Consider the following 57,671-nt stretch of genomic DNA (forward strand, 5'->3'; position numbering starts at 1 on the left):
AGGTCATCCAAAATATGACAACGATCCATCTGCCAAAGTTCGCCCTGAGCAAGGCTTGTTAAAAATGCGTAAAGAATTAGGTTTATATGCCAATTTACGCCCTATTAAATTGTTTGATGAGCTATTGGGAGCATCAAGTATTAAGCCTGAGATTTTGAAAGGTGCTGATATTTTGTTCTTCCGTGAATTAACTGGCGATATTTATTTTGGTGAAAAAGGGCGTAAAAACAATGGAGATACAGCCTATGATGTAGCTGAGTATAGTCGTTATGAAGTGCAGCGTATAGGTCGTAAAGCCTTTGATGCTGCTAGAACTCGTCGTAAAAAATTAGTTTCTGTAGACAAAGCCAATGTGTTAGAGTCTTCCCGTTTGTGGAGAGAAGAAATTCAAAAGTTAGCTTTAGAATATCCAGATGTAGAAGTTGAATACCAATTTGTGGATGCTACAGCCATGATATTAATTAAAGAGCCAACTCGTTTCGATGTAGTAGTTACGGCTAATTTATTTGGAGATATTTTAACAGATGAAGCTTCTCAAATTGCAGGTTCAATGGGTATGCTTGCATCAGCTTCAATCGGAGATGGAACAGGTGTTTATGAGCCAATTCACGGTTCTGCTCATGATATTACGGGTAAAGGTTTAGCAAATCCTATGGCTTCTGTATTGTCAGCAGCCTTATTATTGGATATCTCTTTTGGTTTGAAAGAAGAATCTGAAGCGATTATTTCAGCTATTGACCAGGTATTGAAGAAAGGTTTCCGTACACGTGATATTGCAGATAAAACAACGGACCCATCCATGATTTTAGGTACTGATGCCATTGGGGAAGAAATTTTAAAATTGCTTTAATTGCCACAATATTTAATAAATTTAGGTCCCAATTATTGGGACCTTTTTTTATGCATATTCATGAAGTACTTGTGGTTTTAGGCTCCCCAAATTCACCTGATGGTCAATTAGGTCCTATTGCTTTAGATCGAGTCAATTATTGTTGGGAGCTGTTTCAAAAACAAGCTAGGCTTATTTTGTGTACCGGTGGATTTGGTGCTCATTTTAATACAAGCCCATGGTCACATGCTTCTTTATTGAAAAATGAATTAGTTGCCAAAGGCGTATCTGAACATGCTTTTTTACCTTTAGCATTATCGGCTAACACCGTAGATGATGCAGTAAAATCTAAAGCTGTATTAATGGATTATCCCGTAGAATCTCTTGTAATTATTACTTCAGCATATCATATTCCCCGGGTTGAATTGGTCTTCGATGAAATATTGTCCAATTTTTCAAAACAATATATGGGGATTGAGCATTTAGTTGAAACACCAGAAATAATGGCTTTAAGAGCTCATGAATTAAAAGCAATTGAAGAAATAAAATTGAATGGATTATATTATTAAATCAACAAACATGAAACATTTATTAACAATCGTTGTGGTCATTTTGGTCTGTTTTTCAGCCAGTTCCCAAACTAAGAAAATTGAATTAACTGATTTACTTAAAATTAAAACAGTTTCACAACCCCAATTTTCTCCTGATGGTAAAAAGTATATTTATTTACTCAAGTCGATCGTGGAAGACCCGGATAGAAAGGGAGAATTTGCCTATCAAAATCATTTGTATTTGGGAGATTTGGCATCGAAAGAATCTAGAGCTTTAACCTCAGGTAAAATGTCTGTTTCTTCTGCCTCCTGGAGTCCCAATGGTCAATTTATAAGTTTTGTCAGATTAGTAGGTGATAAACCTCAGTTATTTCTTTTACCTATTTCTGGAGGAGAAGCATATCCAATCACAACCATTTCATATGGTGTAGGGGCCCCAGAATGGTCAAAGGATGGTTCAAGTTTATATTTCAGCTCGGAATTATCTGTTAAAGATTTTTTGGTAGATACGGTTTACAATAAATCGGCATTGCAACCTTCATGGACACAGGAAAAGCCTGCTTATGATTGGTCCATTTTTCAAAAGAAAATGAAAGCTAATCCCGATGGGAATATTGAAGAAATCAGAGCTTATCTTTTTCAAAACGAAAAAGATAAAAAAGCTAAAGTGATTAATCAATTGGATTTTCAGGAAGAAAGTACCGTATCGGGCGAATTAACGGTTACTGCATTTTTCAAAACTTCTATTTTAGGAAATTCTAAACCTGAATTACTGGTCAATCCATTTAGACGAGTTGATGAAATGAAAGAGCTGAAAAGCGGACAAACTTTTGTTGTGTGTATTCCTGCAGATACCCTTCGTCATCCTGATAAAGTATTGGATAATACAATAGCAATTTATGATGCGACAACAAAGTCTTTCCAAACATTAGTTGAAAAGCCAGGATATCGATATTCCAATATATCTGTTTCTCCTAATGGGAAGTATTTGGCTTTCTTTGAGTTAAAAGTAGGAGGAATACCTAGTCCAGTAGCTAAAATTATAGCCTTAAGTCCAGGTGCTTATTATCAAAAAATCATTCCATTGGATCGGATTTTAACGCAATGGTCTTGGTCAAAAGATGAATCAACATTGTATTTTACTGCTCAAGATCACGGTGGTGTACCTCTGTATGAGTATGACATAGCCAAAGGGAAATTAACTGCTTTAAGTTCAATTGAAGAAGGTGTATTAGGTTTTGATCAGATGGATGGTCAGTTTATTTATGCAAAGACAAAAATTACAAATCCATCTGAATTGTATTTTTCTAGCAAATCCAATCCAGTTGATATGGCATTAACTCAGTTTAATACAGTCTGGCTGAAAGATAAAGTATTAAGTTTAGCTAGTAAAAAGACATTTAAAAATAATAAAGGTTTACTGGTAGATTATTGGGTAATGAAACCAGTTAATTTCCAGTCAGATAAAAAATATCCATTATTAGTAGAAATACATGGAGGACCTACAGCCATGTGGGGTACAGGAGAAGCAAGTATGTGGCATGAATTTCAGTATTTTGCTGCCAAGGGTTACGGTATAGTGTATTCCAATCCGAGAGGTAGTGGTGGGTATGGAACGGAATTTATGGGAGCTAATGTGAAAGATTGGGGACAAGGCCCCATGTCTGATGTGATGAAAGCTTTAGATTTAGGAATATCTGAAGGTTGGGCAGATACAACCAAATTAGTTGTAACAGGAGGATCCTATGCAGGATACTTAGTTACTTATATGATAGGACATACCAATCGATTTAAAGTGGCTTGTTCTCAACGTGGTGTATATGAATTATCTACGTTTTTTGGTGAGGGAAATGCTTGGAGATTAGTTCCAAATTATTTTGGTGGTTATCCTTGGGAAAAACAAGCTAGGAGTATTTTGGACAAAGAATCTCCTTTAAGTTATGTCCTGAACATTAGAACCCCTCTGATTATATTTCATGGCGAACAGGACCTTAGAACAGGTGTAATTCAATCGGAAATGTTATACAAGAGTTTGAAAGTTTTGGGACGTGATGTTGAGTATGTTCGTCACCCAGGAGCTACACATGAAATCACTCGATCAGGTAATAACCGTCAGCGGCTTGATCAAATGCTAAGAACATATGAGTTTTTTGAGCGGTATCTGAGATAAGTTACTAGTTATTAGGGATTAGTTTTAAGTGATTAGTTTTTAGGGATTAGTTACTAGGGAATGGATGTTAATTTTTATAATTACCCATTTTAATATCTAACCCCTAATAACTAATTAAAGTATCTAAAATCTTCATTTCCCTTCACCTTCAATAAGCAAGCGTAAATTAAATCTATTACTGCTTCCATGTCGGATTTGGCAATCATTTCTACTGTTGTATGCATGTATTTCAACGGTAAAGAAATTAATGCAGAGGCAACACCTTCTGTTGCATAAGCAAATGAGTCTGTATCTGTACCCGTGGATCTAGAAACGGCTTGTCTTTGGAAATCAATCTTATTTTCGTTGGCAACATCAATAATGAAATCTCTGACATTATTTTGAACCGCTGGTCCATAACAAATCACAGGGCCTTTACCGCAAGCCATATCTCCTTGTGTTTTCTTATTGTACATCGGAGATTGTGTATCATGGGTAACATCGGTAATGATAGCTAAATCTGGTTTTAAACGTTTGACAATCATTTCAGCACCACGTAAGCCAATTTCTTCTTGAACAGCATTTACTACGTACAAAGTAAATGGCAATTCGATTTTATTATCTTTCAATCGTTTAGCCACTTGTGCTATCATATATCCACCAATGCGGTTATCCAAAGCACGACCTACTAAATATTTTTCATTCAATTCCATAAGTCCATCCTCGAAAGTGACTACAGTACCTACATGGATGCCCATTTCTTCTACTTCTTTCTTATTGGATGCACCACAATCAATGAATATATCACTCACTGTTGGAGCTTTATCTTTCGTTGTATCGCGTACGTGTATGGCTGGCCAACCAAAAATCCCTTTGATTACTTTGTCTTTGGTATGAATGTTGGCTCTCATAGAAGGTGCTATTAAAGCATCTGAGCCACCATTTCTGCGTAAAAATAAATATCCATTCTCGTCGATGTAATTCACAAACCATGAAATTTCATCGGCATGAGCCTCAATGACCACAGAATACGGTTTCCCAGGATTGATGACAGCTACGGCAGTTCCGTATATATCTATGATTTTTTCATCTAAGTAAGGTTTTAAATAATCCAACCAAATTTTTTGTCCCGACATTTCGAAACCAGTAGGGGATGCATTATTTAAATATTCGTACAGAAAGTCATTCGATTTTTGAGACATAATTGACATATTTTTTGAAGATGCAATTTACTAAGGCTAATTTATATTTGAATTTTATCGAAAAAATAAATTTAAGAGTTTTGGAGAGCCATTTTAAAGCTTAAATTTGTAGTTAATAGTGAAAATTTATCCGGCTAAGGATTGTTTTTATCATTTTATTAGTAAAACAACATTTGATGAAGAAAATAGCAGTTTATACATCAGGAGGAGATGCCCCAGGAATGAATTCTTGTATTCGTGCCATTGTACGAGGAGCCGCTTATCATGGAGTAGAGGTTTATGGAATTGTGAGGGGATATAATGGTATGATTAATGGAGATATTATTCCATTAAATTCACAGTCGGTTAGTAATATTATTCAAAGAGGAGGAACCATCCTTAAATCAGCACGTTCTAAAGAGTTTTTAACTACAGAAGGTCGTAAAAAAGCTTATGATCAATTGCAGGCTAAAGGTATAGAAGGTTTAGTGGCTATTGGAGGAAATGGTACGTTTACTGGGGCTGAAATTTTTTATAATGAATTTAAAATACCTTGTGTAGGTGCTCCTGGTACAATTGATAACGATTTATACGGAACAGACTATACTATTGGGTATGATACGGCTGTCAACACAGCATTAGATGCTATCGATAAAATTAGAGATACAGCTGATTCCCATGATCGTGTATTTTTTATCGAAGTAATGGGCCGTGACTCTGGTTATATTGCCATTCAATGCGCAATTGCTGGGGGGGCAGAGGCTGTAATGATTCCTGAAAACCTTACTCCAGTTAGCGAAGTAATGGAAACATTACAAAAAGGATTTTCAAAAGCTAAATCATCGTCTATTGTGATTGTAGCAGAAGGAGATGAAGAAGGAAATGCACAAAAAGTAGCTCAAAAGATTAAAGATCAAATGAAAATTGAGTTAGATATTCGTGTGACTACTTTAGGTCATATTCAGCGTGGTGGTGTTCCTACAGCAGCTGACCGGATATTAGCTAGCAGATTAGGTCTTGGAGCTTTGGAAGGACTTTTACGTGGTGAAAAGAATGTCATGGCTGGTGTGGTAAATAACCAATTGGTATATACTCCATTCCATGATACTATTACTAAAAAGAAACCAGTTTCAGAAGATTTGATACGTATGGTAGAAATCTTATCTACCTAAATATATCCTTGCAATTTGTAAACGACTATACCTACAAATTCTCGTGTTAAATGGAAGAAATTCTCCAAGCTTTTTTCGCTTGGTTTAAAGTTGGAAAGGATACCCGGTTGGGTATCCTTTTTTAATATATCAGCAGAATAGGGTCGCACATTAAATCCTTGCTTTTCAAAGCACATGACAGCCCGTCTAAGATGTAAAGCAGAGGTAATTACAACAACTGTATCTTTTTTGATGTAATTTTTTAGCATTTGACTAGAATATAAGGCATTTTCATAGGTATTTCTTGCCTTATTTTCCACGAATATATCTCTTGATGGTACGCCCATTTTAATGAGAAGTTTACGAACATTAAGGGATTCTTGGGTGTTGTCTACGATTAAATTGGGAATGCTTGTTTCTCCACCTGAAACGAGTATTTTCTTGATAGCTCCCTGTTGGTATAAATGAAATGTTTGTAACATTCTATCTGATACCGAACCAAACGAAATTCGATTGGGATGTCCATCTGCATATTTTACCATACCACCTGTTAAGACTATTCCCCAAGTGTACGTTTTATTTGTAGGAATATCGGGAGCATCCACTTCCCAATTTTTTATAAAGAAGTTGCAAATGAACCCATTAGTAAGAATTAGCACTAAAATCAATGATGTTAAAACGGCTCTTCTTATATGTTGTGTTTTTTTCAAACGTAAGGCAATCACCAAAGGAATAATTATCCAAACTGTTGGTGAAAGTATGATGTCAAATATTTTAGATAGTATGAAAAACATTGTAATTTTAGATTCGTTAGTCTGTAAATTTAATTAAATATATGAAAGTATTTTTTCTAGCCACTAGCCTTATACTCTGTGGATTTGCATCAATCGCCCAAGTAAAAAAAACAAACAATTCCACCTCATCTAGTATTGGCTTCTCAATTAAAGGAAAGATTAATGGAATAGGTAATTCAGAGCTGTATTTAGCCCATTATTTTGGTTCAACACAACAAGTAATTAAAGACACCGCCCAAGCAGATGCTCAAGGGAATTTTGTATTTCAAGGAAAAGATGAATTACCTAAAGGTCTTTATTTAATTAGTTTTTCAAAAAATAGATACCTCGATGTCATCATAGGAAATACCAACTTTTCATTTGAAACAGATACGCTTGATCCAATCAATCACATGAAGTTCCAAAATTCTGCCGAAAACGAGGCATTTTTTGGCTTTCAAAGAGAAATGGGGAAAAGGTATGTGGAACTAAGGAAATTGGAAATGGAAAAAAAAGATCAAGTTCAAATTGCATCCATTCGTAAGGAAATCATTCAATACCAACAATCTTGGTTTGAAAAAAATAAGCTCCTCTTTGTATCTAAATTAGTTAGAGCCACTTTTGAACCAGAAATACCTCCTTTTAAAAAGAAAGTAAGTACTCCAAAAGATAGTACGGAATTTTATCAATATCAGTTTAGTTATTACAAAAAGCATTTCTTTGATAATCTTGATTTGAACGATGAGCGTTTTATTCGTACACCATTTTTACAAAAAAAATTAGAAAAGTATTTTGAAGATTTGGTTGTACAACAGCCCGATTCCATCATTAAAGATACAGATCTATTAATGTCAAAAATTAAAAATAAAGAGGTAAGACGTTATGTTATTTACAAGATTGCGAGTACCTATGAAACTTCCAATATTGTTGGTACAGATGCTGCATTCGCCCATATGGGTGAAAAATACTATGTAGGAGAAGCTTCTTTATGGGATACCACTACTGTTCGTCAAATGAGAGACCGAATTAAAGTGTTAAAACCTTTATTGATTGGAAAGCGAATTCCAGAACTACTATTAACAGACCCTTCCGGTAAAAGACTGACCACAGCCTCAATACCTGGTGAGTATACCTTGGTATATTTTTACGATCCAGAATGTAGCCACTGTAAAGAAGAAACCCCTAAATTAATGGCTCAGGCTAATTATTTTAAATCTAAGAAAATCTCCGTTTTAGCCACTTCAATTGCAAGAAATAAGAAACAATGGACCGATTTTATCAAAGAATATAAAATGGAATCCATTTACAATGGCATTGATATTCATCCAAGTGCTAAATCAGGTAAGGAAGAATACTACACTGATTTTTTACGCACATTTGATATTTATTCTACACCCATTATTTATATCCTAGATAAAAACAAACGAATTATAGGTAAGAAAATCCCAACAGATAAGATCCAAGATTTTATCTCATTTTATGAAAACCGTCAGAAGGAACTGGGAATTAAATAATTTGTCGAATCAGTTCAAACAGACTTTCATTGACGCAAAGTGAATGATAATGGTATCCTTTACTGAGCAAGGGATTAATTCGTTGATCAATAAATACGCTTTGTTGTTTGACTTGTAATTGATTCCATTCTTCCATAGGTAAAGAAAGTACTTGGTTCGTTTCAATGTCTTTGTACTGTAAAATACTACCTATTTTTGATTCCTGGCGTTTTTCACTCTTATCCCAAACATGCAGAATTTTGATGCTATTTTTATTGGCTTTTATTTCTGAAAGACTTCTTAAAAATAGAGCATAGTCTTGATCATTAAATAATAGGTCAGTTAAAATGAAGACAATTTTTCTTTGACCGATAGCACTGACTTTATGGGATAATATGGTAGGAAGCTGGCTAATTTCCTCCAACGATTCACGTTGTAATAATCCCTCTAATTGCTGGTAAATATCGTGTAAATGCCCTTTGGTGTTGGATAAAGGACTTTCCCAAAGTAATTCATTGGAGATGCCAAGTGTGCCAAATTTGTCTCTTTGCTTTTGTAAAATCTTACATAAAACGGCAATGATTTGTATCGATTTATTGATTTTTTCTAGAGTTTCTCTGGGAAAAAACATGGAAGAAGACAAGTCAATAAAAAAATAGGCACTGATGTTCGATTCATCATGAAAGTGCTTGGTGAATAATTTATCGGTTCTTCCGTATAACTTCCAATCGACTTGCTTTAGATTGTCGCCCGTTTGGTAAGCTTTATATTCTTTAAATTCAGATGAATATCCATGAAAAGCACTACGGTGTTTCCCATGGTATAGTTCTTGGCTAATTTCTTCAGCGATTATCGCCAGGGATTTACTTACTTGTTCTTCTGCTACTTTTTTGAGCATGGCTACTTTTCTTTTTACGTTTTTTATTCACTGTACCTTTCTTTTTTCCTTTGATTAAATATGAACGGTGGCGAATATGTCTTTTTAGGCGATATTTCTTTTTATACTTTAATCGAGTCTTTTGGTAATACATCGTACTAAATTTTGGGCTTGTTTCCATTTCCAAATGCTGATAGGGGATAAGCATTTGTTCATTTTCAAATCCAATGATTTTTAATCTGACTTTCGTTAAGCCAACCTTACGGATATTGAGTTGTTTGGCACCTATTTCTGTTAAATCAATGATTCTCCCTGATTTATAAGGACCTCGATCATTGATACGAACAATAACGGATTTTTTGTTCTGTAAGTTGGTGACTTCTACTAAGGTATTAAAAGGATAAATACGATGAGCTGCGGTAAATTCTTTCCTATTAAGTAATTCCTGATTGGCAGTTTTTTTGTTGTAAAAACTGCGAGAATAATAAGATGCTATCCCATAACTTTCATCCCCTAGGTTTTGCGCCTGGACTGAGAAAATGAAGTGATAGATTAGGGTAAATAGTATGATCCTAAACGAAGTCATGATGCAACTTATCAAATTACCCGCTTATTGTGTAATTTTTATACTTATAATTTAAGATTATCTAACTTTTGTACAAAAAAGGCTCATTTTTTGACTGTAAATTTCCTCTATATTTTTTGAGTGATTGAGAATAAATAGTAGATTTACGCATTGTAAAACTTAAATACTTATTTAAAGTGGAAGAAAGAGACAGAGAAGAATTGTTTTCAAAAAGAATTCGTGCGGGTAAAAGAACTTATTTTTTTGATGTTAAATCAACTCGTTCACAAGATTATTACATAACAATAACAGAAAGTCGCCGTCACCAAAAAGAAGATGGGTTTGTGTATGAAAAGCACAAAATGTTCCTTTACAAGGAGGATTTCGATAAATTTATGGATGGATTGAAGGAAGCTGTGGATCATGTGAAGACAGAATTGATGCCAGATGTAGATTTTACTCAATTCAACCGAGATGAAGATGAGTTTGGTGGGTCCGATTTAAAGTGGGAATAAAAAATTACTTGATATTTACGAAAAAGCCGCTGTAGAAACAGGGGCTTTTTTAATTTTTAAGCGTATTTTTGCGCTTCATTTTAAATATGCTATGGGATTAACGTGTGGAATTGTTGGTTTACCCAACGTTGGTAAGTCAACTTTATTTAGTGCTATTTCTTCTAATAAAGCAGAAGCAGCTAATTACCCTTTTTGTACGATAGAACCCAATGTGGGTATTGTTACTGTACCTGATGAACGATTGTCCATTTTGGAATCGTTGGTAAACCCTCAGCGTGTTTTACCTACTGTTATTGAATTTACTGATATTGCAGGTTTAGTTAAAGGTGCATCTCAAGGTGCAGGATTAGGAAATAAATTTTTAGCCAATATTCGTGAAGTAGATGCCATCATTCATGTGGTACGCTGTTTTGTTGATGAAAATATTGTCCACGTAGAAGGTCGTGTCAATCCTGTCAGTGATAAAGAAATCATTGATATGGAATTGCAATTAAAAGACTTAGAATCAGTCGATAAAAAGATATCTAAAACCGAACGTGCCGCTAAAGCGGGTGATGCTAAGGCCAGACAAGAATTGGCAGCATTACAACAGTTTAAAGCAACATTAGAAGCAGGTAAATCTGCTCGCACTTTGGATATGGATCCAGAATTGAGAGCAGCTGCCATAGGAGACTTGTATTTATTAACAGATAAGCCTGTTATTTATGTAGCTAATGTAGATGAATCCGCACTTGCTCAAGGTGGTAATGAATATGTTGATCAATTAAGAGCCAACGTTCAAGCGGAGAATGCAGAAGTGATAGTGGTTTGTGCCGCTTTAGAGGCGCAAATTGCTGAAATTGAGGATATGGATGAGAGAGCCATGTTTTTGGCTGAGTATGGTTTAACAGAATCAGGATTAAGTAAGTTGATTCGTAGTTCTTACTATTTATTAAACTTGATTACTTATTTTACGGCAGGAGTGCAAGAAGTTCGCGCTTGGACTATCCAAAAAGGATGGAAGGCTCCTCAAGCTGCCGGTGTTATTCATACGGATTTTGAAAAAGGATTTATTCGTGCAGAAGTTATTAAATTGTCTGATTATCAAGCCTTGAAGACAGAATTAGCTTGTAAAGAGGCTGGAAAAATGAGTGTAGAAGGTAAAGAATATGTCGTGCAAGATGGTGATATCATGCACTTTAGATTTAATGTTTAAGGATATAACAATTTATTATATCCTAACAACGAATCATGGCGATCGCCTGGTTTTCTAAAATAGACTAATACCTCATAGGTATTTTCGGTTTGTGAGTAATTTCCTTCTAAGGTCGTATTAGGCTTATTACTCACAAACTGATAATTATAAATTCCCTGTTTCAAACGAATTTTCTTGGTATACATCTGTTTGGATGTATCGTATTCCATTAAATTTTCTGAATTTTTTTCAAATTGGTTAAAAGCTCCAACCACATAAATTTGTTCATTGGCTAATTCCTCCATTTTCAATTGAAAATTACACCAGATATAATCTGAGGCAACACTTGAATTGCCATTTTCATAATGGTCAATAACAAAAGAACCATCAAAATCAGGTCTTTGGACATAGGAATAGTTTCCTTGTGGAACTTCCACTTGTGTACTGATTTCAGTAAAAGCATCAGATTGTCGAATACTTCCCACAAAGGTCATTTTCTGTTGTGTACTTGACAAATTGATTAACCTAAATTCATTTCCTCCAGGAATTACATTTTCATTATCGTAAAATGGGAAAGTGATTTTTCTTTCTTGTCCATTGATTTGTGCTCTAGGAATCTTTGATAACCAATTCTCTGTTTGGTAATTTTTTCTCAAAATAATATGTAATCCTTCATCCGAATTTAGCATCAGTTGATTTGGATATAACAATGTCAAATCTATAGCTTGGTGAGTATTTCGAAGATGATTTGGACGAGCAAAAGAAATTTTTGCCGCTACTGTGATGGCATTTTCATACACGGAAAATCGCTTAGTAAATACCGTATCTCGTTTATTTCTTTGGGCATAAACCATGGCAATGAAATTGCCACTGATTCTAACTTTAGGTATTTCAATTTGATAATGTAAATAGGGAATTTTTGTACCAAATGAATTTCTGGGAGATCGAATAGGTACGTCATTAAAATCTTGTAAATACTCAATTTCAGATAAATTGGATGGTTTCCAATCTGCCTGACAATGAATAACTCGAACGTGATAAGTTAAGTTTTTCATTGCTAAATCATCAAATGAGAGTAGATAACTCCCTTGTGATGATAAGTCTATTACAGGATTATCCGTGATGATGGTTTTTTCTTCGGAGCGACTTAAAATAACGGTTTGAACTTCAGGCTTAAATTTTTTATTCTTGATTTGTCCAATTGTGGAGAAATGAATGAATAAAAATAAGAAGGCCACAACCCGGTATATTAACATATTAAGCTAGTAAGGTTTCCCAATCATTCATCACTTCACGTAATTCATCTGTTACTGATTTTAATTTTTCTTCCCAAGTTTTCAATTCTTGAAATTGATTGTTTTGGGCTAAATCAGACATTTTTGTCTCAATTTCTTCCTTCTTGTTTTCCAATTCCATGATTTTAGCCTCTAGCTTTTCAATTTGCTTGGCATTATTCACAACTGGAGGCTTGGGGGCAATCGTTTTTTCAATTTCAGGTTTAGGTTTATCAGCCACTTTTTTATTGCCAGCTGGTAATTCCGCTTTTCTAGTTTCTTGCCAAGTTTCATATTCATCAAAAGATCCTGGGTATTCTTTGATTTCATAATCCTCTAAATACCAGATTTTATTGGCAATCTGAGACACAAAGAATCTGTCGTGAGAAACTACCACATAACTACCTTCATATTGCTGTAATGCTTGAATCAATATATTCACTGATTGCATATCCAAGTGGTTGGTTGGCTCATCCAACAACAAGAAATTAGCTTGAGAAATTAAAACTTTAGCTAATGCTACACGTGATTTTTCACCTCCTGATAGTACTTTAATCTTTTTGAAAACTTCTTCACCTGAAAATAAGAAACATCCTAAGATACTTCTCAATTCCATCTCTGTTTTTGCTGTGCCAGTCGATTTTAATTCATCTAAAAGAGAATTTTCAACTTGCAAACTTTCCAATTGATGTTGAGCAAAAAAGGATTCAATGACGTTATGTCCTAATCTTCTTTCGCCTTCAATTTTTTCTGTCCCGGAGATGATTCTCAACAGGGTCGATTTACCCTTTCCATTTGCCCCAATTAAGGCGATTTTATCACCTCGATTAATTGTAGCAGAAGTATTTTTTAGGATGATTTTTTCTCCATAAGCTTTGGAAATTTGTTCCAAAAATAGAATGAATCTACCTGGTTGAGTACCAAAGTTGAATTTAAAATTAACCTTAGCTTTTTCGTCGATCACATCATCAATGATATCAATTTTATCCAATGCTTTGACACGTGATTGTACTTGACGGGCTTTGGATGCTTTAGCTTTGAAACGCTCAATGAACCGTTCTGTTTGACGTATCTGTGCTTGTTGGTTTTCGTATGCTCCTTTTTGTACTTCGTTTCTAAGCGCTTTTTCTTCCATGTAGAAAGAATAGTTGCCAGGATATAAAGTTATTTTAGCATTGGAGACTTCAGCAATATGATCAATGGTTCTATCTAAGAAATAGCGATCGTGAGAAACTACAACAATAGATCCCTCGTAATCATGTATGTATTTTTCTACCCATTCAATAGAAGGTAAGTCCAAGTGGTTGGTTGGCTCATCCAATAGGAGCAATGCTGGTTTCTGTAATAATAATTTAGCCAACATTACACGCATTCTCCAACCTCCAGAAAATAACCGTAGTGGTCTAGATAAATCTTCCGTACTAAAACCCAGTCCTTCTAATATTTCCTCTGTTTTAGCTTGTATTGTATATCCATCTAAGCGTTCAAATTCCTCTTGTAAATGAGCTAATACATCAATATCCTTGTCCTCATAATTCGTTTCCATCTTGTGCAAGACAGCATCGATTTTATGTTGAAGCTCTAATTGCTTTTCAAATGCCTGCATCGCTACTTCCAAGATACTATCATCTGTTTGATAGGATAATAAATCTTGATTCAGAAAACCGATGGTGCACTCACCTGACTTAGAAATATTCCCTCCATCAGGGGAATATTCACCAGATATTAGGCGAAGTAAAGTGGATTTTCCTGTACCATTGGCCCCGATGAGACCTATCTTGGTTTTAGGTTTGATGTGTAAATTGGCATTTTCGTATAATGCCCGACTACCGAAATAGAAACTTAGATTGGATATGGATAACATAGTGCAAAGATAACCAAACCTTTCTAAACCACAGGTGCAAATGCCAATCGTTTTCTTGCTCCTTCTCCACCTAAATGAGAACAAGCCAATAATTCATGGAAACTTCCATATTTTACGGGGTCTTTATGATAGCCTAGGGACTTGGAAAGGGCTATGGTTCGATTATTATCTCCCATGGAAAATTCAATATCATCCATGGTTAATTGACAAGGATGCTCATAACCACAAGCATGGGTTATTTCACCAATTTCCTTGATTAAGGTATAGTGGTACAAATAATACCTTTCACTTTTTAGAGTTACATCGATACCTGCTTGTAGCCATTTATTGGATGTTGCGATGCCCGTTGGACAATGATTGGTATGGCATTTTTGGGCTTGAATACATCCAATGGACATCATGGCTTCCCTAGCGATGTTAATTGAATCTGCCCCCATGGCAAAGGCCATCAGTGCTTTTTCCGGGAAACCTAGCTTTCCTGAGGCAATGAAAAAGATATGTTCGGTTAATTCTTGTCTTTGAAATATTTGATAGACTTTGGCAAAAGCAAAAGTAAATGGCATGGAAACATGATCCGCAAAAGCATGGGGAGCCGCACCTGTTCCACCTTCTCCACCATCAATCGTAATGAAATCAGGGCCTTTGCCCGTTTTTTTCATGTACAATGCTAATTCTTCCCATTGTTCTAATTTACCGATGGCCGATTTGATTCCTACAGGTAATCCTGTAGCTTCTGCCATTCGTTCAATGAAATCTACCATTTCAGGAATATTGGAAAATTCAGAATGAAAAGCAGGGGAGAAAGCATCTTTACCAATAGGTATGTGACGTATGTCTGCGATTTCTTTGTTTACTTTTGCAGCTGGTAGCATGCCACCTTTACCAGGTTTCGCACCTTGAGATAGTTTTAATTCAATGGCTCTAAGCCTAGGATTTGATTGAACTTTTTCCACTAATTTTTCCATGGAAAATTTTCCATCCAAATCCCTAACACCAAAATAGGCTGTTCCGATATTTAATACAATATCCGCGCCCATTTGATGGTATGGCGACAAAGACCCTTCTCCTGTATTATGAAAACATCCAGCTAAATAGGCCCCTTTATTTAAGGATTCTACGGCTTTTGCCGACAAAGAACCGTAGCTCATTCCTGAAATATTAACCACTGAATATGGGCGGAATGGGCGTTTTCTTTCATGATATGCTCCGATTACTTTTGCTGCTGGAATTACGCCAGGATTTTTTCTAAATGGATGATCCTTCGGTGGATTATAACCCATCATGGCATTTTTTATAAAAATATATCCTGGTGAATTGAAATCTTGATCACTACCAAAACCTTGTAAATTGTTTTCATTTTTTGAAGAAGCATAGATCCAAGAACGTTCTTGTCGGTTAAATGGAAGCTCCTCTCGGTTATTGGCTACGATGTATTGACGAATTTCTGGTCCTATGCGCTCAATCCAATATCGAATATGACCTACAATGGGAAAATTATGAGTGATGGTGTGGCTTTTTTGAATAAAAACATCTCGAATGATAACGACAATCAAAAAAAGGATGATCCAAAACCAAAAGGACTTAGTTAAATCTAATAAAGCTGAAGTTTGCATAATTTGATGAAGTAAAATTCGATGAAACGAATATAGCAAAAGAACGTTGGCAAGCTGTTAAAAGTTTTATTCCCCCATAATATTTTTATCTTTGTACTTTGTTTTTAGACTATGCAAGCAGATTTTAACCGCTTACAAAATTTTGTTGCCTCGGTTTTTGAATCCATAGGAACACCAGAAAATCAAGCACAATTAGCCGCTGAAGTTTTGGTTTCTGCGGATGCACGTGGGATTGATTCACATGGCGTAGCTCGTTTGGCTGGATATGTCCGTTTATTTGATCACGGAAGACTGAATCCTAATCCTAAGATTAAGATTATTCATGAATCTCCTTCGACAGCTGTGATTGATGGGGATAGGGGTCTAGGATTGGTAGTAGCACCTTATGCAATGGAAATTGCTTGCGAAAAAGCTGAAAAAGCAGGTACCGGTTGGATTGCAGTTCGTAATTCAAATCACTTTGGAATAGCTGGATATCATGCTATGAAAGCCTTAGAACATCAAATGATTGGTTGGGCCATGACTCATGCAGCGCCTTTGGTGACACCAACTTTTTCACGTGAAAAATTATTAGGTACAAATCCTGTGGCCATGGCTATACCAGCTTTAACTGAACCAGCTTTTGTAGCTGATTTTGCTTCTACAGCAGTAGCATACGGTAAATTAGAAATTTTACAAAGAAAAGGTCTTGATACTCCCGATGGCTGGGTTCAAGATGCAGAAGGAAAGCCTTGCAATGATGCCTTTGCCATTAAAAATGGAGGTGCATTACTTCCTTTAGGGGGAGATAGAGAGCATGGTTCCCATAAAGGTTATGCTTTGGGAGCTATGGTGGATATATTATCAGGTGTACTTTCTGGAGCCAATTTTGGGCCTTGGGTTCCTCCTTTTGCTACGGCAGGATTTATGTCAGCAGGGGAGACTGTCGGAATTGGAACAGGTCATTTCTTAGGAGCAATGCGCATTGATGCATTCAGACCAGCAGAAGAGTTTAAGCAGGATATGGATAAATGGATACAGCGTTTCCGTTCGGCACAAGCTGTAGAAGGGAAAAAAGTGATTATTCCTGGAGACCCTGAAAGAGAATTAGAACTAGAGCGTAAAGCTCATGGTATTCCATTGTTGGAGCCTGTTGTATTCGATTTACAATCCTTAGCCAATCGATTTAATGTACCTTTTAATATAGCCTAAGATGGTTGATAATAAGAAATTTAAGATATTCATTTTGGTGTTCTCGCTGTTAGCGGCCATGTTTTCCTATTATGTTTGGCAGGTTTTCAAAACACCTAATTTTGATGTAAAAGCTGATAAGCCATTTGTTTTGTTGATTCCTAAAGGTGCTAGTTTTGAAACAGTTTTAGATACCTTGGACAAACACAAATTGGTCAGAGACCAATTAAGTTTTCGTTTTTTGGCTAAAGTATTATCCTATCCAGAGCGCGTTAAAGCGGGTCGTTATTTAATTTATTCTGAAACAGGAAATTTTGAATTACTCAGAAAATTAAGAAATGGTCGACAAGATGCGATTCGTCTAGTGATTAATACTTTCCGGTTAAAAGAAGATTTAGCGGGTAAATTATCTAAGCAATTACCTTTTGATTCAAGTTTTATCTACAAGCAATTAGATTCTAATGCCTATGTGGGTCAATTCGGATTTAACAAAGAAACCGTTCCTTGCTTGTTTATTCCTAATACTTATGAAATCCTTTGGACTTCTTCCTTTGAATCTTTCATGTCAAAGATGAGCAAAGAGTATACTAAATTTTGGACTAAAGAAAGAAAAGATAAGGCTCAAAAATTAGCTTTAAGTCCTACAGAAGTGGGTATTTTAGCTTCTATTGTGGAAGGCGAAAGTAAAAAATCAGATGAACAATCAAGGATAGCTGGTGTTTATTGGAATAGATTAAAAACGGGTATGCCTTTGCAAGCCGATCCAACCATTGTATTTGCCTGGAAGGATTTCACGATTAAGCGTGTAACAGGTAAATACACAGCCATCAGTTCTCCTTATAACACATATCGGTTAACTGGACTTCCTCCAGGGCCGATCTCGATCCCTTCTCCTCAAGTTATTGATAAGGTGTTAAGTCTGGAAAAGCATAGCTACTTGTATTTTTGTGCCAAGGAAGATTTTTCTGGTTACCATTCTTTTGCTAGCACATACGAAGAGCATATGCAAAATGCTAAAAGATACCAAAGTGCATTAGATGCCTTAAAAATTAAATAAGATGTATAGTCACGCAGTAACTTATCGAGTTTGTTATGCCGATACGGATCAAATGGGATATGTTTACTATGGTAACTATGCTCGTCTATTTGAAATTGCAAGAGTAGAGACCTTGCGAAGTTTGGGAGTTAGTTATAAGGATTTAGAGGATCAACAAATTGGTTTACCGGTATATGAGAATTATTCCAAATTCTTAGCCCCAGCTTATTACGATGAGCTATTGACTATTGAATGTACTTTATTGTCTTTACCCCAAGTTCGAATTCAATTTTCTTATCGAATATTGAATTCTAAACAAGAATTGATCCATGAAGGTAAAACCACTCTAGTTTTCATGGATATGAAACGACAAAAAATGGTGAAGGCCCCCTATTATTTATTGGAGGTTTTGAAGCCATATTTTTAATATGAAAAAAAGTATACTCCGTGAACTTAAACTTATTTGGAAAGAACTGGAGGAACACTATGTCCTAGCCAGAATTCTAAGTATTCTTTATCAAAAGATATTTCAATTTGATATAGATGTACGCGCTGCAGCTGTTGCATACAATTTCACCTTAGCCTTTTTTCCAGCGATTATATTTCTTTTTTCTCTTTTAGCCTACTTACCCATTGATCATTTGGATGTCAAAATGATTGGTTTTTTAAAGGGTTCTATCCCTAAAAGTATGTTAAAAGATTTATCTGAATTGGTGGTTGAGTTGGTGAGTAATAAAAGGGGAGGAGTACTATCTTTTGGATTTATTTTGGCACTTTATGCCTCTACTAGCGGTATCATGGCATTAATAAGGTCATTTAACTTAACCTATAAAACCAATGAAAACCGCGGTTATATCAAAGAAAGGGTGATTGCAGTGGCGTTGAACTTTTTATTAACCTTTGTGCTCATTACCGCTTTTTTGGTTTTTATCGTGGGGAATTTAATCGTTCATAGTTTAGCCAATCGAGGTTTAATCAATTATGACTTTACCTTTTATTTTATCAAAATTTTAACCTATTTCGTCATATTCTCCGTATTCTTTTTAACAATTTCCATCATTTATTTTTATGCCCCAGCCATTCATAAACGTTGGAAATTTTTTAATGCTGGGTCTATTACAGCTTCTATTTTAACGATTTCCATTACTAACGTATTCTCTTATTATTTAGTCAATTTTGCTAGTTACAATAAGGTGTATGGTTCCATTGGTTCCTTAATTGCTCTGATGGTTTGGTTATACTTTTTCGCACTTATTTTGTTGGTTGGTTTTGAAATAAACGCCAGTATAGATCAAGTTAAAATTGAGGATAATGAACAAGAGCCAAATGATTTCTTTTTCCCACCTTCTCGACTAAAAAATGGAAGCTCAATTGATTAAAATTTACGAGAAGAATAATTCTGCTGCGCTCATTGAACAAGTGGTTCAGGTATTGAATAAGAATGGCGTGATTATTTATCCGACTGATACGATGTATGCGTTGGGTTGTTCCATACAATCTCCGCAAGCTATTGCTCGTATTTGTGAAATCAAGCAAATAAAGCCCACTAAAAATAGATTTTCTTTCATCTGTGCGGATTTGAGTTCCATTGCGAATTTTGCCAAGGTAAGTGATTTCGCCTTTAAGACTTTAAAGCGCTATTTACCAGGACCTTACACCTTTGTTTTGCCAGCTAGTTCTAAAGTTCCTGCTGTATTAGTTCAAGGCAAGAAAACGGTGGGAATTCGTATTCCAAACTATTTACCAATTTTAGAGATTGTAAAAGCTCTAGGTCATCCTTTATTGACAACAACGCTTCCCCAAGAAGGATTGGATATAGAAGATTATACAGATCCAAGTTTGATATTTGATACGTATAAAAGTAAGGTTGATTTAGTGCTGGATGGTGATTTTGGAGGTTTATTACCTTCTAGCGTGATTGATTTACAAGACGACGAAACAGAGGTAATTCGAGAAGGTGCTGGAGATTGCTCGGACTTTCTTTAATTCCATTTAATCGAAATCTGCTCTGGTTTTTTATGTTTCCATCTTCGATGAGACCATAAATATTGTTCAGGAAATTTGATGATTGATTTTTCTAATCTTCTGGCAAAGCGCTCAATGATTTCTCCATTGGGTAAATTTTCAAAACTTGGTTCAGCCAAAAGTTCATATGTCATGGAATAATATCCTCTTTTTTTGCGAATTAATTCAGCAAAAACTACGGGATATTGATATTCTCTTGCAAAGCGTTCCATGCCAGTAAAAAAGGCTGTATCTTGATTCAAAAAGCTAGTCCAATAGGCCGATTCCGGCTTTTGAGGTGCTTGGTCAGCTGCTAAACAAATGACTCTGGGTATCTTTTTTCGATCTCTGGTTAAAATAACAGATTCACGTTTTTCCATTAAAACGATATTCCCAAATTTTTGACGAACTTGTTTACTAAACTCGTTGAAAGCAGGATTATTTAATTTTTGATAGACGATATCATTGGTGTTTTTAGTTAAAGCTAAGCGGTGAATCGCCCATTCCCAATTGCCTTGATGACCTGCTACTAAAATTACCGGTATTCCTTGGTTCAGGTAGTTTTGGACAATTTCAGGATTATTTAATTCAACGCGCTTTAGTACTTGACTTTCCGTTAATGAAACACCTTTAAAAAATTCCAATAATTGGTCAGTCAAATAACCATAAAATTGAAAGGCGATTTGATTGATTTCTTTTACTGATTTTTCAGGGAAGGAGCGACTTAAATTTTCCAGAATAACCTTTTTACGGTAAGAAATTAAACCATAAAATATCCATTTTAACGTATTAGCTAATCCGTAAAGGATAAATAGGGGAAATCGACCTAGCAGCTTGAAGAAAAACATCATTTGAAATCTGAAGTAATTGGCTTTAATCTATTAATTTTACAAATATCCGATTAATTTTTGGGAATGCGTATTGAGATCCACTATTTACCCAGTATAGAATATTTTACCCTACTTCTTTCTCAGGAGCAAGTTCAATTCGAAGTCCACGAACATTTTCAAAAGCAAACCTATCGAAATAGAGCATTGATTTTAGGTGCTAACGGAGTAGAAACATTAACAGTTCCCATTCAGCATGTGCATTCTGGAAAAATGTTGATGAAAGATGTTCGCATTGATTATGACCAAAACTGGCTTAGAATTCATCAAGGCGCTATTCAGGCTGCCTATGGAAAAGCGCCATATTTCGAATATTTTGAGCCATATATATGGTCAATTTTTGCGAAAAAATTAAATTTTTTAGTAGATTTAAATATTGAATACTTGGAATTGTTTGGACGAATTTTAGGTAAAAAATGGAATTATTCTCTTTCAGAATCGTTTGAAATAGAAGATAAAGATGTATTTTGGAATCATATCCTAGCCAAGCAAGATTGGCGAGAAAGAAATGTTTATCAGGAATTGGCTTATCCTCAATGTTTTGGTAATACATTCCAACCAAACTTATCCGTGTTGGATTTGTTAATGAACCAAGGCAGGGATGCAAATTTGATTTTAAATCAATTGAACAAAAAATGAACAAATAGAACGGTGTTCTTGTTCTCGGCATAAAAATAAATTATATGGAGGCTAAGTTTTCAAATAAAGTGAAAGAAGTGATTTCTCTAGCAAGAGAAGAGGCCTTACGTTTAGGACATGATTACATTGGGACTGAGCACCTGATGCTAGGAATGATTCGTGATGGAGAAGGTCCAGGTATTGATCTATTATTAAAGTCTGGTGTTTCCTTAGATCAGTTAAGGCAAAGTATCGAACATTCAACGGCTTCTACGAGTCGCTCATCTTTTGATAAGCAAAATATGTTGAACATACCTTTGACCAAGCAAGCGGAAAAGGTGTTGCGTTTGACCTATCTAGAAGCAAAATATTTCAAAACCAATTTAGTTGGTACGGATCATTTATTGATGGCCATTTTACGAGATGAGGACAATGTTGCCACGCAAATTTTAGAAAAATACCAGGTTTATTACGATTTAATCAAGGAAATGGTTGAGTTTCAAAATGGGGCTGGTCAGGAAAATTCTCCTAAGTCAAGTTCAGATACAGACGATAATGATGATGACAGTCGCTTGTATTCCTCTGGTTCAGGTGGATCTACGGGCTCTGGTTCAGCGTCTTCAGGAACTAAAAGTACAGAGAAAAGTAAGACTCCTGTATTAGATAATTTTGGTCGTGATTTGACAAAAATTGCCGAAAATGGCAAATTGGATCCTATTGTAGGTCGTGAAAAAGAAATTGAGCGCGTTGCTCAAATCTTGTCGCGTCGTAAGAAGAATAATCCGATTTTAATTGGAGAACCTGGTGTAGGTAAAACGGCAATTGCTGAAGGATTAGCGCTGAGAATCATTCAAAAGAAAGTTTCTCGCGTCTTATTTGGTAAGCGAGTGGTAACGCTTGATTTAGCTTCTTTGGTGGCAGGTACAAAATACCGTGGTCAGTTCGAAGAGCGAATGAAGGCGGTAATGAATGAATTAGAAAAATCGACGGATGTTATTTTATTCATTGATGAATTACATACCATTGTTGGAGCTGGTGGGGCATCGGGTTCCTTGGATGCTTCTAACATGTTTAAACCTGCTTTAGCGAGAGGGGATATACAAGTTATTGGAGCTACAACCTTAGATGAGTACCGCCAGTATATTGAAAAAGACGGTGCTTTGGCTCGTCGTTTCCAAACGGTAATGGTGGATGCTACTACTGTGGATGAAACCATTGAGATTTTACATAATATTAAGGACAAATATGAAGAGCATCATCATGTAATTTATACTCCTGAATCAATTATTTCTGCTGTAAAACTTTCAGATCGCTATGTTTCAGATCGATTCTTGCCAGATAAAGCAATCGATGTAATGGATGAAGTGGGAGCTCGAGTACACATTTCCAACATTAATGTTCCTGCAGATATTGTTGCTTTGGAATCTCAAATTGAAATTGTCAAGAAAGAGAAAAATCAAGTAGTAAAATCACAGAAATATGAGGAAGCCGCTCAATTACGTGATCGTGAAAAGAAATTAATTGATCAATTAGAGCAGGCCAAAAATATTTGGGAAGAAGAATCTAAAAAGCAAAAATTCACTGTTACGGAAGAACATGTAGCAGAGGTAATAGCTCAAATGACAGGTATTCCAGTGAACCGAGTAGCGGCTAAAGAAGGAGAGAAACTGTTATTAATGGAACAAGAAATGTCCAAGCATGTTATTGGACAAGGAGATGCCATCAAAAAATTAGTTAAAGCCATACAACGTACGCGTGTAGGTTTAAAAGACCCTAAAAAACCTATTGGGTCTTTTATTTTCCTAGGGCCTACGGGGGTTGGTAAAACTGAAATGGCCAAGGTTTTAGCTTCTTACTTATTTGATAAAGAAGATGCTTTGGTACGTATTGATATGAGTGAATACATGGAGAAATTCAGTGTATCTCGCTTGGTTGGAGCGCCTCCAGGATATGTTGGTTATGAAGAAGGAGGTCAATTAACAGAAAAAATTCGTAGAAAGCCATATTCTGTGGTGTTGTTGGATGAAATTGAAAAAGCACATCCTGATGTGTTCAATTTGTTACTTCAGGTATTGGATGATGGTATTTTAACGGATGGTTTAGGCAGAAGAGTTGATTTTAGAAATACAATTATCATCATGACATCCAATATTGGGGCACGTGATTTGAAAGATTTTGGGTCTGGAATTGGATTCTCTACTAAATCGAGAATGGATAATATTGAAGAGCATGCAAAATCAACGATTCAAAATGCGTTGAAGAAAGCTTTTGCTCCTGAGTTTATTAATCGTTTGGACGATATTATTGTATTTAATTCATTAGAACGAGCAGATTTACATCAAATCATCGATTTAATGTTGATTAAATTAAAAACTCGTTTGAGCAATTTAGGATATACGGTAACTTTGACAGACAAAGCCAAGGATTATATTGCTGATAAGGGATACGATCCACAATATGGAGCTAGACCTTTGAACCGTGCTATTCAAAAATACTTGGAAGATCCATTAGCTGAAGAGATTTTAAAAGGACCTTTAGCGGAAAATGAAATTATCGAAGCAGATTTTGAAGAGGGCGCAACAGAAATAGTTCTAACAAGAAAAACCAATTAAAAAGATTAAATCATTTGTATGAAATTAGTTGAAAACAAGGTTGTATTAGTAACAGGAGCATCTAGAGGTATTGGTCGTGCCATTGCTACCTCATTTGCAAAATCGGGTGCTAATGTGGCCTTTACCTATCTGTCTTCCGTAGAAAAAGGTGAAGCACTTGAAAAAGAATTAGCTGCTTTTGGAATACGTGCTAAAGGATATCGTTCGGATGCGTCACAGTATGTAGAATCAGAGGAGTTAGTGAATTCAGTTTTAGAAGATTTTGGCTCCATTGATGTATTAATCAATAACGCAGGTATAACGCGTGATGGTTTGTTGATGCGTATGAGTGAAGAACAATGGGATGAGGTAATTCGGGTCAATCTGAAATCTGTTTTCAATTTAACGAAGGCTGTTATTAAGCCCATGATGAAAGCTAAGTCGGGTTCTATCATTAATTTAACTTCTATTGTAGGTATAAAAGGAAATGCTGGTCAAGCTAATTATTCAGCTTCAAAAGCAGGTATTATTGGTTTTACAAAGTCAGTAGCCTTGGAATTAGGATCAAGAAACATTCGTTGTAATGCCATTGCTCCTGGTTTTATCGAAACAGAAATGACAGGGGAACTGAATGAAGCAACAGTTGATGAATGGACTAAAGCTATCCCATTGAAAAGGGGTGGTCAGGCAGAGGAAGTAGCTAATGTTTGCTTATTTCTAGGTTCTGAACTATCATCTTATGTGACAGGTCAAGTATTACAAGTTGATGGGGGTCTTTTAACTTAATGCATCCTATTCTCTTGAATTTATGGCTAAGCTCAGTTCCCCTTTGGGTGGGATTGAGCTTATCTTTTTTAACAGGATTAGGGTATTATTGGTTTCAACTCGGAAATCAGAATCTTCGTATTTTCACCGGATTGCAGGCCTTTTTAAGAGGGCTCTTTTTAGTCGGAATAGTACTTTGTTTTTTCCCATGGAAAATAACAGTTGAAGAATCAAAAAATCTTCCATCTAAGGTTCTATTGATATTGGATGATTCTCAATCAATGAATCAGCCTCATTTTGCTGATTTTATTCAAGATATTTATCAGGAACTTAAAAGTAAGCATCAAACTTCGAGTGAGTTTAAATATGTAGGCTTGAATAATCCTATTTCTTCGATTAAAGAAATAATTCCTCGTGGGACTGTTTCTTCTTGGGCTAAGGTGCAAGAGTTAATTCGAAAAGAAAGTAAGGGTTACCAATTAGCTCAGGTTTATTTTGTATCAGATGCTCAATTGAGTGATTTAGAGAGTCCCATTCATCGAGGTCCTAAAATTCATGTAGTTCCATTTGGTAAAGAGAAAGTCCAAGAGGAAATTGGATTGAATTTCCCTACAAAAACATTGATTTCAGTCCCAGGAGAACAAATTCATGTGCCAATTTCTGTTTGGTCTAACCTTAGTTCAAAACAAAAGTCACCGAATATTCAAGTGTTGTTAGATGGAAGGATAATTCAAACGTTGAAAGCCCCTAATGGCATTTGGAAAGCTTTTCAACAAGTTGATTTAGCGTTAAGTGAAAATAAAATAGGGAAGCATAAGGTACAGGTAAGAATAGAAAATAATGCAAGTGTCGCTCAAGGATTTACTTGGGTTATTCAGGAATTTCAGGCTTCTGTAGAGGCATTTGCCATGGCGCCCAATCCTAATTTAGGTGTTATTAATCGGGTTGCAGAAGATGCTAAAATCAAACTGCATTGGAATTTTGGTTCTATGGCGACAGATCTACCTAAATCGGATAATTATTTGTTTTACGGAGTGCTTCCAAAAGATCTACCCAAGGATAAGTCTGTTTGGTATGTCAATATTCCATCTGAATTAAAGAAAGATTGGCCTCAGTTTGAAGAATTTACGCATATTGGAAATTATTTTTCTAGTGTTTGGAAGAAGAATTCAGAGCAAAGAACTAGCTTATTAAGTTCAAATACTTCACTATGGAAGGAACAAATGGCTGAGATGAAGAATACGGGTTCTTATCAGCTATTGGATTCTAGTTTACACGAATTGTTTAAGATTAGTTTTTTGCGACAAGCAGATGATTTAGTTTCTGTCGAATTAGCGAATTCGCAGATTTCCTTAGGAGAGGAGCTCGTTTTTGAGGTCAGACAATTGAATCTTGATCTTGTACAAGCAAAAAATGTGCAAATGCAGTGGAATATATCAAGTTCACAATCAGCAAAGCAATTTGTTCGTCCTCTGATTGAGGCACACCAGATTGTGACTTATAAGCCTAATATGGCTGGAAAATATCAATATCAAGCCAAATTAACGTATCAAGGAAAGGAATTGGAATTTAATGGAGAATTTCTAGTTGACGATAGTAATCCTGAAAAGGAAATTGGTCGAAATAATGCTGCCTTACAAGTTTTAGCTCATCATGAAAATGTGGATATTTTAGAGGCAAAAGAAATAAAAAATCAAGTTGTTAATACTAATGAGCTAATAAATGAAGTTAGCTTAAAGGAAATCAATGTATGGGAATGGCCCTATTTTGGGGTTTTGATGTTACTAATTTTGGGATTGGAATGGGTTATTCGAAAGAGTTTAAATCAATTATGAGGTATTTATTTGTTGGTCTATTGGCATTTTTAAGCATTTCTTGTCGCAAAGATGTGCTGCTGCCATCCAAACCAGCTGTTTATCAAGAAAAATTTACTCCATTAACACCTAGTTTTACGCAAGTCGACTTTGAGTTTAATTATGATACTTTGCAAAAGTGGATGCAATTGCGTCCAGGGAAAACATTATTTAAAACGGGGACAGATGAATCCATTGTTGGCTTTCCTTTGCAAGTAAATTTATTGAATTCTGTAAAAATTCAAGGAAATAATGATAAAACGTTAAACCTGAAATTACCTATTAGTTTTACCGCTGAACCTAGTTTAGCTGGTTTTTCGGCGGGTAAGGTAAATGGTCAAATGGATGTAACTGTTCAAGCGGATGTTTTGACCAAGCCAATTAATGCCTTGTCTGTTCAGCAAATTAAATATGCATACCAATGGAAAGAAAAGCCTAGTTTACGTGTAGCAGGATTTGGTGTAAATGTGTCATCTGTCATAGATCGACTCTTAGCTAGTAAACAGGAGCAATTGACAAGCCAATTAACCTCTCAGATTAATCAATCACTTCAGGTGACTAATTTGGAAAAAATGTTGAGTAAGGCAATTCACAGTATGCCCGTTGCTGATTTTTTGTTGCATCCTACGGTTAATCAAATAGCACTGGATAAATTCATTTTAGGGACTAATTCAATTCGTGGAACGGTTTTTGTTAATTCTTCCTTGGTTTTTACTAATGTGTTTGATAATCGAGTGTTACAACAAAATGCCATTAAATTGATTTCTAACACGCCATCCTTGTCTGAATCAGGGGCTCCATTTTCTGTGCAATTAAGCTGGGAATATCTGAGGTCAATGGTGGAGACACAAATGAGAAATGCTACCAAACAAGTTAATTTAACTTTGACATTACAGACAACAGATACTCGATGGATACATTGTACAATTGTTGGATATAAAGGAAAGGAGAGTTCATTTAGTTTTGATTTTATTCCTGTTTTACTGGAAGATAATAAAATGAGTATTCGCTTGGTTTCAAAGGAATTATCAGGCCTACGTTTTCCGTCGAAATTATTTAAAAAACAGGTCGTTAACAGATTGGAAAGGAATTTGAATCAATTTAATATTGACCCTATGCTGTTTATTGATCGTTCTAAATGGATGAATTCAGGGATGATTGAATCTGATATCAATATTCGTTTGGATAGTTTGCTTTGGAATCAAGAAGTCTTGAATGTACAAGGTAAAATCCAGGGTAAATGGTTGATAAGGAAATAAATACTACCTTTGTTACAGAGAAAATAAATCGTCTTATCGCTTTTTTAAAGAGGAAAGTCCGAACAACAAAGAGCATCGTGCTTCCTAACGGGAAGGGAGATTATTCATAATCTTACAGATAGTGCCGCAGAAAATTACCGCCTTTCGGGGTAAGGGTGAAAAGGCGAGGTAAGAGCTCACCGCTATTTTGGTGACAAAATAGGCATAGGTAAACCTCACGAGTTGCAAGATCAAATAGGCTGGCTGTCGAAAGACAAAAGGGTTGCTCGTCCGATGTCAGCGGGTAGATTGCTAGAGGTGAACAGTGATGTTCATCCAAGATAAATGATAAGAAGGCTTTATAGCTTACAGAATTCGGCTTATAGATTTATTTTCTCTATTTCTTTTACTTGGAAATTCTATCCAAAATCATTAATTTCGCAAACATTTTTATAAACTCGAGGGACGAGATCCCTCATAACCCAACAAATAATGGCTGTTAAAATCAGACTAGCGCGTCGTGGACGCAAGAAATTGGCAATTTTTGACTTAGTTGTAGCAGATGCTCGTGCACCTCGCGACGGTCGTTTTATTGAGAAAATTGGTACGTATAACCCAAATTCAAATCCTGCTACTATCGTCTTGAACGATGCACAAGCACTTAAATGGGTGATGAATGGAGCTCAACCAACGGATACAGCAAAAGCAATTTTGTCTTACCGTGGTATTTTATACAAGAAACACTTACAAGTAGGTGTGATTAAAGGTGCTATTACACAAGAGCAAGCAGACGCTAAGTTTGAAGCTTGGAAAACAGAAAAAGAGACTAAGATTCAAACTAAGTCTACTAACATCCAAGATTCTAAAGATAAGTCTAAAGCTACTCGTTTAGCAGCTGAAGCTAAGGTTTCTGCCGCTCGTGCTGAAGTTATTGCAGCAAAAAATAAAGTAGAAGATGAGGCTTTAGTAGCAAGTGTTGTAGAAGCTATCAATGAAAGTGATGATGATGCAGCTGAAGAAGTAGATGAAACTGTTGTAGCTGAAGTAGCTGCAGAAGAGGCTCCTGCTGCTGAAGAAGCACCAGCAACAGAAGAAGCTGCTCCTGAAGCAGAAGCTCCTGCTGCAGAATAATTTTTAAATTCATTTAAAATCATACAAATTTGATATTCAGATTTGTATGATTTTTTTTTGTACCTATGGCAGCAACAGAATATTTTGAATTAGGGACGCTTTCTAAACCACATGGTATCAAAGGGGCCTTTCACGTTTATTTAGATGTGGATGATCCAGAGGAATATGAGGATTTAGATGCTGTATTCCTTCAACTCGGAAATGAAATGGTTCCCTATTTTATCACCGATTTGCAAATAAGATCCAACCTGAACTTGATGAGTTTAGAGGGGATTGAAACGGTGGATGCTGCCAAAGAATTGGTTGGAGTCAAATTATTTTTACCGGTTTCGATGTTGCCCAAGTTAAAGGATAATCAATTCTATTATCATGAAATTGTGGGATATCAAGTAGTTGATAAAAATCATGGGACCTTAGGAACGGTAAAAGAAGTTTATTCCACAGGAGCCCAAGATGTATTGGTTATGACTTATCAATCGAAAGAAGTATTAATTCCGTTAATGGATGAAATCATACCTAAAGTCGACAAGAAGAATAAATTGATACATAGTATTTTACCCGATGGCCTTTTAGAAGTTTATTTAGATGATGCGAATTGATATCATATCGGTTGTACCAGCATTGATGCAAAGTTTTTTTGAGCATTCAATTTGTAAACGAGCCAGTCAAGCGGGTTTGGTATCCATACATTTGCATGATTTACATGATTATTCCTCTAAGAAATTTAGACAAGTAGATGATTATCCATTTGGAGGAGGAGCGGGTATGGTGATAGCGGTAGAACCTCTTTCTACTTGTTTGGATAATTTAATGTCAGAAAGAACATATCAAGAGATCATATTTCTTACGCCGGATGGAGAAACCTTTCAACAAGGTTTGGCGAATCAATTGAGTATGGCCGAGAATCTTTTGTTTATTTGTGGCCATTACAAAGGTATTGATGAGCGAATTCGAGAAAAATATGTCACCAAAGAAATATCTATTGGTGATTATGTCTTGTCTGGTGGTGAAATTGCAGCTGCGGTTTGTGCAGATGCCATCATTCGTTTGATACCTGGTGCCATAAGTGATGAAAGTTCAGCGCTCACCGATTCGTTTCAAGATGGATTATTAGCTCCTCCAGTTTATACACGTCCTGCAAGTTTTAAAGGGATGGATGTACCTGAAGTATTATTATCAGGTCACGAAAAGAAAATTGAGGCTTGGAGAAATGAGCAATCAGTAAAACGAACACAAGCTAGAAGGCCTGATTTATTACAATAGATATGCAGAAAAAAGGTACTATGAGCATGCCAGCTATCATTGCCTTAGGCGTGCTATATCTTATTTGGGGTTCTACATTTTTAAGTGTGCGGATTTTAATTGATTATTTTCCTCCCTTGTTTATATCCTATGGTCGAAATTTCACGGCTGGTTCTTTATTATTGCTTTGGTCTATTTTAGGGAAGCATTGGGTGAAAATGCCAAGAAAACACTTTCAGGTGCATGTGATGGCCGGTTTATTGTTTATTACCATCAATAATGCCTCTTTGGCCATAGCTAGTGCCATCGTTCCTTCTGGATTTTCGGCTGTTTTTATGGCACTAGGTCCTTTACTTCTAGTAATCTTTTTTTGGCTTGAAGGAGTTAAGCCTAGTTTTAAAAAGATGATAGCCACCTTATTAGGACTTATCGGTATCGTATTGATGAGTTCCCAAAAAGGTTTATCCATTCCAGGGAAATCTGATGAGTTTTATATTGGGATTTCTCTTCTCTTGGGCGCTGCTTTAGCTTGGAATATTGCCGTATTTCGTGTTCAATCCACCAAAGCTAATAGCTATCATTTTACCCAAGTATGTGCTATTCAAATGATTTCAGGTAGTATACCTTTGATTTTCATCAGTACTCTTAAAGGGGATTTGGCATTATTGCATTTTGATCAAGTTCCCATGAATGCCTGGGCTGTATTCCTGTATTTAACATTGATTGGATCCTTAGCCGGTTTTTCTATTTTTGGTTATTTGTCCAAAGAATGTGATGCAGCTACAGTAGCAACATTTACCTATGTGAATCCTGTAGTTGCTTTGATTTTGGGTAATTGGGTTTTAAATGAAGAGCTACATCCCATTTTATTATTTGCCAGTTTTTTCATACTATTGGCAGTCGTTTTAATTACTACCGATAAAACTAAACCTGTTATTAAGTCATGAAAAAAATCGTACTGATTCTTTTATCCATTGTTAACTTATCTTTTTGTCTAATGGCTCAAGGTCCCCAAGCTCTTTATCCAGGAGCAGTTCCCAATTACATTGATGGTCCAAACGAGCAAAATTTAGCCGTTACGAATGGAATTTCTAGAATAGCAAAAGTAACTATACCAACCTATCAATTTTATTCAGCAGGCCCAGGTGCTAATAAACCATGCGTCATAGTTTGTCCTGGTGGCGGTTATGGAATTTTAGCTTCATCACATGAAGGTTCTGATATTGCAAAAAAATTCAATGAAAAAGGAATCCATGCATTAGTACTTTTTTACCGTTTGCCAGATGCAAAAAGACAAATTGATAAGCGTATAGCCCCTTTGCAAGATGCTCAACAAGCCATTCGTGTAACTCGTCAGCATGCTGCTGAATGGGGGATAGACCCGAAGAAAATTGGTATCATGGGCTTTTCAGCAGGAGGACATCTTGCAGCTAGTGTAGCCACTCATTTTAATAAGGATTATACGGGAATGAATGATGGAGCTAATTTGCGTCCTGATTTTCAAATATTATTATACCCAGTTATTAGTTTTCGTTCTTTTGGGCATCAAGGCTCAGCCAAGAATTTAATTGGGCCAGAGATGACTGCTGAGGATTTGCATCTGTTTTCTAATGAAGAACAAGTGACTTCCCAAACACCACCTGCTTTTTTAGTGCATGCAGCAGATGACAAAGCGGTTCCAGTAAAAAATTCTTTATTGTATGTGGAAAAACTAAGCGACCTTAATATTTCCAGTGACTTACATGTTTATGCCAAAGGCGGACATGGTTTTGGTCTAAATAATAAAACTACAAGCGACGATTGGTTTGAAAGTTTAGTTAAATGGTTTAAAACTCAATCTTTACTTTGATTTCTTTTCATTACATAATAGAAAGGCACGCCTGAAAGCACAAGACCTAATCCTATGGTCGAAGAAAGTGTTTTTACATATAATAAATTGGCTGAAATGGCCACGAGGATTATTAGGTAAATAGCTAATAATAGTTTGTTGGAATTACTTAATAATCCTTTGGAAATCTTTTCCTTATACAAGGATAATACTGTCAAGAAATAGAAAAGTAAGATTGCAAAGACCGTAAAGTCCAATAAGGTACCGTAACCCCCTGAGAAACATAAGAGTATTGCCCAAACTCCTTGAATAACAAGAGAATAGGAGGGTGCGCCGTTTTTATTTAAATAGGCAGCTTTAGCAAAAAATAGTTTGTCTTTTGCCATAGCTTCAAAAAGTCGGCCACCAGCCAATATAATACCATTATTACATCCAAAAGTTGATATCATAATAAATACAGCCATTAAGGTAGCTCCTATAGTTCCAAATACACTTTGGAGTGCAGCTGAGCCTAGTCTGTCCTGACTAGCAAACATGATACCTCGTTCATAAGCTGTGGAACCATTGGGATCACCATCTAAAGGTAAAATACCTAAATAAGCTATGTTGGTTAAGATATAGAGAAGACATACTAGCGCAGAACCATATACCAAGCCTTTTGCAATTGTTTTTTGTGGATCTTCAAAATCTTGGCTAGCAAAGGTGACATTGTTCCAGGCGGATGAAGAAAATAAAGGACCAATCATGGCAACGCCGAATAAACTAGCTAATGTGAATGTATCGATTGGGATTAACTGCTGACTGGAAGTATCAAACATTTTTACTTCTCTAAAAAATTGATCAAAATGCAACCAATCATTTTGAAAGCCAACATAAAAACCAATGAAGATTAAAACGATGATAGCTCCAATTTTGGTGAATGTAAATAGGTTTTGAATGAATGAGGCAAAGGATATTCCTTTTAAATTGAAGTAAGTAAGTAGTGCGATTAAAGCTGCTGCTAAAAGTTGTTGACTATTGATGTAATTAAATAAAACAGCATTTTCATTAATCACATTAGGAAACAAAAAGCCAGTATACTTAGCAAAAGCTACGGCAACAGCTGCAATGGTCCCTGTTTGTATAACAAGAAATGTTGTCCATCCGAATAAAAAACCCGTCATGGGGGAATAAGCTTCTTTTAGATAGATGTATTGTCCGCCAGTTTGGGGAAAAAGAGTCGAAAGTTTACCGTAGGCATAGGCTCCAGTGATAGTTAAAAAACTGGTTAGTATCCAGGTTCCCAGCCACATATATGGACTGGATATTTGTCGGGCTACTTCTGAACTTACCAAGAAAATACCTGAGCCTATCATGGATCCCATGACCAGCATAGAGGCGTCCAAGGTGTTTAATTTTTTAATTTGTTGATTCATTTTGTTAGGAAAACTTAAAAATAGTCAATTTTTAGTTTTTGGTATTTTTTTGGTAGAAATATTAATTAGTTCATTTTTTGACCCAGTTTTTCCTTTTTTTTTGAAGGTCAAAAATTGTAAACGTTTACGTAAACGTTTACGGAAAAAAATTAAAGATTTTCATTGAATTATTATAATTCCTATATCTATATTGGTTTCACTCATGAAATAAAATGGAGTAAAATTTAATTACTACTTACAATAGTCCAATTAATCAGAATACCAATGAAACAAAGCATTAATGAGGTGGAAGTTTGGGATCAATTCAGAAATGGAAACCATCAAGCCTTTACTTGTCTTTATCAGCATTTTGTACAGCCTTTATATTCGTATTCCATGGGGATAACTAGTGATAAGGAATTAATCAAAGATTGTTTGCATGATTTATTTGTAGAACTATGGAAAAATCATGCTAGCCTAGGACCGACTACTAGCGTGAAATTTTATTTGATGGCTTCTATTAAGCGTAAGTTAGTACGTCACTTAGATGGCCAATTAAAAAATGCTCAGCATCATGCTAATTATTATTTGGAAACTGCTGATAGAGATAATAGCCAGGAATATATGATGATTCGAATGGAAGATGAATTAGCAACCAACAAACAATTATCTCAGTGCTTGTTGAAATTAAGTAAAAGACAAAGAGAGGCAATCTCCTTAAAGTTTTATCATAATATGGATACGGATCAAATCAGCCAATCCATGAAAATCAATCCACAATCTGTGTACAATTTAATATTTGGTGCTTTACGTCAAATGAAAGAATTGATGGTGTATGAAAATGTAGCTTTTTAAATGAAAATGAGTAAAAAGTATTTTTTATTTACTTTACATAGTAATTGTACAAAAAATACTTTAAATGATACATAAAAATGGAAAGGATCAACGAAACTTAAGCCAGTTAATGCGTATACGCATTAGTAAATTTTTAATTCGATTTTCTAGAAATACCTGGAACCAATCTAGAAAGTCTAACAACCCTAAGGTCCAGTTAACTCCTGATGAGAGCAAGGCATTATGGAGTCGGATACAAAATACTTTGCACTCTTATTAACTTATTATTTTAGAACAAATGAGAAAAAAATTACTTTCAAAGTTCCTATTAAGCATGATATTTGTTTTTTTGGGAATTCAATTGTTTGCTCAAGATCGTTCCATCTCAGGAAAAATTACTTCTGCTGAGGATGGTTCGGGGATACCTGGAGTATCTGTTTTAATCAAAGGAACAAAAACAGGTACTTCTTCTGATGCTAATGGAAATTTTAAAATTTCTGCATCTTCTTCAGCTGTATTGGTTATTTCTTCAGTTGGTTATTTGCCGCAGGAGGTTCCTGTCGGTTCCAAGACTCAAATTGACGTTAAACTTACGGCAGATAATACTTCATTAAGTGAAGTTGTAGTTGTGGGTTATGGTACTCAGAAAAAGAGTCAAATGACTGGAGCTATTTCATCTGTTGGTGCTAAAGAAATTTCTGAATTGCCTGTTACCAATGCTCGTCAAGCTTTACAAGGTAGAGCGGCTGGTGTTGATGTGGTTCAACCTGGTTCTAAGCCTGGTGCGGGTCCACAAATCCGTATTCGTGGTAGAAGATCTTTCAATGCTTCCAATGATCCTTTGTATGTAGTAGATGGTATTCCTTTATCAGGAGGTATTGATGATATTAATCCATCTGATATTACATCGATGGAAGTATTAAAAGATGCTTCTGCTACAGCTATTTATGGTTCTAGAGGTGCAAATGGTGTAGTTATTATTAGTACAAAAAGAGGAAAAGCTGGTAAAACAGTAGTTTCAGTAGATTCATATTATGGTGTAAATCAGCAGTTGGGTACTATTCAAGTAATGAATGGTGCTGAATTTGCTGAATATAAGCGTGAATCTCGTCGTGCTGTGGGACAATATCCACTTGGTGCGGGTACTGCTACTGATGATGCTAAGATTTTTGAACCACGCGAATTAACTAGTATAGCTACTGGTAGAAGTACAGATTATGTAGGAGGTATGTTGCGTGCAGGTGCTATTCAAAGCCATCAAGTTTCTGTATCTGGAGGGTCTGAGAAAACTACTTTTAATATTTCTGCCAATTATTTCAATGATATTGGTGTAGTTAAGATGCAAGATTTTACACGTTATACTTTCCGTGTAAACCTAGATCATCAGATTAATGACAAGATTAAGATTGGTTTATCTACTTTAGTGGTCAATAGTTTGCGCAATGGTGAAAACTTAAATATTTTGGGAGGTGCCATGCAGGAAAACCCTTTGGGAGAGCCTTATGATGCTAATGGTAATTTAGTGTTTCTTCCAACCAATGATGGTTTAAGAACGAACCCATTTTCTGAAATTGTTCCAGGTGCCAACATTGATGAAAATAAACGTTTTAGAACATTCAACAGTCTTTATGGCGAATGGAATATTGCTAAAGGTTTGAAATATCGTGTAAATTTTGGTCCAGACTTAACTATTGGCCGTGCCGGTAGATTTATTGGTGCATTTACCAATAATAACCGTGGTGGTAATGCTAACGGAAGTATTAGTGAGCAGTTCTTATTTAATTGGACTTTGGAAAATGTGATCACTTATAACCGTAAGTTTAAAGATGTACACAACTTGAATTTTACAGGTTTACAATCTATTCAACGTGATCGCGATGAGCGTACTTCAATTTCTGTAAATGGTATTCCAGCTGAATCGGAATCTTATCACCGTTTAGGAGATGCTAGTCAGATTACTGGTGCTAATACGGATTTAATTGAATGGACATTACTTTCCTACATGGGTCGTTTGAATTACGATTATAAAGAAAAGTATTTAATTACTGCGACTTTACGTGCTGACGGTTCATCTCGTTTTGGTGCGAATACTAAATTCGGACTTTTCCCTTCGGTAGCGGTTGGTTGGAATATGTCAGAAGAGCCTTTTATCAAGGATATCACTGCCATTGATCAGTTGAAATTACGTGCAAGCTGGGGAGCCATTGGTAATCAAGCGATTACGCCATATCAAACACAGGCTTTGTTGGGTAGAACCGCTTATGCATGGGATAATGCGGCAGCCTATGGTTACCGTCCAAATACCATCGGAAACCCAGATTTGCGTTGGGAAACATCTACTACGAAAAACGTAGGTTTAGATTTTAGTTTCTTGCGTGGAAGAATTTCGGGTACAGCTGAATATTATGTAACCAATACAACTAATTTATTGGCTCCTCAGCCACTTCCAACTTCGATTGGTTTTGGTGGATTCACTACTAACGTTGGAGAAACTCAAAATACGGGACTTGAATTGACTTTGTCTTCTGTCAATGTTGACAAAGGAGGTTTTAATTGGACAACTGATTTAATTTTTAATAGAAATAGAGAATCAATTATTGAATTAGCAAACGGAAAAGTTGATGATGTCGGAGCGGGTCGTTTTATTGGACAACCTTTAAGTGTATTCTTTGACTACAAAAAAATCGGTATCTGGCAAACTTCAGAAAAAGATGAGGCTGCTAAATACGGTGATAAAGTAGGTCAAATCAAAGTTCAAGATTTTAATAATGACGGAAAAATTAACGCAGATGATCGTCAAATTTTAGGATCTGCTGTGCCTTCGTTTACTGCTGGATTAACTAACCGTTTCTCCTACAAAGGATTTGATTTATCTTTCTTTGTTTTCGCTCGTGTTGGACAAATGATTCGTAGCCGTTTTCATGATAACGTGAATCAATTGGCTGGTCGTTACAACAACTTATCATTGAATTATTGGACACCTAATAATCCAACTAATGAGTTCCCTCAACCTGTTGTAACACAAGAATTCCCTAAATATGGTAGTGCTTTGACCTATTTTGAAGGATCTTTCTTTAAGATTAGAAACATCAATATTGGTTACAATATTCCTGAATCAGTAGCTAAAAAATGGAAGATGGAAAGCATTCGTGTATATGCAAGTATCCAACAACCTTTGATTTTAGCTGAGTACCGTCAGAAATACAAGGGTATTGACCCTGAAACTTATGTTGATGGTGAGCAAGGAGTTGGCGGTGGTGAGGTAAATACCAACGTTTCACCGGCAACTAGTGTATTAACATTCGGTGTAAATCTTAAATTTTAACTATTATTTCAAATATAGATAGATATGAAAAGCTTTAAATTATTTAAAAAAATAAGTTTTTTAGCAAATTTAGGATTGATTGGAACTTTAGGATTAGGTTTACAATCTTGTAATGATTTGCTAACAGAAAATGTTGTTTCGCGTATTGGTAATGATTATATCAATACAGCCAAAGGATTGAATGATGCAACTAGTGCTGCTTATTCCACCATGAGATCATGGTATGGAACAGAGCGCGGTATGAATTTAACAATTTTTGGTACGGACTCTTACACTAATGGTGCTGATGGTAGCTGGAAATTTATGAATACGTACACAACGGATTTTGATACCAGAAATGGTTTATTGGCTGAAATTTGGAATGATTTTTACCAAGGTATCAACACTTGTAATGCCATTATTGAACGTGCTCCTACAGTAACAGGTTTGGCTGAAAGTGTTAAGAAGCAGCGTGTTGCAGAAGCTAAATTTATTCGTGCTCATCATTATTTCATTTTCACCCAATTATTTGGAGGTGTGGATCTTCGTTTAAAAGAAACATTGGCTCCTACGAAAGTTGTGAAAAGAAGTACTGTTGCCGAACAATACGCGCAAATTATCAAAGATTTGAATGAGGCTATCCCAGATTTAGAAAATAAATCTAGATCCGCTGATTATGGTCGTGCCACTCGCGCAGCTGCGGAGCATCTTTTAGGAAGGGTTTATTTAACCAAGGCTACTTCATCTGCTAAAGCTGGAGATGATTATGCCAAGGCAATCGCCAATTTTAAAAATGTGATAGCTAACTATGGATTAACTTTATTACCCAACTTCGCGGACGTCCACAAGCAAGGAAACGAAATGAATAATGAGGTAATTTGGTCAATTCAATATACCAGAGATCCATTAACTAATGCAGGTGGAAATAATGCCCACGTATTTTTTGGTATGGAGTATGATGTATTACCAGGAATGCAAAGAGATACGGAAAATGGTCGTCCATTTAAGCGTTATATGCCAACGAAATATACTTTAGATGTTGTTTTTAACAACAGAGATGTGGATAGTCGTTATAAGAAAACATTTAAGGATACATACTACTCTAACAAGCCAGGTACATATAATACGAGCTTTGATTTAACGAAAAAGACAGTTACGTTTGCTTTGGGTGATACGGCTATTTTCTTACCAGGTTATGAAATGTCTGACTCTGAACGTGCCAAGAAGAAATATCAAGTATTAGTGCCTTCACGTTATGATGAGCGTATTTTCCCTGCCATTAATAAGCACTTTGATGGAGGCCGTGTGGATAGAACGCAGTTTGAAGGTGGTCGTGATTTTATTGCTTTCCGTTTAGCTGATACGTATTTAATGTTAGCAGAAGCTCAATATTTTTCTGGCCTAAAAGCTGATGCTGCGGCTAATTACAACATCATACGTCGTCGTGCTGCATGGCCCGGAAAAGAAAATGAAATGGTGGTTAAAGCGGATGATTTAAACATCGAATTCGTTATGGATGAGCGGGAGAGAGAATTAATCGGTGAACAATCCCGTTGGTTGGATTTAGCTCGTTGGGGTAATTTGATAGATCGTGTTAAAAAATACAATCCTCAAGCAGCACCATTTATTAAAGCTCACCATGTGTTAAGACCTATTCCTCAATTACAAATTGACCGAGCAGAAGGTACTTCCACAGGATTCCCACAAAATCCAGGCTATTAATGTCAATTTGATTTTGTTATTTTGTAAAATTCCGAGGAGTCATTCTCGGAATTTTACTTTAAACTTATTTTTATGAAAAAATTATTTTTAATTCTATCAACTTGCCTTGCCTTTCAGGTAAGTGCTCAAAACCAGTCGGTTAGCTTTAAGAAAAACGATGCTGAGAAGAAAATTGATGTCTTAGTTGGCGGTAAATACTTCACATCTTACTTTTTCCCTGGAGAAGCCATTTTGAAAAAAGCGGTTCTTTTTCCTATTCTTAGTGCAAAAGGAAGTACCATTACTCGTGGTTATCCTGTAGCTATTCGTCCGGGAGAGCGTACAGATCACCCGCACCACGTGGGGATGTGGTTAAATTATGAGGATGTCAATGGTTTTGACTATTGGAATAATTCCAATAATATTTCAGATGGAATGAAAAGCCATAAATTTGGAACCATAGTTCATGAGCAAGTATTGAACATGAAACCAGGTAAAGAAAAAGGAGAATTAGCCGTGTCTGCGACTTGGATAGATAGTGATGGAAAAGGAGCCAAAGTATTAGCTGAGAAAACTTCCTATGCTTTTTCAGGTACTTCTGATGTACGTGTTATTGATAGAATTACCACTTTAACAGCCTTAGCTGAAACAGTGTTATTTAAAGATGTTAAAGATGGAATGTTTGCTATTCGTGTAGCTCGTCAATTAGAGATACCTTCTAATAAACCCGATATTTTCACGGATGCACATGGTGTAGAGACTAAGGTGCCAGTATTGGATAATACAGGTGTAAGTGGCGATTATGAAAGTAGTGAAGGAATTACAGGTGAGAAAGTTTGGAGTACACGTGCTAAATGGATGAATTTGAAAGGAGTTTTGGATAATCATCCTATTAACATTGCTATTTTAGATCACCCTGCCAACGTAAGTTATCCAAGTTATTGGCATGCTCGAGGCTATGGATTATTTGCAGTAAATCCATTAGGTGCCAAAGTATTTAGTAATGGAAAGGATGAACGAAATTTGACTTTGAAAAAAGGGGAATCCGTTACTTTTAGATATAGAACAGTCATTGCGGATAAGCAATTGACTAAGGATGTTTTAGATAAGATGCAAGCAGATTTTGCGAAGCAAGTAAAATAGACTATTTCTATTTCACGAAAAATCTGTATTTTTGCAGCGTATCAGGGGCTCTTTGAGCCCCTATTTATTTGATTTTATGAAGCTACAATTTTTAGGTGCGGCCAAACAAGTGACAGGAAGTATGTATTTACTTGAATTGGAAGATGGCTTTAAGATTTTGATTGATTGTGGTACAGATATGGAGCGGGAGATTGATTTCGATGAGCCCTATGAAAGCAAAGCATTTTTTCCATTTGATGCCTCTCTAATAAATTTAGTCATTCTTACTCATGCCCATATTGACCATTCAGGTAATATCCCTATGTTGTATCGTGAGGGTTACGAAGGCCAAGTACTTTGTACGCCACCTACTGCTGAGTTAGCAGAATTACTTTTAATGGACTCTGCCAATTTGCATTTAAGAAAACTAAAGGCAGCTCAAGGGGAAAGTCGTAAGAAACATAAGCAAATGGATCGCCTTTTACGCAAAGGAGATCTTTATTTACAGAAGGACGTAGAACATTCGGTCAATCATTTTATAACAATTCCTTTTAGCAAGAAATTCAGAGCTACGGATAATTTAGAAATCACCTTTATTCCTGCTGGTCACTTATTAGGAGCTGCGCACGTACATTTAGGTATTACTGAAAATGGAGTTAAGAAAACCCTTGGATTCAGTGGAGATATTGGAAGGAAAAATTATCCTTTGCATATAGATCCTCAGACTATGCCTGCTTGTGATTATTTGGTTTGTGAAACTACCTATGGTAATCGTATCCATGAAGACAAAGAAAGTACAAAGAAGGCTTTAGGTGATATCATTAAAGCAACTTGTATTGATAAACCCGGAAGACTAATCATACCTGCATTTTCAGTAGGTCGAACCCAAGCAGTGCTATATACACTCAATCGATTGATCGAAGAAGATCATTTTCCTGCTATTCGTGTATTTACAGATAGTCCAATGGGAAAAAGTTCAACTCGAATTTATACCAAATATTCATCTTACTTGAATCAAGAAGCTAGAGAATTTCAAGCGGATTATGATGAATTATTCGACTTTGATAATTTGAAATTCTTGCAGACAGAGAAAGAAAGTAGAGCAATTAAAAATTACCATGAACCATGTATCATCATTTCTTCTTCAGGAATGATATCCGGTGGGAGGGTAGAGACACATATTGCCGATAATATATCCAATACCTATTGTACCATTTTGTTGATTGGTTATGCGGCTGAAGGTACTTTGGGTAGACAGTTATTAGCTGGAACCGACCATATTCAAGTACGAGATCGTGAATATAAAGTTTATGCTCAAATACGTAAAATTGATGTTTTCTCTGGTCATGCTGATAAACTAGGTCTATTGGATTTCATGAAAGTTCAGAATCCATCAACACTTAAAAAAGTGTTTCTTTCACATGGTGAAGAAGAAAGTATGGTAGAATTCAAAGAAGAGTTAACAAATTTGGGATATCAGGATGTTATTTTGCCTGAAAAGAATCAAACTTTCATTCTTTAATTGATAATTTTACAATTGAAATTAACATCTACTATGAGAACATTATTAGAATTTGAAAAGCCAATTGCTGAATTAGAGCATAAGTTGATAGAAATGCGCAAATTAGCAATTGAAAATAATGTCGATGTCACTGCTACAGTACAATCATTGACAGAAAAAATTCTAGAATTGAAAAAAGAGACATTTTCTAATTTAACTCGTTGGCAACGTGTTCAATTATCCAGACATCCTGATCGCCCTTATACTTTTGACTATATTGAGAAAATGTGTGAAGAGTTCATCGAGATTCATGGTGATCGCTCGGTAGCAGACGATAAAGCCATGGTAGGTGGTTTTGGGAATATTGACGGGGAGTTTTCCGTGATGTTTATTGGTCAACAAAAAGGTCGTAATACCAAACAAAGACAGTATCGTAATTTTGGTATGCCCAATCCTGAAGGTTATCGCAAAGCTTTGCGCCTCATGAAAATGGCGGAGAAATTCAATAAGCCTATTGTATGTTTGATTGATACTCCAGGTGCATTTCCAGGCTTAGAAGCAGAAGAAAGAGGGCAAGGTGAAGCTATTGCTCGAAATATTCGCGACATGTTTATGTTGAAAGTGCCTGTTATTTGCATCATCATTGGTGAAGGTGCATCAGGTGGGGCTTTGGGTATAGCGGTTGGAGATCGTGTCTTAATGATGGAAAATACCTGGTATTCGGTAATTTCTCCTGAATCTTGTTCTTCTATTTTATGGAGATCTTGGAACTATAAGGAACAGGCTGCTGAAGCATTGAAATTAACAGCCAATGATATGGAACAAAATGGTTTGATTGATGGAATTATTCCTGAGCCATTAGGTGGAGCACATTTAGATCCAGAAGCAGCTGCGGCAAAAATGAAAGCAGTCATCAAAGAAGAGTTGAAAAAGCTTTGTGCTATGGATACTCGTGCAAGAATTGATGCACGTATAGATAAGTACGGTAAAATGGGTGTTGTTGTAGAATAAGCATTATGTCTTTAAGCAAGCCATCCCTTCTATTTGATTTAGGTAATGTGCTTTTGCCCATAGATTTAAACAAGACGTACCAAGCTTTTGCTGATTTATCAAGTAAATATTCTGCTGAGGAAGTAAAGGAATTGACTCATAGTCAATCACTTTGGGCAGCATATGAAAGTGGTTTACAAAGCGACAATGAGTTTCGAGATTATCTTAGGGAATCCTTAGATTTATCCTGTACGGATGGTCAATTTGATCAAGCATTTTCTTCGCTCTTGTTGGATTTTCATCCAGGTGTGTATGCATGGTTGGAAAATTTGTCACATCAATATCCACTATTTCTATTGAGTAATACGAGCGCTATCCATGCTCAACATTTCACACAAGTCCCTTTAGGGCCCAAAGGAGAGAATTTATTTTCCTTGTTTCAAAAAGTATATTTTTCATTTGATTTAGGCATGATAAAACCAGATGAAAACATTTATCACCACGTTCTTCAAGATTTATCGTTAAAACCAGAAAATCTTGTTTTTTTTGATGATAATTTTCATAATATTGAATCAGCAAAACGAGTAGGCATTGATGGAGTGCTCATTAATCCTTCGTGTTCTTTAAAACAAATTGACTCCTATTTATTGCAATTATGCTCATAAAATCTGCATTGTTCGACTTATTCTTTAAGGGAATGGGTTGGGAAATGAAAGGAAATATTCCGAGAGATATTCCTAAAAGTATTGTTATCGTTTGCCCGCACGCAACCTGGGTTGATTTTCCTATTGGATTAGGTGTTCGATCCTTATTGAAAATGAAAATCTATTTTTGGGGCAAACAAGAACTTTTCAAAGGTGCTTTTGGTTGGTTATTTCGCTGGTTAGGTGGATACCCTGTTGATAGATCAAAAAATCAAAATTTAGTAAGTGCTATTGTCGATATATATCAAGCAAATACCTATTTCCATGCCGCCTTGGCACCTGAAGGTACACGAAAAGATGTTCAAGAATTAAAAACTGGATTTTATCACATTGCAGTCCAAGCAAATATTCCTATCATCATGGTAGGTTTTGATTATGTAAATAAATGGGTTCATATCAATGATCCATTTTATCCAAGTGGAGATTTTGAGGTAGATAAAAAAGTAATTGCGAATTATTATGCTTCAATTCCTGGTACTCAAAAATCCTGGATTAAAAACTACTTAGCTTGATTAGCCGAAGTAGATTCAAATATCAATTTAGCGGTTTTTTTCGATGCTCCAGCAGGACCAATGATTTGGGCTAACTCATCGTATAGTTTCAATTGATTTTGCTTAGTAATAGAGTTTGGCTCAAGTAATTGTTTAAGCTTAATGGATATATGAGATGCGGTAAATTTAGATTGTATCATTTCAGGGACAGCTTCTTTACCTAAAATGATGTTAACCAGTGATATGAATTTAATCTTCACAAGCAGTTTTGCTAAGGAGTAAAATAGCCAATCTGTTTTATACACTACGATTTGAGGAATTTTAAAGAGGGCTGTTTCTAAGGTAGCGGTTCCTGAAGTAACAATGGCTACTTGAGATACATGTAGTAAATTATAGGTGTCATCGTAAATGACATTTAATTGATAAAACTCGTAAATCGATTTCCATTCTTTTAGTCCTGCCACATAAAAGTGTAAATCGGGAAATTGTGCTTTTAATTCCTGAAAAACGGGCAAAGCAGCTGTTATTTCTTGTTTTCTACTCCCCGCTAATAAAGAAATACATGGTTGTTGAATGGAATTTTCCTCGGTAAAACGTGGATCAGCTTGAAAGCTATCAATGGAATCTTTCAAAGGATTTCCCACATAATGAGTGGATATTCCATGTTCTTCAAATAATGTCTTTTCAAATGGAAAAATAACATACAATTGATCAATCCATTTTTTGATTACCTCTACTCGGCCTTTATTCCATGCCCAAACTTTGGGGGCAATGTAAAACTGGGTGTGAAATCCTTGTAATTTGGCAATTCTAGCCGCTTTTAAATTAAATCCACCATAATCAATGAATATGATGGTATCTGGCTGAAAATCATGTATTTGCTTTTTGAATTTTTGGAATAAACCTTTCAATTTTTGAATGTTCTGTAAAACACCCAATAATCCCATGATGGCAAGTTCTTTATGATGGATAAGTAATTCTGCACCAGCTTCTTGCATATCATCGCCACCCCAAGCTTGAATACTTGCAGAAGGATCCAAAATCAACAATTCCTTGATTAATTTGGAACCGTGTAAATCGCCTGATTTTTCTCCTGCTAGTATAAAATACTTCATTTATATTTCTCCGTAATATTCTACTGAGTTTTTGTTGGTTTCTACCAAATGGATTTTGTGTAATTGCGCACTAGAGGATGATTCTTGAATTTTTGGAGCTAATATCTTCCAAAATTCCATGACCAAGTTTTCACAACTGGCTAATTTACCCGTCATGAAATCTACATCCAAATTGAGGTTTTTGTGATCAACCTTATCAATAATTTCTTTTTTAATCAGTTTTCCCAATTCCTTTAAATCAAACACAAATCCAGTCTCTGGATCCGGATTTCCTTTTACCGTAACGATTAATTCAAAATTGTGACCATGCCAATTTTTGTTGGCACAAGGGCCAAATACTTCTTCATTCTTAGCTTCTGACCAATTGGGATTATAAAGCCGATGAGCGGCATTAAAATGTTCCTTGCGGATGACGTAAACCATTGTTTTCAGTTGTTTAAAGTGAGGGTGTTCTGGGAAAACAATAGCAGAATCACCATTAATTCTGCAAAGGTATGGAATGCTATTGGGATTCTACGTAAATTTGAGGGCTAAATCTATATAATCTATTTAATTATGATCATTGTTACAGGAGCTGCTGGATTCATTGGTAGTTGTTTAATTCAAAAATTGAACGAGTTAAATTTCAATTACATTATCGCAGTAGATGATTTTTCTTTGGAGGAGAAAAACAAAAATTTAATTGGTAAAAAAATCAAGGAAAGAGTTGAAAGAACTCAATTTTTCACATGGCTTGATTCAAATTTTAGGGAGGTGGAGTTTATCTTTCACATTGGTGCGCGTACCGATACAACTGAATTTGATAAGGCGATCTTTGACGATTTAAATGTGCAATATTCTAAGGATATTTGGAATCGTTGTGTCGAGTATCAAATTCCATTGGTATATGCTTCCTCTGCTGCCACTTATGGATTAGGAGAATTGGGATATGATGATGATGAAAGTAAAATTCCAGGTTTAAAGCCATTAAATCCGTATGGAGATTCTAAAAATGACTTTGATATCTGGGCTTTACAACAAGAGAAAAAACCCTTTTTCTGGGCTGGATTGAAGTTTTTTAATGTATATGGTCCGAATGAATACCATAAGGGTCGTATGGCTTCTGTTATTTGGCATGCTTTCCGGCAAATTAATGAAAAGGGGAGTCTAAATTTATTTAGATCTCATCGTCCAGATTATGGTGACGGGGAACAAATGCGAGATTTTATTTATGTAAAGGATTTAATAGATGTATGCATATTCTTTATGGAACATCGCAAAAATTCGGGTATCTATAATTTAGGTACAGGTATTGCCCGTTCCTTCAATGATTTGGGTAAATCAACATTTGCAGCGATGGGTAAAGAAGCGCAAATTAATTACATTGATACACCTATTGATATCCGCGATAAATATCAATATTTTACTGAAGCTAATATGTCAAAATTGCGCAATATTGGTTTCACTCAGCCTTTTCACACCTTAGAAGACGGTGTAAAAGATTACGTTCAAAATTATCTACTTAAGAAGGCTTATTGGTAATTTTTTTATAGGCTTCTTCTATAAATCCTTGGCCATAAGCAATTAACTGTACGTTAGCTGCCAAAAGGCCAAGGATTGCTATGTATAAGTTTTTGGTTTGAATGAATGCATCTATAAAAATACCAAACCAATAGACAAGGAGAAAGCTAGAGAGGCATATTCCTATGCTTGGGAGTAGTAATAAGCTAAAGCCGACAATCAGTATTCCAATCAAATAACAAGCAGGGAAAAAGTGTACCCATTTCAATTCTTGTGGAAAAAACCTTGAGATATTAATTCTAGCCCGGCCAAAGAAATGTAATTGCTTATAAAATTGGACAAAATTGGTTCTTCTTTTATGGTATATAAAGGCATTAGGTAATAATGCAGATGTAAAACCTAAAGACAAACATCGAATACTAAATTCAATGTCCTCACCCATGCGAGTGATTTTGAAACCACCTGTGGCTTCCCATACTTTTCGGGAAATACCCATGTTAAAGCTTCTGGGATGAAATTGTCCACCTATATTCTTTTCTTTACCCCGTATACCTCCCGTGGTGAATAGGCTTGTCATACTAAAACTGATGGCTTTTTGAATGGGAGTGAAGCTAGGATGGTCTTTGTCTGGACCTCCGAATAAATCTATATTTTTTACGCTAATTCCTTTTTCTACTTCTTCTAAATAATTGGCTTCAAGCAGTGCATCTGAATCTAAAATAACAAAAAAATCACCTTTAGCTCTTTCAAATGCATAATTTCGAGCGAAACCTTGTCCTCCGTTTTCTTTAAAATAATAAGCAATATCTAGTCGATTGACATATTTATTGACTATTTCTGAGGAAGAAATTTGTGAGCCATCTTCTACAACAATTACTTCAAAATGAGAATACTCCTGCTGCAGTAAACAGTTTAGTAGTTCATCCAATTCTTGTGGACGATTATAGACAGGAATAATAACACTAAAGAAAGTTCCTTCTTTCATACAGCTAAGAGCTTTTAAAGCTGTTATTAGGCCACAAGTGTTTTTTTCAAAGCTATTCTACTAGCTTGTAAAATATGGTCTAGGTGTGATTGATCAAGCGCGGCTGATAAAAACCAAGATTCAAATTGAGATGGAGGTAAGTACACACCTTGGTTCAACATTTCTCTGAAATACACACCAAATTTAGCTGTATCCGAGGTTTTAGCATCACTGAAATTTTTCACTACTTTGCTAGTGAAGAATAATGTGAACATGGATCCTATTTGGTTAACAAATCCTTCAATCTGTAATTCTTGCAATTGCTGGCGAATTCCATTAGCTAAAAATTCTCCTTTTTTATTTAATTCTTGATAAACTTCAGGGTTCTCTGTGATTAAATTCAACATTGCTAATCCAGCCGAAGTGGCTAATGGATTACCAGAAAGCGTACCTGCTTGATATACCGGTCCAGCTGGAGCAATCAGGTTCATGATTTCTGCTTTTCCTCCATAAGCACCAACTGGTAAACCTCCACCTATGATTTTACCGAGGGTTGTTAAATCGGGTTGGATATGCGTAAGGCCTTGGTAACCTGATGAAGAAAGTCTAAAACCTGTCATCACCTCATCAAAGATTAATAAACTACCATTTGCCTGACACAATTTTTGAATACCTTCTATAAAACCTGGCTCTGGAATTACCAATCCCATATTACCAACAACTGGCTCCAGGATTACTGCTGAAATATCATTAGGATTGGCGTTAAATAGATTTTCTAATGACGCTAAATCATTATAAACAGCAGTTAAGGTATCTTTTGCAGTTGATACGGTAACACCCGGGCTATCAGGAGTACCTAAGGTTGCAACGCCTGATCCAGCTGCAATTAAAAAGGAGTCTCCATGTCCATGATAACATCCTTCAAATTTGATAATTTTATCTCTTTTGGTATAAGCTCTAGCCAATCGAATAGCGGCCATTGTCGCTTCTGTACCAGAATTCACCAATCTCACTTTTTCAATGGAAGGAATCATGGAAACGATTTTTTCCGCGATTAAAACTTCATTATAAGAAGGAGCGCCAAAAGAAAATCCATTGGATAGGGCTTGACGAACAGCATTTTCAATACTTGGATGCGCTTGTCCAAATAGCATAGGTCCCCAAGAACCTATCAGGTCGATATATTCTTTTCCATCCACATCTTTAAGGTAGGCACCTTTCGCTGATTGAATGAATAGGGGTGAACCTCCTACTGATTTAAATGCTCTTACTGGAGAATTAACTCCACCAGGAATAACTTCTTGTGCACGTTCAAAATAGGAAGCACTTAATGAACCCATGACTATTTCTTCTTCTTAGTATTGTTGTTTTTTTGATCCTTTTGATTCTCTTCAATAGCTTTCATTTGAGTTTGAAGGTACTGTGAGAATCGTGATTTTTTAGCTCCACCTCCGGCCGCAATTTTCTTGCGATTTTCATCCAAAAGTCGTTTGATTTTATCTTCATCCACAAATTTGCGAATTGCTAATTGTTGTCCGATAGTTACCAAGTTGGATACGAAATAGTAAAAACTCAAACCCGCAGGGAAGGAGTTCATGACAAACATGAAAATCACTGGCGTTACGTATGCCATCATTTTCATATTGATGGGTTGTCCTGGTTGATCAGGTGTAATTTGGTTGTTATAGTAACCGTATGCCAATTGAGACAAGGTCATCAACAAACAGAATAAACTTACATGTGATCCATAAAAAGGAATAGCAAAGGGTAAATCCAAAACAGAGTCAAAAGTAGAAAGGTCATTTGCCCACCAGAAAGACTCTTGTCGCAGGTTGATTAAGTTGGGAAACAACATAAATACCGCCATAAGCACTGGCATGGTAGCTAAAACAGGCACGCAACCACTTAAAGGATTGACACCCACTTCACCGTATAATTTCATGGTTTCTTGTTGTACACGTGCAGCATCATCTCCGATTTTTTCTTTGATAGCTGCAATTTCTGGCGCTAAAATCCTAGTTTTAGCCATGGACACATAAGACTTATAAGTCAATGGTAATAAGGCGGTTTTGATGATTAAAACCAACAAAACAATTAATAGACCGTAATTGGAAACGATACTTTCCAAGAAATCAAATAAAGGAACAAATACATACCGAGTTATGGGTAATAAGAAGTCATAACTTAGTTTGACATTTTTACCAAAAGACGGCGCTACTTGTTTGATGATGGAATAATCGTTTGGTCCAAAGTAAAATTTGAAACTAGATTTTCCTTGAAGTAAATCTTGTGAAGAAGCAACAATATTGGCATCCAAAGTTTTGATGTTCAATGAATCATTCAAATTGGGTGTGCTACTCAATGCTGCTTTTTGAAATTGGAATCCTTGAGGAATTAAACCAGCAATGAAATATTTCTTTTTGAAAGTAACCCAATCCAATTTTGAGGTAATGTTTTCGGCTTCATTAGCTGATGGATTTTCCGATAAATAATCGAATTCCTCGTCCTCGTGCAACAAATAATTGATGGTTGCTTTTCTTTCTTCTGCAATATCCTTTTCTGTTTGGTGGATATTTTCCTTCCAGTGGATTTGATATTCAGCTCCTAAATCACTTCCTAATGCTTTTGCATCAATTGCATAATTCAGTTCAAATCCTTCCTTAGCTAGACTATACGTTTGCTTGATGATTTTTCCATTCGTTAATGTGCTAGCAAACTCGATACTTTCACCAGACTTATTTACTTGATACATCAAGTCACTAAGTTTAACTTTTTTGCCTGAGATAGGTAGTTCTACATCAAATTGGTCTTTTTTGGCATCAAATAATTTCAAACCAGCTTTTAGCCCTTGGTTATAATTTTTGTAGGATTCGTAATTCTTTAAGGTTACTGAAACGATCTTTCCACCATAATTACTTAATTGAACGGAGATGTCTTTGTTTTCTAATACAAAGGTTTCTTCTTTAATAGCAGCTATCGCTGTATCCAATTTTGCTACTGAGGGAATAGCCTTTGACACTAAAGAATCCACTTTAGGTCCTTTTGAACTTGCTTTAACACTGGTTTCACTCTTAATCGGTTCTTTGGGAGCAAAGAAGTATTGATAGCCTAATAACATGGCTAAAATCAATACAATACCAGTAACTGAATTCCTATCCATAAGATATATCTAAATACTATTTTGAATTTTTAATAAAAGGAACAGCATGTTGGTATGCTGCTTTAACAAAATGAACAAACAGGGGAGAAGGTGCTTCTACAGTTGATTTATACTCTGGGTGAAATTGAACTCCCACAAAAAATGGATGGTTCGGTAATTCAACTATCTCCACCAAATTACTATCAGGATTTAATCCTGAAGTTACCATTCCAGCCTGATGAAACTGATCTAAAAATGTATTATTAAACTCATAACGGTGTCTATGGCGCTCCTGAATGGAAGTCTTACCATAAATTTTATGAGCCAATGTGCCTTTTTCAATTTTACAAGGATAAGATCCCAGTCGCATGGTACCACCTTTCTCAGATACTTTTTTCTGATCTTCCATGATATCAATCACGGGATAAGGTGTTTCTGGATTCATCTCAAAGGAATGTGCATCTTCTAAACCGATAACATTACGTGCAAATTCGATCACTGCACATTGCATGCCTAAGCAAATACCCAAGAATGGAATCTTATTTTCACGGGCAAATTTTACTGCATTGATTTTTCCTTGAATACCCCTTTCTCCAAATCCTGGAGCTACCAAAATACCATCTAATCCAGCTAATGTATCTTGTATATTTTCGTCGTCCATGGTTTCAGATGAAATCCATTTCACATTGACTTTAATTTCATTAGCTACACCAGCATGAATGAAGGCTTCTGCAATGGATTTGTATGAATCTTTCAATTCCACATATTTTCCAATGAGACCAATGGATATTTCGAATTTGGGATTTTTAAGCTTCGATAAAAAGTTTTTCCAATTAACTAAATTGGAATCTTTGTCGTTGTAAATATCCAGTTTGTATAAAACACGACTATCCAAACGCTCTTCTTTCATTAATAAAGGAACATCATAAATAGTCTCAGCATCCATAGCCTCAATAACATCTTGCTCTGTTACGTTGCAGAACAAACCAATTTTACGCTTCATTTCTTGAGGTAAAGGATGTTCGGTACGACAAACCAAAATATCAGGTTGAATACCTGACTCAGACAAGGTTTTTACAGAGTGCTGAGTAGGTTTTGTTTTTAGTTCACCCGCAGAGCTCAAATATGGAATTAAGGTTAAATGAATAAAGAGCGTGTTTTTTTCTCCTAAATCCCATTTTAATTGTCGAGCTGCCTCGATAAATGGTAAAGATTCAATATCCCCCACACAGCCACCAATTTCGGTGATTACAATATCAAATTTCCCAGTTTCGCCTAAGAGCAAAATATTTCTTTTGATTTCATCTGTGATGTGAGGAACAACCTGAACGGTCTTACCTAAATAATCTCCTCTTCTTTCCTTAGTAATTACATTATGGTAAATTCTACCGGTAGTAATGTTATTAGCCTGACTAGTAGGCGTATTTAAGAAACGTTCATAGTGGCCTAAATCTAAATCGGTTTCGGCACCATCATTGGTGACATAACATTCCCCGTGTTCATAGGGATTTAATGTACCTGGATCAATATTGATGTATGGATCGAATTTTTGGATGGTACAGCTTAATCCTCTAGCCTGTAAAAGCTTGGCTAATGAAGACGCTATGATGCCTTTACCTAATGAAGAAGTTACTCCACCCGTAACGAAAATGTACTTTGATTTCTTTGTGGTCCCTTTACCTGACATTGGGAATTTGTTTGTTTGGTTACGGGAAACAAAGATAGCAATAAAAGGCACACCGAATTAATCCTATTTTTATTTTATCTTGCATTCTAAACAGTTTTTTCATGTTAGCCCCCTCTTTACAACTTTTTTCTGCTTCTGCAGGGTCAGGTAAAACTTATACCTTAACCTTAGAGTACATTAAGTTGTCATTGCATGAAGTGGAGCCTCGTGGATATTTTCGTCGAATTTTAGCTGTCACATTTACGATTAAAGCAGCTGAAGAAATGCGTTCAAGAATTATTCAAGCTTTATCGGGTATTTCGGCCTATCCATCATTTATTGGATTTACTGAAAAAGATAAATCGGATGCGATAGATTTATTAAATAGAATTCAACAAGATTTAAGCAAACAAGGTATAGAATTGAGTCTGGATGAATTGTCCACTCGTTCTTTAATTACCTTACAGCAAATACTCCAAGATTACGGATTATTTTCCGTCATGACGATTGATGCCTTTGTTCAAAGGTTGAGTAGTTCATTTGTGGAGGAACTTCATTTGCCAAGCCAATTTGAAGTGATAATGGATATTCCATCTTTGATGAATGATTTGATGGATCAATTATTGGATAAGGTCAATCAATCTGGAGATCCTGTTTTAACGGATTTAGTTCTTTCTTTTGCGCGCCAAGAAGTAATTGATGGCCGAAATTGGAATCGGATACGTCAAAGCTTAATTGATTTCTTGAGGATTTCTTTTGATGAAAATTACTTTGGGATAAAGCATGAAATGGATGCTTTCTCCATGTCTGATTTTTTACAAATTGAATTACAATTGCATACCAAAATACAAGCAGTTGAGGAGCAAGTTGGAGAGATTTCGAAGCAAATAATGTATCTAATTGATTCTATTGCTATTCAAGATTCAGATTTAACAGGTGGAGCAAATGGCCCTATACATACTTTTCGAAAATTTGTACAAGGTCAAAGTTTTTTAGAATCGAATAAATACGTCAAGTTACGTAATGCGATAGATCAAAATAAGTGGCATGCTGCAAAAGTAGATCCGATTACTAAATCCAATATTGAGGCTATTTCAGATCAATTAACTGATTTAGCGAGGGAATTTGTTGAATTGTATGATGAAGAGATTTCTCGTTATTTATTATTTAAATTAATAGCCAAAGATTTAAAGAAAATTGCCCTTATTTCTTCAATAAACCAGGAATATCAAGTTTATCAGCATGAACAATCTAGTATTTCTATTTCTGAATTTGCTAGACGAATAAATGAAATTATTTCCCAAGACCCAGTACCCTTTATCTATGAAAAGCTTGGGGATCGATATTTCCATATTTTAATTGACGAATTTCAAGATACCTCTATTTTACAGTGGAAAAATTTTATGCCTTTATTGGAAAATACGGTATCCTTAGGAAAACGAAATTTATTGGTAGGTGATGCTAAGCAATCTATTTACAAATTTAGAGGTGGCGAAGTGGGTTTAATAGCTTCATTAACTTCGCAAAATCCTGCTTTAATCGGAGATAAAATTGCTCAATCAGAATTTGACCAAGTTCGTTTTGATTATTTAATTCAACAAATTCAATTAAATGAATTAGCCTTTAATTACCGAAGTGCACCTGAAATAGTGGAATTTAATAATGCACTATTCACTTGGATTTCAAATCAACCAAACTATCAAAGTTTGTGTGCGCTCTTAGAACCTGTGTATGGTCATCGGATGACCCAAATCCCACAAGTTTCAACCAATAAGTTATCGGGTCAAGTAGATGTATTGGTCTTTAAAAAACCTGTCATTACCTCTGATAATAAAGATGTAGAAGCCAAATGGATGTTGCAAAATGTGCTAAATTTAATTGAATATAATGTATCCAAAGGTTTTTGTCTTGGTGATATCTCCTTATTAACAAGGAAAAATAAAGATGCTAAATTTTTAGCTTTGCAGTTAAAAGAAGCAGGTTATCCTGTTATTTCTGCTGATTCCTTATTGGTCTATTATTCTTCTTTAGTCTCTTTCATTTTGGCATTATTAAAAATGAAAGTTGATTCACAAAAACCTCTATTATTATTTGAAGCTGCTTATGCGTTAGCTGATATTCATGGTAAAGAAATATCTTTGGAAGCTTTGAAATTTTTACAAGATCATAGTAAAAAATCTGATTTACAGTTGGTTATGAATCAGTATATTCAAGAATTTTATGGTATTCAAATGAATGCCATTTGGGAGGAGGATAGTTTTTTTGATGTTGTATATCATAGCATTGGAATTTTTGATTTATTTAATCAAGCTGAAGGATCGGAGTACATATTAAAATTGTTGGATATTATTCAAGATTTTACGTTGAAAAATGCATCTACCATTTCTGATTTTTTAGATTATTTTGATTTAAACAAACATAGTTTTAGTATTTCTTGTCCAGAAAATGTGGATGCTATTACCATCACTAGTATTCATAAATCCAAAGGTTTAGAATACCCCGTAGTTATTTTACCATTTGCATCTTGGTCGCATCAGGCTGGAGAGCGTGATAAGATTTGGTATAAACTTGACATTGAAGAAGAAGCATTTCAATTAAATGAAAAGGGTACTTTACCTCATTTTTATGCTCGAGCAAATGCCAATGACGTGGATGCCTTTCCAAGTTTAGTGATTCAAAAACAACAAGAACGAGATGCCATATTTTTGGATGCACTGAACATGTTGTATGTGGCCAGTACACGTGCAAAGCAACACCTTCATATATTATTTTCAGAACCGAATCCAGATTCCCACGCCAGAACAAAAACTATATTTGAACAGTCTATTGGTAAATTATTGAAGGATTATTTGCAATCTTTTAAACCAAAGGCTGATGATTTGCCTTCATTTGTCGAAGAAGAATATCATGAACATTCAGCTTATTATTTGATTAGCCAATCAGAGAAATTTATTACCAAGCCTAATTTGACAAATTCTGAAATTCATATCAATTTACCCTTAGATGCGAAGACATCCAGAAAACCACTATTAAGAGTTAAATCTGCCCAATCTGATTTATATACTTTAGCTAAAGAAAAGAGAGAATTGGGTGAAATTATTCACAAGCAATTAGAAAATTTAAAATCTTTTGAGGACGTACAACTAAAAGATGTGTTACCTGAAATTGTGGAATTGCTTGAAATTGATGAAATAAAGCAATTTTTTATTCCAGGAGAGTTATTCATCTCGGAGGAAGATATATTGTTGCCAGATGGAAATGTCATTCGACCAGACCGCGTTGTTAAAAAGAAAGAATCTTTGATTGTGGTGGATTATAAAACGGGTAAAAAGGAAGAAAAACATCTTACTCAGGTTAATTCTTATTGTGAAGCTTTAAGAAAAATGGGTTATGTAGATGTCCAAGGAGCCATTATATATACCGTGAACAAAGAAGTGACTTATGTGTAAAAGAATTCTTGGCGTAGGATTGTTAGTCATTTTGGTATCTTCCTGTTCTGTTTGGAAAAAGACCATTCGATTTCTTGGGATATCCAAAGCTCAAATTGAAAATAACTATACGCTTAGTGAAGTAGATCAACTCATTCAAACAGGCTTGGCCTACAAGGGAGTACCTTATCGAACTGGAGGAATTGATCGAAAAGGGATGGATTGTTCAGGTCTATTGTTTCGTATCTATTCGGACCAAAATTTTCAAATACCAAGGTTATCAAAGGATCAAGCACAATTTGGATTGCCTATTTCTATTCAAGAAGCTCAAGTAGGCGATTGGATTTTTTTTGCCACTAATAAATCAAAAGTTATTAATCATTCTGGTATCATTACTCAGATAAAATCTGCCAATGAGGTCTATTTTCTTCATTCAAGCACGTCTAAGGGAGTGCGAGAAGATAATTTGTATACCAAATATTGGCTCGGAAGTTATGTAAAAATGATACGTCCGTTTAAAAATTAATGGAAGCTTGAAGGATAAAAGCTTCGCTTGATGTATTTTTGCATTCTTTTTAAATAAAACTATGTCGAAAAAGGTAATTATAATCGGTGCAGGTGGAGTTGGAAATGTGGTGGCAAAGAAATGCGCAATGAATCCTCAGGTTTTTTCAGAAGTTCTCTTGGCTTCTAGAACTTTGTCAAAATGTGATGCTATCGCAAAAGAGGCAAAAGAAATAGGACTTCCTATTTCGATTAAAACTCGTCAAGTGGATGCAGATTCTGTACCCGAATTAATAAAATTGTTCACAGAGGAAAAACCTTTCATGGTAATCAATGTGGCATTGCCTTATCAGGATTTAACGATTATGGATGCTTGTTTAGCCACAGGTGTACATTATTTGGATACGGCAAATTATGAGCCTAAAGATGAAGCTAAGTTTGAATATTCTTGGCAATGGGCATATCAAGAAAGATTTAAGGAAGCTGGATTGATGGCCTTATTGGGTTGCGGATTTGATCCTGGTGTTACGGGAGTATATACTGCCTATGCCAACAAGCACTATTTTGATGAGATGCATTATTTGGATATCATTGATTGTAATGCAGGTGATCATGGTAAGGCATTTGCTACCAATTTTAATCCAGAAATTAATATTCGTGAGATTACTCAAAAAGGTAAATACTGGGAAAATGGTCAATGGGTTGAAATTGATGCTATGTCCATTCACAAACCAATTGAATATCCCAATATTGGACCTAAGGAATCATATCTGTTATACCATGAGGAATTGGAGTCTTTAACTAAAAACTTTCCTACTTTAAAACGTGCTCGTTTTTGGATGACCTTTGGACAAGCTTATCTTACTCATTTGGAGGTATTGCAAAATGTAGGTATGACTTCTATTCAACCAATTAAATTCAATGGTATGGATATAGTACCGC

At 35.6% G+C, this 57,671-nt stretch carries 49 protein-coding genes and 1 other RNA gene (2 of these 50 only partly in view); 35 read left to right on the forward strand and 15 right to left on the reverse strand.

Annotated features, from left to right (window positions below; genetic code table 11):
- The 3 genes in view from leuB to G9H60_RS01020 are tightly spaced (at most 50 nt apart) and all read left to right on the forward strand, a layout consistent with a single transcriptional unit that may run on beyond the window.
- Positions 1-850 carry the 3' portion of a 3-isopropylmalate dehydrogenase gene (gene leuB / locus G9H60_RS01010; RefSeq protein WP_130925169.1) on the forward strand. It extends 224 nt beyond the left edge of the window, so only the last 850 of its 1,074 coding nucleotides appear in the window; its start codon lies beyond the left edge, outside the window; the stop codon is at positions 848-850.
- A gap of 50 nt (positions 851-900) precedes the next feature.
- A complete protein-coding gene (locus G9H60_RS01015; RefSeq protein ID WP_223142259.1) occupies positions 901-1,398 on the forward strand; it encodes a YdcF family protein in 498 nt (165 codons plus the stop codon).
- A gap of 10 nt (positions 1,399-1,408) precedes the next feature.
- Positions 1,409-3,550: a S9 family peptidase gene (locus G9H60_RS01020; RefSeq protein WP_223142260.1), complete on the forward strand. Its 2,142-nt coding sequence runs from the start codon at positions 1,409-1,411 to the stop codon at positions 3,548-3,550.
- A gap of 110 nt (positions 3,551-3,660) precedes the next feature.
- On the opposite strand, the gene G9H60_RS01025 is transcribed toward G9H60_RS01020, so the two are convergent.
- Positions 3,661-4,731 (reverse strand): M42 family metallopeptidase, encoded by a 1,071-nt coding sequence (locus tag G9H60_RS01025; RefSeq protein WP_223142261.1) that lies wholly within the window; start codon positions 4,729-4,731, stop codon positions 3,661-3,663.
- 176 nt (positions 4,732-4,907) lie between these two features.
- Here G9H60_RS01025 and pfkA point away from each other — a divergent pair, with 176 nt between their 5' ends.
- Positions 4,908-5,882 carry a 6-phosphofructokinase gene (gene pfkA / locus G9H60_RS01030; protein ID WP_166374160.1) on the forward strand — a complete coding sequence of 325 codons (975 nt, stop codon included), beginning with the start codon at positions 4,908-4,910 and terminating at the stop codon, positions 5,880-5,882.
- Here pfkA and G9H60_RS01035 read toward each other — a convergent pair.
- The gene (locus G9H60_RS01035) at positions 5,879-6,655 is read right to left on the reverse strand and encodes a YdcF family protein (RefSeq protein ID WP_223142262.1); all 777 of its coding nucleotides are present in this window, start codon (positions 6,653-6,655) and stop codon (positions 5,879-5,881) included. The two genes, pfkA and G9H60_RS01035, sit on opposite strands and share 4 nt — an antisense overlap.
- Before the next feature lie 41 nt (positions 6,656-6,696).
- On the opposite strand from G9H60_RS01035, the gene G9H60_RS01040 reads away from it, so the two are divergent.
- Positions 6,697-8,148 (forward strand): TlpA family protein disulfide reductase, encoded by a 1,452-nt coding sequence (locus tag G9H60_RS01040; RefSeq protein ID WP_223142263.1) that lies wholly within the window; start codon positions 6,697-6,699, stop codon positions 8,146-8,148.
- Here the strand turns inward: G9H60_RS01040 and G9H60_RS01045 are convergent.
- Positions 8,141-9,025 carry a DUF58 domain-containing protein gene (locus G9H60_RS01045; RefSeq protein WP_223142264.1) on the reverse strand — a complete coding sequence of 295 codons (885 nt, stop codon included), beginning with the start codon at positions 9,023-9,025 and terminating at the stop codon, positions 8,141-8,143. The genes G9H60_RS01040 and G9H60_RS01045 overlap by 8 nt on opposite strands.
- Positions 8,991-9,590 (reverse strand): septal ring lytic transglycosylase RlpA family protein, encoded by a 600-nt coding sequence (locus G9H60_RS01050; protein WP_223142265.1) that lies wholly within the window; start codon positions 9,588-9,590, stop codon positions 8,991-8,993. The genes G9H60_RS01045 and G9H60_RS01050 overlap by 35 nt, the downstream gene beginning before the upstream one ends.
- Before the next feature lie 176 nt (positions 9,591-9,766).
- On the opposite strand from G9H60_RS01050, the gene G9H60_RS01055 reads away from it, so the two are divergent.
- Both G9H60_RS01055 and ychF read left to right on the forward strand, forming a co-directional pair.
- The gene (locus tag G9H60_RS01055; RefSeq protein WP_109322876.1) at positions 9,767-10,084 is read left to right on the forward strand and encodes a DUF3276 family protein; all 318 of its coding nucleotides are present in this window, start codon (positions 9,767-9,769) and stop codon (positions 10,082-10,084) included.
- Positions 10,085-10,175: 91 nt separating this feature from the next.
- Complete coding sequence (gene ychF, locus G9H60_RS01060) at positions 10,176-11,279, forward strand: redox-regulated ATPase YchF (protein ID WP_223142266.1); 1,104 nt, start codon at positions 10,176-10,178, stop codon at positions 11,277-11,279.
- Here ychF and G9H60_RS01065 read toward each other — a convergent pair.
- The 3 genes from G9H60_RS01065 to G9H60_RS01075 are packed head-to-tail and all read right to left on the reverse strand — an operon-like array spanning position 11,276 to position 16,009.
- Positions 11,276-12,496 carry a type IX secretion system plug protein gene (locus G9H60_RS01065; protein WP_223142267.1) on the reverse strand — a complete coding sequence of 407 codons (1,221 nt, stop codon included), beginning with the start codon at positions 12,494-12,496 and terminating at the stop codon, positions 11,276-11,278. The genes ychF and G9H60_RS01065 overlap by 4 nt on opposite strands.
- A 19-nt stretch (positions 12,497-12,515) precedes the next feature.
- Positions 12,516-14,396 (reverse strand): ABC-F family ATP-binding cassette domain-containing protein, encoded by a 1,881-nt coding sequence (locus G9H60_RS01070; RefSeq protein ID WP_223142268.1) that lies wholly within the window; start codon positions 14,394-14,396, stop codon positions 12,516-12,518.
- A gap of 23 nt (positions 14,397-14,419) precedes the next feature.
- Complete coding sequence (locus G9H60_RS01075; RefSeq protein WP_223142269.1) at positions 14,420-16,009, reverse strand: FMN-binding glutamate synthase family protein; 1,590 nt, start codon at positions 16,007-16,009, stop codon at positions 14,420-14,422.
- Between the two features lie 111 nt (positions 16,010-16,120).
- Between G9H60_RS01075 and G9H60_RS01080 the strand changes: the two genes are divergently transcribed.
- Genes G9H60_RS01080 through G9H60_RS01100 form a run of 5 tightly spaced genes read left to right on the forward strand, consistent with a single transcriptional unit; the run spans position 16,121 to position 20,201 of the window.
- On the forward strand, positions 16,121-17,200 hold the full coding sequence (locus G9H60_RS01080) for an Ldh family oxidoreductase (RefSeq protein WP_223142270.1): 1,080 nt from the start codon (positions 16,121-16,123) through the stop codon (positions 17,198-17,200).
- A 1-nt stretch (position 17,201) separates the two neighbouring features.
- The gene (gene mltG, locus G9H60_RS01085; RefSeq protein ID WP_223142271.1) at positions 17,202-18,236 is read left to right on the forward strand and encodes an endolytic transglycosylase MltG; all 1,035 of its coding nucleotides are present in this window, start codon (positions 17,202-17,204) and stop codon (positions 18,234-18,236) included.
- Between the two features lies 1 nt (position 18,237).
- Entirely contained in the window at positions 18,238-18,642 is a 405-nt protein-coding gene (locus G9H60_RS01090; protein WP_223142272.1) for an acyl-CoA thioesterase, read from the forward strand.
- 1 nt (position 18,643) lies between these two features.
- Positions 18,644-19,594: a YihY/virulence factor BrkB family protein gene (locus tag G9H60_RS01095; protein ID WP_223142273.1), complete on the forward strand. Its 951-nt coding sequence runs from the start codon at positions 18,644-18,646 to the stop codon at positions 19,592-19,594.
- Positions 19,575-20,201, forward strand: a complete 627-nt coding sequence (locus G9H60_RS01100; RefSeq protein WP_223142274.1) for an L-threonylcarbamoyladenylate synthase — start codon at positions 19,575-19,577, stop codon at positions 20,199-20,201. The genes G9H60_RS01095 and G9H60_RS01100 overlap by 20 nt, the downstream gene beginning before the upstream one ends.
- Here G9H60_RS01100 and G9H60_RS01105 read toward each other — a convergent pair.
- Positions 20,198-21,070 carry a lysophospholipid acyltransferase family protein gene (locus G9H60_RS01105; protein WP_223142275.1) on the reverse strand — a complete coding sequence of 291 codons (873 nt, stop codon included), beginning with the start codon at positions 21,068-21,070 and terminating at the stop codon, positions 20,198-20,200. The genes G9H60_RS01100 and G9H60_RS01105 overlap by 4 nt on opposite strands.
- Before the next feature lie 63 nt (positions 21,071-21,133).
- On the opposite strand from G9H60_RS01105, the gene G9H60_RS01110 reads away from it, so the two are divergent.
- The 11 genes from G9H60_RS01110 (at position 21,134) to G9H60_RS01160 (ending at position 32,393) form a co-directional block, all read left to right on the forward strand.
- On the forward strand, positions 21,134-21,745 hold the full coding sequence (locus G9H60_RS01110; RefSeq protein ID WP_223142276.1) for a WbqC family protein: 612 nt from the start codon (positions 21,134-21,136) through the stop codon (positions 21,743-21,745).
- Positions 21,746-21,789: 44 nt separating this feature from the next.
- Positions 21,790-24,336: an ATP-dependent Clp protease ATP-binding subunit gene (locus tag G9H60_RS01115; RefSeq protein WP_223142277.1), complete on the forward strand. Its 2,547-nt coding sequence runs from the start codon at positions 21,790-21,792 to the stop codon at positions 24,334-24,336.
- An 18-nt stretch (positions 24,337-24,354) separates the two neighbouring features.
- Positions 24,355-25,101, forward strand: coding sequence for a 3-oxoacyl-[acyl-carrier-protein] reductase (fabG, locus tag G9H60_RS01120; RefSeq protein ID WP_223142278.1), 747 nt, complete (start codon positions 24,355-24,357; stop codon positions 25,099-25,101).
- Positions 25,101-26,915, forward strand: coding sequence for a hypothetical protein (locus tag G9H60_RS01125; protein WP_223142279.1), 1,815 nt, complete (start codon positions 25,101-25,103; stop codon positions 26,913-26,915). The genes fabG and G9H60_RS01125 overlap by 1 nt, the downstream gene beginning before the upstream one ends.
- The gene (locus G9H60_RS01130; RefSeq protein ID WP_223142280.1) at positions 26,912-28,192 is read left to right on the forward strand and encodes a DUF4403 family protein; all 1,281 of its coding nucleotides are present in this window, start codon (positions 26,912-26,914) and stop codon (positions 28,190-28,192) included. Before G9H60_RS01125 ends, G9H60_RS01130 begins: the two co-directional genes overlap by 4 nt.
- A gap of 20 nt (positions 28,193-28,212) precedes the next feature.
- Positions 28,213-28,570, forward strand: an RNA gene (gene rnpB, locus G9H60_RS01135) — RNase P RNA component class A.
- 93 nt (positions 28,571-28,663) lie between these two features.
- Complete coding sequence (locus G9H60_RS01140; RefSeq protein ID WP_223142281.1) at positions 28,664-29,302, forward strand: 30S ribosomal protein S16; 639 nt, start codon at positions 28,664-28,666, stop codon at positions 29,300-29,302.
- A 65-nt stretch (positions 29,303-29,367) separates the two neighbouring features.
- Positions 29,368-29,901 carry a ribosome maturation factor RimM gene (gene rimM, locus G9H60_RS01145; RefSeq protein ID WP_223142282.1) on the forward strand — a complete coding sequence of 178 codons (534 nt, stop codon included), beginning with the start codon at positions 29,368-29,370 and terminating at the stop codon, positions 29,899-29,901.
- Positions 29,891-30,565: a tRNA (guanosine(37)-N1)-methyltransferase TrmD gene (gene trmD / locus G9H60_RS01150; RefSeq protein ID WP_223142441.1), complete on the forward strand. Its 675-nt coding sequence runs from the start codon at positions 29,891-29,893 to the stop codon at positions 30,563-30,565. The genes rimM and trmD overlap by 11 nt, the downstream gene beginning before the upstream one ends.
- 2 nt (positions 30,566-30,567) lie before the next feature.
- Positions 30,568-31,491: an EamA family transporter gene (locus G9H60_RS01155; protein WP_223142283.1), complete on the forward strand. Its 924-nt coding sequence runs from the start codon at positions 30,568-30,570 to the stop codon at positions 31,489-31,491.
- Entirely contained in the window at positions 31,488-32,393 is a 906-nt protein-coding gene (locus G9H60_RS01160; protein WP_223142284.1) for an alpha/beta hydrolase, read from the forward strand. Before G9H60_RS01155 ends, G9H60_RS01160 begins: the two co-directional genes overlap by 4 nt.
- Here G9H60_RS01160 and G9H60_RS01165 read toward each other — a convergent pair.
- Positions 32,378-33,787: an APC family permease gene (locus G9H60_RS01165; protein ID WP_223142285.1), complete on the reverse strand. Its 1,410-nt coding sequence runs from the start codon at positions 33,785-33,787 to the stop codon at positions 32,378-32,380. The two genes, G9H60_RS01160 and G9H60_RS01165, sit on opposite strands and share 16 nt — an antisense overlap.
- Before the next feature lie 264 nt (positions 33,788-34,051).
- Here G9H60_RS01165 and G9H60_RS01170 point away from each other — a divergent pair, with 264 nt between their 5' ends.
- The 8 genes from G9H60_RS01170 (at position 34,052) to G9H60_RS01205 (ending at position 44,434) form a co-directional block, all read left to right on the forward strand.
- Complete coding sequence (locus G9H60_RS01170; RefSeq protein ID WP_223142286.1) at positions 34,052-34,621, forward strand: RNA polymerase sigma factor; 570 nt, start codon at positions 34,052-34,054, stop codon at positions 34,619-34,621.
- A 313-nt stretch (positions 34,622-34,934) separates the two neighbouring features.
- Positions 34,935-37,925 (forward strand): SusC/RagA family TonB-linked outer membrane protein, encoded by a 2,991-nt coding sequence (locus G9H60_RS01175; RefSeq protein WP_262899913.1) that lies wholly within the window; start codon positions 34,935-34,937, stop codon positions 37,923-37,925.
- Between the two features lie 24 nt (positions 37,926-37,949).
- Positions 37,950-39,626, forward strand: a complete 1,677-nt coding sequence (locus G9H60_RS01180; protein WP_223142288.1) for a RagB/SusD family nutrient uptake outer membrane protein — start codon at positions 37,950-37,952, stop codon at positions 39,624-39,626.
- Positions 39,627-39,698: 72 nt separating this feature from the next.
- The gene (locus G9H60_RS01185) at positions 39,699-40,748 is read left to right on the forward strand and encodes a DUF6807 domain-containing protein (RefSeq protein WP_223142289.1); all 1,050 of its coding nucleotides are present in this window, start codon (positions 39,699-39,701) and stop codon (positions 40,746-40,748) included.
- A 76-nt stretch (positions 40,749-40,824) separates the two neighbouring features.
- A complete protein-coding gene (locus G9H60_RS01190) occupies positions 40,825-42,249 on the forward strand; it encodes an MBL fold metallo-hydrolase RNA specificity domain-containing protein (RefSeq protein ID WP_223142290.1) in 1,425 nt (474 codons plus the stop codon).
- A 33-nt stretch (positions 42,250-42,282) separates the two neighbouring features.
- Complete coding sequence (locus G9H60_RS01195) at positions 42,283-43,239, forward strand: acetyl-CoA carboxylase carboxyltransferase subunit alpha (RefSeq protein WP_223142291.1); 957 nt, start codon at positions 42,283-42,285, stop codon at positions 43,237-43,239.
- Between the two features lie 5 nt (positions 43,240-43,244).
- Positions 43,245-43,883, forward strand: coding sequence for an HAD family hydrolase (locus G9H60_RS01200; RefSeq protein WP_223142292.1), 639 nt, complete (start codon positions 43,245-43,247; stop codon positions 43,881-43,883).
- Entirely contained in the window at positions 43,874-44,434 is a 561-nt protein-coding gene (locus G9H60_RS01205; protein ID WP_223142293.1) for a 1-acyl-sn-glycerol-3-phosphate acyltransferase, read from the forward strand. The genes G9H60_RS01200 and G9H60_RS01205 overlap by 10 nt, the downstream gene beginning before the upstream one ends.
- Here the strand turns inward: G9H60_RS01205 and lpxB are convergent.
- Positions 44,422-45,528 (reverse strand): lipid-A-disaccharide synthase, encoded by a 1,107-nt coding sequence (gene lpxB / locus G9H60_RS01210; protein WP_223142294.1) that lies wholly within the window; start codon positions 45,526-45,528, stop codon positions 44,422-44,424. The two genes, G9H60_RS01205 and lpxB, sit on opposite strands and share 13 nt — an antisense overlap.
- Complete coding sequence (locus tag G9H60_RS01215; RefSeq protein ID WP_223142295.1) at positions 45,529-45,951, reverse strand: 6-pyruvoyl trahydropterin synthase family protein; 423 nt, start codon at positions 45,949-45,951, stop codon at positions 45,529-45,531.
- Positions 45,952-46,083: 132 nt separating this feature from the next.
- On the opposite strand from G9H60_RS01215, the gene rfaD reads away from it, so the two are divergent.
- Positions 46,084-47,049 carry an ADP-glyceromanno-heptose 6-epimerase gene (gene rfaD / locus G9H60_RS01220; protein WP_223142296.1) on the forward strand — a complete coding sequence of 322 codons (966 nt, stop codon included), beginning with the start codon at positions 46,084-46,086 and terminating at the stop codon, positions 47,047-47,049.
- Here rfaD and G9H60_RS01225 read toward each other — a convergent pair.
- From G9H60_RS01225 to G9H60_RS01240, 4 genes are read right to left on the reverse strand one after another with little or no spacing between them, the layout of a single operon-like run.
- Positions 47,030-48,013, reverse strand: a complete 984-nt coding sequence (locus G9H60_RS01225) for a glycosyltransferase (protein WP_223142297.1) — start codon at positions 48,011-48,013, stop codon at positions 47,030-47,032. The genes rfaD and G9H60_RS01225 overlap by 20 nt on opposite strands.
- 26 nt (positions 48,014-48,039) lie before the next feature.
- Complete coding sequence (gene hemL / locus G9H60_RS01230) at positions 48,040-49,332, reverse strand: glutamate-1-semialdehyde 2,1-aminomutase (protein WP_223142298.1); 1,293 nt, start codon at positions 49,330-49,332, stop codon at positions 48,040-48,042.
- 2 nt (positions 49,333-49,334) lie between these two features.
- Positions 49,335-51,152, reverse strand: a complete 1,818-nt coding sequence (gene yidC / locus G9H60_RS01235) for a membrane protein insertase YidC (RefSeq protein ID WP_223142299.1) — start codon at positions 51,150-51,152, stop codon at positions 49,335-49,337.
- Positions 51,153-51,168: 16 nt separating this feature from the next.
- On the reverse strand, positions 51,169-52,818 hold the full coding sequence (locus G9H60_RS01240; protein ID WP_223142300.1) for a CTP synthase: 1,650 nt from the start codon (positions 52,816-52,818) through the stop codon (positions 51,169-51,171).
- Positions 52,819-52,919: 101 nt separating this feature from the next.
- Between G9H60_RS01240 and G9H60_RS01245 the strand changes: the two genes are divergently transcribed.
- The 3 genes from G9H60_RS01245 to G9H60_RS01255 all read left to right on the forward strand — a co-directional run.
- Positions 52,920-56,246 carry a UvrD-helicase domain-containing protein gene (locus G9H60_RS01245; protein ID WP_223142301.1) on the forward strand — a complete coding sequence of 1,109 codons (3,327 nt, stop codon included), beginning with the start codon at positions 52,920-52,922 and terminating at the stop codon, positions 56,244-56,246.
- Complete coding sequence (locus G9H60_RS01250) at positions 56,239-56,751, forward strand: C40 family peptidase (protein WP_223142302.1); 513 nt, start codon at positions 56,239-56,241, stop codon at positions 56,749-56,751. The genes G9H60_RS01245 and G9H60_RS01250 overlap by 8 nt, the downstream gene beginning before the upstream one ends.
- Before the next feature lie 61 nt (positions 56,752-56,812).
- Positions 56,813-57,671, forward strand: partial view of a saccharopine dehydrogenase family protein gene (locus tag G9H60_RS01255; protein WP_223142303.1) — the 5' portion only. 356 nt of this gene lie beyond the right edge of the window; the window shows 859 of its 1,215 coding nt (coding positions 1-859); it begins with the start codon at positions 56,813-56,815; its stop codon lies off the right edge, out of view.

It is taken from the genome of Aquirufa aurantiipilula (assembly GCF_019923745.1).
Classification (GTDB): Bacteria; Bacteroidota; Bacteroidia; order Cytophagales; family Spirosomataceae; genus Aquirufa; species Aquirufa aurantiipilula.

Bases quoted from the DNA above. Each gene is read 5' to 3' on its own strand.
- G9H60_RS01015 (WP_223142259.1), top strand. From the start codon at position 901: ATGCATATTCATGAAGTACTTGTGGTTTTAGGCTCCCCAAATTCACCT.
- G9H60_RS01020 (WP_223142260.1), top strand. From the start codon at position 1,409: ATGAAACATTTATTAACAATCGTTGTGGTCATTTTGGTCTGTTTTTCA.
- G9H60_RS01025 (WP_223142261.1), bottom strand. From the start codon at position 4,731: ATGTCTCAAAAATCGAATGACTTTCTGTACGAATATTTAAATAATGCA.
- pfkA (WP_166374160.1), top strand. From the start codon at position 4,908: ATGAAGAAAATAGCAGTTTATACATCAGGAGGAGATGCCCCAGGAATG.
- G9H60_RS01035 (WP_223142262.1), bottom strand. From the start codon at position 6,655: ATGTTTTTCATACTATCTAAAATATTTGACATCATACTTTCACCAACA.
- G9H60_RS01040 (WP_223142263.1), top strand. From the start codon at position 6,697: ATGAAAGTATTTTTTCTAGCCACTAGCCTTATACTCTGTGGATTTGCA.
- G9H60_RS01045 (WP_223142264.1), bottom strand. From the start codon at position 9,025: ATGCTCAAAAAAGTAGCAGAAGAACAAGTAAGTAAATCCCTGGCGATA.
- G9H60_RS01050 (WP_223142265.1), bottom strand. From the start codon at position 9,590: ATGACTTCGTTTAGGATCATACTATTTACCCTAATCTATCACTTCATT.
- ychF (WP_223142266.1), top strand. From the start codon at position 10,176: ATGGGATTAACGTGTGGAATTGTTGGTTTACCCAACGTTGGTAAGTCA.
- G9H60_RS01070 (WP_223142268.1), bottom strand. From the start codon at position 14,396: ATGTTATCCATATCCAATCTAAGTTTCTATTTCGGTAGTCGGGCATTA.
- G9H60_RS01075 (WP_223142269.1), bottom strand. From the start codon at position 16,009: ATGCAAACTTCAGCTTTATTAGATTTAACTAAGTCCTTTTGGTTTTGG.
- G9H60_RS01080 (WP_223142270.1), top strand. From the start codon at position 16,121: ATGCAAGCAGATTTTAACCGCTTACAAAATTTTGTTGCCTCGGTTTTT.
- mltG (WP_223142271.1), top strand. From the start codon at position 17,202: ATGGTTGATAATAAGAAATTTAAGATATTCATTTTGGTGTTCTCGCTG.
- G9H60_RS01090 (WP_223142272.1), top strand. From the start codon at position 18,238: ATGTATAGTCACGCAGTAACTTATCGAGTTTGTTATGCCGATACGGAT.
- G9H60_RS01095 (WP_223142273.1), top strand. From the start codon at position 18,644: ATGAAAAAAAGTATACTCCGTGAACTTAAACTTATTTGGAAAGAACTG.
- G9H60_RS01100 (WP_223142274.1), top strand. From the start codon at position 19,575: ATGGAAGCTCAATTGATTAAAATTTACGAGAAGAATAATTCTGCTGCG.
- G9H60_RS01105 (WP_223142275.1), bottom strand. From the start codon at position 21,070: ATGATGTTTTTCTTCAAGCTGCTAGGTCGATTTCCCCTATTTATCCTT.
- G9H60_RS01110 (WP_223142276.1), top strand. From the start codon at position 21,134: ATGCGTATTGAGATCCACTATTTACCCAGTATAGAATATTTTACCCTA.
- G9H60_RS01115 (WP_223142277.1), top strand. From the start codon at position 21,790: ATGGAGGCTAAGTTTTCAAATAAAGTGAAAGAAGTGATTTCTCTAGCA.
- fabG (WP_223142278.1), top strand. From the start codon at position 24,355: ATGAAATTAGTTGAAAACAAGGTTGTATTAGTAACAGGAGCATCTAGA.
- G9H60_RS01125 (WP_223142279.1), top strand. From the start codon at position 25,101: ATGCATCCTATTCTCTTGAATTTATGGCTAAGCTCAGTTCCCCTTTGG.
- G9H60_RS01130 (WP_223142280.1), top strand. From the start codon at position 26,912: ATGAGGTATTTATTTGTTGGTCTATTGGCATTTTTAAGCATTTCTTGT.
- G9H60_RS01140 (WP_223142281.1), top strand. From the start codon at position 28,664: ATGGCTGTTAAAATCAGACTAGCGCGTCGTGGACGCAAGAAATTGGCA.
- rimM (WP_223142282.1), top strand. From the start codon at position 29,368: ATGGCAGCAACAGAATATTTTGAATTAGGGACGCTTTCTAAACCACAT.
- trmD (WP_223142441.1), top strand. From the start codon at position 29,891: ATGCGAATTGATATCATATCGGTTGTACCAGCATTGATGCAAAGTTTT.
- G9H60_RS01155 (WP_223142283.1), top strand. From the start codon at position 30,568: ATGCAGAAAAAAGGTACTATGAGCATGCCAGCTATCATTGCCTTAGGC.
- G9H60_RS01160 (WP_223142284.1), top strand. From the start codon at position 31,488: ATGAAAAAAATCGTACTGATTCTTTTATCCATTGTTAACTTATCTTTT.
- G9H60_RS01165 (WP_223142285.1), bottom strand. From the start codon at position 33,787: ATGAATCAACAAATTAAAAAATTAAACACCTTGGACGCCTCTATGCTG.
- G9H60_RS01170 (WP_223142286.1), top strand. From the start codon at position 34,052: ATGAAACAAAGCATTAATGAGGTGGAAGTTTGGGATCAATTCAGAAAT.
- G9H60_RS01175 (WP_262899913.1), top strand. From the start codon at position 34,935: ATGATATTTGTTTTTTTGGGAATTCAATTGTTTGCTCAAGATCGTTCC.
- G9H60_RS01180 (WP_223142288.1), top strand. From the start codon at position 37,950: ATGAAAAGCTTTAAATTATTTAAAAAAATAAGTTTTTTAGCAAATTTA.
- G9H60_RS01185 (WP_223142289.1), top strand. From the start codon at position 39,699: ATGAAAAAATTATTTTTAATTCTATCAACTTGCCTTGCCTTTCAGGTA.
- G9H60_RS01190 (WP_223142290.1), top strand. From the start codon at position 40,825: ATGAAGCTACAATTTTTAGGTGCGGCCAAACAAGTGACAGGAAGTATG.
- G9H60_RS01195 (WP_223142291.1), top strand. From the start codon at position 42,283: ATGAGAACATTATTAGAATTTGAAAAGCCAATTGCTGAATTAGAGCAT.
- G9H60_RS01200 (WP_223142292.1), top strand. From the start codon at position 43,245: ATGTCTTTAAGCAAGCCATCCCTTCTATTTGATTTAGGTAATGTGCTT.
- G9H60_RS01205 (WP_223142293.1), top strand. From the start codon at position 43,874: ATGCTCATAAAATCTGCATTGTTCGACTTATTCTTTAAGGGAATGGGT.
- lpxB (WP_223142294.1), bottom strand. From the start codon at position 45,528: ATGAAGTATTTTATACTAGCAGGAGAAAAATCAGGCGATTTACACGGT.
- G9H60_RS01215 (WP_223142295.1), bottom strand. From the start codon at position 45,951: ATGGTTTACGTCATCCGCAAGGAACATTTTAATGCCGCTCATCGGCTT.
- rfaD (WP_223142296.1), top strand. From the start codon at position 46,084: ATGATCATTGTTACAGGAGCTGCTGGATTCATTGGTAGTTGTTTAATT.
- G9H60_RS01225 (WP_223142297.1), bottom strand. From the start codon at position 48,013: ATGAAAGAAGGAACTTTCTTTAGTGTTATTATTCCTGTCTATAATCGT.
- hemL (WP_223142298.1), bottom strand. From the start codon at position 49,332: ATGGGTTCATTAAGTGCTTCCTATTTTGAACGTGCACAAGAAGTTATT.
- yidC (WP_223142299.1), bottom strand. From the start codon at position 51,152: ATGGATAGGAATTCAGTTACTGGTATTGTATTGATTTTAGCCATGTTA.
- G9H60_RS01240 (WP_223142300.1), bottom strand. From the start codon at position 52,818: ATGTCAGGTAAAGGGACCACAAAGAAATCAAAGTACATTTTCGTTACG.
- G9H60_RS01245 (WP_223142301.1), top strand. From the start codon at position 52,920: ATGTTAGCCCCCTCTTTACAACTTTTTTCTGCTTCTGCAGGGTCAGGT.
- G9H60_RS01250 (WP_223142302.1), top strand. From the start codon at position 56,239: ATGTGTAAAAGAATTCTTGGCGTAGGATTGTTAGTCATTTTGGTATCT.